This is a genomic window from Peptoclostridium litorale DSM 5388, from assembly GCF_900141635.1.
Taxonomy (GTDB): Bacteria; Bacillota; Clostridia; order Peptostreptococcales; family Peptostreptococcaceae; genus Peptoclostridium; species Peptoclostridium litorale.
Window position 1 is genome coordinate 1 of record NZ_FSRH01000002.1, and the last position, 57,671, is coordinate 57,671.

Sequence of the window (57,671 nt, forward strand, 5' to 3'; positions counted from 1 at the left end):
TATTTTACCCGTGTATCCTTGGCTCTGTATTTCTTCATATATGACAACTGCGTTGAAACATCCTTCGTTCATCCTTTGCATGATATAGTTTTTATACGAGTCTAACTTAGACGGTTTCTTTTTTGTCCGCTTATATTCAGGAGCCTTGTTTTGATTGAGCCATGTGCTTATGGTTTTAGAACTCTTGCCCATTATTTGAGCAATATCTTTAATGTACAAACCTTGATTTTTCATATCTCTTATCATGAAAATTTCCTCCATTTTTATCACGGGACCTCACTCCTTCAGACTCATTCTTAAAGTGAGTATACCGTTTTTTATCGGTAATTTTCAATCGGAGATTATCTGTAGTTTATCATCGTTTATGACAATAGAAAAAGCAACTAACTTGATGAATGAAGTAGGTTTTGAAAGTTTGACAGTACGTATGATCTGCGACGCTGCCAATATTTCTTCTGGAACATTTTATCACTATTTTGAAAATAAAACTGACTTGATAATAGAACTGTTCTCTTTGATAGACGACTATTTCGAAGAAAATGTTTTGGAGAGATTAAGTGACGAAGACGAGCTGGTAAATGTAATTAGATTTTGCAGCGGTTTTTCGGAGTTCGTAATGCAAACTGGCGTGGCCAAAAGTAAGCTTATCAACTCGATGTTTCCTGTTTACAGCAAAGGCGGTCACCATGAAGAACGAGGTCGTATTCTTTACAGAGAATTAAATGCAATCATAAGTAGGGGACAAGAAAAGGGGCAAATCATCACTGAATATGCGGCAGAGCAGCTAGTTGATATGATTCTTGTCATGGTAAGGGGCTACTGTTTTGACTGGGCAAGACGTGAAGGTTCTTATGATTTGGTAAAATACACTGAGGAAATGATAGCGTTGTTTGTAAGGGGGCTTAGGCCTTGTAGTGCATATGATTTGAAAATGCAGAAAGATTAATTTTCCATAATATAGACATGCAGCTTTTGTATGGTTAGTATTTAGATCACAGGCTATCTGCGAATTAATTGGATAATGAGCGTTTGTTCGCTGCATAAAAATTGAAGATTCTGACATTTTAGATTGAAATCAGTATTAATCTGGTCAAGGGCGTCATGATGAAAGTGTAAATATGTTTATGGTATGGCAATGGAAGTTATATGATGACGAAAATTTTAGGTGTATGATAAAAATGAGGATATTGTTGATTTTTTGTACGGATTACGGTGATATCCCTATTTTAAATTTGAGATATAAATAAGGATATCACCGCATAAGGTTTACATAATTTCAATACGGTAAATAAAAGCTGGTTTTTTATAAAGATATGTATTTGTTTTTTCAAAACCCCAGTTCAAGTCCGTGAAATCCCATTGATTTTGATTTTCGAACGTCCGAATGCTAATGTATTACAATGTAAAAAACCAGCCTTAAAATCAAAATAAAAGGCTGGTTTTTTTAATGTCCCTGTAAATATGAACTGGATTTAAAACCTAACTTTTTCCATCTGTCTTTGTCTTTCGGCCTGTGAGATTTCATGTGTATATATGTTGAGTGTCGTGGCTACATTTGCATGACCTAGAATATTCGAAAGGACAGGTATGCTCATGCCGCTGTTGATGCAGTAACTTGAAAATGTATGCCTTAAACTGTGAGGTGTTATGTCTTTTGTGATACTCGTTTTGGCGAGGATTTTTTTGAATATCTTGTCGATGTTTTTAGGGCTCATGGGCCTGTCTTTTTTGCCGGTCTCCTTATTTACATGCTCCGATCTGAATATGTAATCCGAAAAGACATTGTATCCGGCAACCTCTATTTTTTCCAAAGTGAATTTATAGTCACTTAGTATTTCCTTGAGATCCCTGTTGATAGGGACATATCTGAGCTTGTCCCCTTTTCCTATAACCGACACGCTCATTCCGATCATGTCAAAGTCAACCCATTTCAGACCGACCACTTCGCTTTTTCTAAGTCCAAGTCTTATCATTATCTGGAACATAAACCAGTTGCGCGTTGCAAAATATACGTCATAGCCGCTACCTTCCCTGATGGCGCTGGTAAGCACACGTATTACCTCTTCGAATTCGTCCGGAGCCAAAATGTCTTTTTTGTTGCTGCCTCCCTTTGCTCTTGTGAGTTTCACACCGAAGTTGTCAGGTATATACTCCCTTTTGTACAAATATGATATAAAGCTCTTTATTATATTTAGCTTGGTGTTTATGGTGTTGTTTGCATATGTACTGCTGAGACCATCGGCATAGTCGTATATGCATCTCCTGAAGTCCTTTTCGCTTATCCTTTTGAGGTCTGTGGACTCGTTCAATGAATCATACATTTTACCGAGTGTAAGGCTGTAATTGTATAATGTGTTTTTGGACCTCTTGCTTCTTTCGAGGTGTCCGTAATATTTACTGAGTAGATCTTTTATATCTAAATGTTCCAAGATATCCCCGCCCTTCACAAGTGATTTGATGTTTAACCATGTGATTATCCATATATACTATTAACCTATAAATCAGGTGTAATGTCAACTGTATTTTCAATGTTTGAATTCTCCATAATATTAAATTATGGAGAAACAGTGTTTTTGGCCGTTCTTTACAGCCGCCTTCTCAGATGCCTTGAAATCAGAGGTTAAAACCCCTCTTTAAAACGCATTTAGGCCGAATAAAACTGCCCTGAAAACCCATTCAAATCTGTTTCTCCATAATTATAGATAGTTTTCCCTTGTTAATTATGTCTGTTTTTGACGCCATTTAGAAAAGCTCTAGAACATGAATGTGTATTGAAATATAACTCCACACAAAAAACATTAATATTATTGTAAATAATTTAATGTTTTTTGTCGTTTACATATGATATTTATGTATAGTATTATTAATGGTATATATGGAGATTATACATTACAAGGAGGAATACATATGAGTGATGAAAATAGATATATACCTACAATTACAATAGCGCCTAAAAAAGAGAAGAAAATAACTAAGGCATACCACGACACGGAATCGAAATTTGAAAAGCTCACAAAAATTGCCAAGGAGGCAAATCTGAGTTTTAATGCCCTGCTCCAGGCGCTGACCAGTGATTTTCTTACAAACGGACAGATTTATGATTCGGAAAACGGGGAATACATATCGATTAGGGGTATGCTTAAAAAAGAAGAATAATATCTACAGAATAAAATGACCAAGGAGAATTTTAATTCTTCCTTGGTTAATTTTTTATTTGGCATCTTTATCTTCCTGCCAAAGTCCGAATACATTGTTTTCGGTGTCGAGGCATACGGCCATATATCCCCAGCTGGGAACAGATGTCTTTCCCTGTATTATTTTCCCTCCTAAACTTTCAACTTTGAGCATGTATTCGTCTACGGAATCAACTCCCATGAAATTGGTCATCCGCTGCTCACTCTCCATCCTCTTGCCAAGGCCTCCTCCAACGCCGGTGTTTCCATCAATATCTTTGCTTTCAAAAAGATAGTATTCCATTTCACCAGGTATGGCTTCGAATTTCCAGTCGAAAAGCTCTTCGTAGAAATTCTTAGCCCTTTCAGGCTGATCTGCTGCAATGTCAATGTTGAACTACAGTAGGCATTCTATTACCCCCTTTATAATCTATTGAAATCAATATCAATGATATAATACCCTTATATTTATAAAATAGAGGCAAAATCAGTTTTTATATTGTGATAAGCTATCTGAATTTACAAGTTTTACGGTCGTCGGCTTAAAGTGTTTATTAATATAGTGATTCCTATTGCAATCAGCACAAATGGCCAAATCCAATCAAAACCCAAGCCTATGCCAAGCAGAATAAATCCCCATATAAATGTTCCTCCAGCAGCCTCTCTGTATTTTGGTATACTCAGGCGAATAACGCCCTCTAAAAGTACAATGACTCCGGCACCGCTAAAGAAAACAGACCAGACGTCCAATCGACTAAAGTTTTTAGTGAAATCTGTATTTCCGAGTAGCAATACCACCCATCCCCAGATTAAAATCAAAGCCCAGCCTATGTCATCAATCCCTCCTTTACAAAAACAAACATAGTAATTGAAAAAGCTTGGTTTTATACACTGGATTTTCATACCTGTTTCTTTAGAGATTTTGCAAGGACTTTTAAAAAGCTCAAAATAGCGTTGCTTGCAAATTTGATCTTCTAATAATAAAAATATCCATATTAACATAATTGATTACTACAATATATTCATATATCGGTTTCAGCAGAACCAGTCTTCGTATTAACCGTATTTAGTGAATGTCATAAGGAATTTATAGGCCTGTAGATTAGCCGACAGTCTATGAAAAATCGGCGAAACAAATTTCACATTCTTTATATAGGGAATTCGGGTATATAATGAATAGGCTTGGATTTTAGTGAAAAAGGTAATATGCATAGGTACTCTTATTCAGTGTCTAATCCGATAAATAAAACTCATTAAACATGCCGAGTTTGCTTTACTGGAATCCCGTCAACTTCTAGTGTCTAATGGTGAGGAGGTATAAAAATGGACAGACAAAGAGTCGGACTTATACTGTTTTGGATAGGTTTTATATGGGCGCTTCTATGGGGCACTCTTGGGGCGATTAATGCAACTTCGTATTTTCGCTTTTTATCATGGGAGGAGATTAATAAGACAATTTGGGCAGTAGATCCACCTGGGCTTATGATGCTTGGGTATGGATTTTTCATGTTTATGGGATCTTTAGTGGCTGGGTTTGGATTGCTGCTAAGAGCTGGCGCGAAAGTATCGACTATTTGGAAATATGGGATTGGAATGGTTGTTGCGGTGATTATTGTTTCGAGTACACAAAGCCTTAAGCATAATCCTCGATATTTTGGTATCGGAGGAACTTTGATTTTGTTGTTTTGTTTTGGAACATTATGGATGTGGGCAGATGAACGCATGAATATGAAAAAGGGAAGTACGATAGCAGGCGACTTGAAGCTGTAGGATATACATTTTTACTTTTGGCGGCGTGGTTTACATGAGGAGCTTTATCTGTGGCTTTCTTGAAGGCCTTTGAAGGACAACCTCCGTCAAGTCCATTACACATAATCACATATTGGGTGCTGGGATGGTTTTTCTTATTTTAAAGTCATTACAAAGCACGTGCAAAATAAAAATCAGGGATTAAGACAGCAATTCTCAGTTTATTTAGGATTGGATAAGCTGAAAGATAGAATTTATAAGAAAAATGTAAGACTTAGATGGGGGTAAGGACCTTGATTGCTCTATATGCCTGCATAACTATCAAAGTTTTTATATTTTTTCGGAAAAAATACACCAATTTCTTGACAGACTCTATAGTTATACTTAAAATTTATATGCAAAAATCCACGCCTCTTTCATTAGCGTGGATTTTTGCATTGTGTGAAATTACAAAATCAACAAAACAAACATATATTCTAATTTAGAAAAGCTGTTACTATATGTTTTTCTCCATCATCCTCAAGCTCTATTATGTTTGATGACAAAGGCTTGTCGTCAAGAGTTAGGACTATATTTCCTTGACTATTGCCATAAGGTGTTTCCACGTTTATTTCGTATAATGTACTCTTGTAGATGTATTTTATGGTGTATTTTCTCCATTCTCCCGGGATGCACGGGTCTACTATTAATTTTTTCCCCCTTTGTTTCAATCCAATAATCTCTTCAATAGCGACATTATAAAGCCATCCGGCTGATCCTGTATACCAGCTCCACCCTCCTCTTCCACGGTGGAGAATGTTTGAATATACATCTGCTGCAACTACATATGGCTCTATCTTATATTTATTACATTCAAACAATGTATTCGAATGGTTTATAGGATTTAGCATCCTGAAAAGCTCGTAAGCTTTGTCTGCCTCACCCATTATAGAAAAGGCATGCATCACCCAGCAAGCAGCATGGGTATATTGGCCTCCGTTTTCACGAACTCCAGGCACATATCCTTTTATATATCCAGGGCTAAGTTCCCCTTTGTCGAAAGGAGGTTGGAAAATTAAAGCCAGACCATTTACCCAATCTATGAGATGTTCATCGAGTGATTTGAGAGCTATTTTTGCCCTCTCAACATCACACATTCTGCTTATTACCGCCCAGGATTGTGCTATTGAATCTATTGAACACTCTGAATTTTCGACAGAGCCAAGTGGGGTTCCATCGTCAAAATAGGCTCTTTTATACCACTCTCCATCCCATGATGTTTTTTCTATTGCATTTGAAATGTCAAGGGCTGTATCGCTGCATTTCTCTGCATATTCACTGTCCCCAAGACTTTCAGCCACATCAGAAAACTCCTTTAGCACATGACACATAAACCATCCCAGCCACACGCTTTCGCCTTTCCCTCCTACTCCAACTTCGTTCATTCCGTCGTTCCAATCTCCTGATCCCATAAGAGGAATTCCGTGTTTACCAAATTCAAGAGATTTTTCAATAGCTCTTTTACAGTGCTCATATACCGTTGACTTCTCAAGCGAGTATTCGGGTGAAAAAAAATTTTCAGTCTCGCCTTCAGTAATGTCGTCCCCTTCTACATATCCTACGGTTTCATGCAATACGGCGTGGTCTCCGCTTGTTTCTATATACTTGCAGACTGAAAATACAAGCCATAAATGATCATCTGCAATCCTGCTTCTTATTCCCCGTGCATTGTCTCCCTTGTGCCACCAATGCAAAGCGTCTCCTTCCTTAAATTGGTGCCTGCAGTGAAGAAGTATCTGTTTTCTTGCAATGAAAGGAGATAGCATTGAAATATTTGCAGCGTCTTGAAGTTGATCTCTAAAACCATATGCTCCAGATGACTGATAAAATGCTGTTCGTGCAAATAGTCTGCATGCTATTGTCTGGTACGCAATCCAGCCATTAAGCATTATATCCATAGATCTGTCGGGGGTTCTGACTTGAATTTTATTTAGAAGTTTTTTCCAATGATTCTTTGCTCGTTCAAGCTCTGAATGTGCATTTTCGACTTCATTATATTTCAGCGAAAGTTTTGATATTATGTCTTCGTCTTTTGAGCTTCCAAGCAAAATAGCCATTTCGGATTCCTCATTTTCTTCAAGTTCGACACTTAATTGAATCGCACAACAAGGATCGAGTTCACTGCCGGTATTTCCGGAAAGCTTTTTAAGCTTAAATGCGTTGCAGTTTGAAAGGTCATTGAAACGCCCCACAAACTCAGAAACATCAGCTGTATAAGAAACAATCTTTGCGCTTGAAGTTATAAATGCGGTCTCCGAAGGATATAGATAGTTGTTGGGATTTTTGACTTTTAAAATGTCTTTGTCCATCATACTTATTATGTGCTTATGTGAATTTTCAGTGTTATCTGAAAGCACAGGGTTTACATAGTATAAAATCGAGAGTCTTCTCCTCTTTCCTGATATGTTTTTAAGCTTTAAAAGGCTTATTTTTACAGGCTCGTCCAAGGGAACAAATAGAGTAAGGCTTGCATCTATACCTTCTGATGCCTTTTCGAATATGCTGTAGCCTTGCCCATGTCTTATGATGTGTTCGCAATCATCAGGGACAGGCGAGCGCGTTATGCACCAAACTTTTCCGCAGTCTTCATCCCTTATATATATGACTTCCCCAGGCATGTCAGTTATGGGATCATTGCTCCAGGGCGTAATCCTAAATTCCTTGCTGTTTCTTGCCCACGTGCAGCCTCCTCCGCTTTCAGAAACTGTAAAGCCAAATTTTTCATTTGCTATAACATTTATCCACGGCGCTGGAGTTAAAGCCTTGCTTTTGAGCATAATTACATATTCATCTCCATCGGGCGTAAAACCTCCATACCCATTGAAAAATTCCAGATTTTCAATGTCAAGCTCCTTGTATGTCTTTTCAAAGCTGCATTTTTCAAAGCTTACATATGGAGATACAGGTGTAGGTTCACTTTTTCGTACAAGCTGTTTTTCAATGGACGTGCCGCAGTCTATAACTATGCTGGCAACACTGTAAAAAAGCACTTTATCTTCAGGGGGCAGTGAATTTGAATTTATGATGTATATTCCCTCATGTATTTGAACCCCTAAAGATACTGCATCTGATATAGCTTTGCCAAGCTCACCTAAATAGCTGATTTCACTTTCGTCAAGAAAAATGATGTCAATTCTAAGTCCTTTCATTCTCCAACATTCACGACCTCTGAGCATGAGCTTTGCATTTTCAATATCTGCTATGTCCTTTATGCGTACAAGCACTATAGGATAATCTCCTGATACTGAGTATCCCCAGAGCGAATCCTGTCCCTTTGAGTTTAGAACTGTAATGTGAGAAAAGTTGCGCTTTTGAGGACTGTGATAGATTATATGAGGCAGCATCTTGTGAAAAATATTAATGTCATGTTCTGAAACACCCAAAAATCTTGCTTGGAACTGATTTTTCGTGGCCGAAAGCTGAAATGTCTGAGATATGGTTTGCTCACTTTTAAAATTCTTTGCAGACTCTATGCATCCTTCGCGGGTCTGTGAAACTCCAAGAATATAAGTGATTTGCACTTTTTGTCTTGCGGGAATCATTATTGTCTTTCTAAGGCTCATTATGGGATCAAGTACTCCACCTGTAGTGCCCGTAAGAAGCTGCTTATGCGCACAAGCGTTTTCAAAGCTTTTGCCTCTTCCAATAAAGTCAGGCCTGCTTGTCTCATACTGAGTTGCTCCTATAACTGAAGCGCCGCATGCCGCAGTGTGAAATGCCCATATTCTTTCGTCTTTTGAACTTTTAGGTCTTCTTGACGCTAAAATCACTTCACAATCATGCTCAAATTCAGTTTCTACAAATAGCTTTCCAAATGCAGGATGCGAAGTATCCTCACTGTGAGGTCCAAGAACAGTTTCCATGTAGCTAGTAAGTTCTAAAAATAGACTTTCATCATCTTCGTTGCTTATTGAAAGCCTTCTTACCTCTATGTTTTCAGTAGGTGATACTGTAACTTCCAAATGAGTTGTCAAGGAGTCTTCATTCCTTATGAATTCTGCCTTTTCTAGGGAAAATCTGGATTCATAGTTACCATGGTTTTCTGATAGAAGTCCATATGATACGCTCCAAATTTTTGAGCTTTTGATGTTGCGTATAAATATGTGCATTCCGCATTGGTTTGATTCAAACCCCTCTTTCCATCTTGTAAGCATCAAATTTGAAAATTTACTGTAGCCTTGCCCGCGTTCATTTAAAAGCACTGAATATTTCCCATTTGAAAGAATGTGTACGCACGGCGGAAATTTCGAAAAGTTTCTTTGGACTTTTGTAAACTCAAAATTTTCCCTCTTTTCTGCTCTCATCGGCTCTGGGGGCATCTTTCTCTTTCTTACTAAAGATTTAGCCGGTATTTTTTCTTGAAGGAGTATTTCTGCCGATTTAACAGCAAAATGGCTGTGAAATCTTTTTTGCATTACCATGTCGTTTATAAAATTATCTATCGCCAAAATTCCCATGCCCTGGTGATGTACCATATATGTCTTTATTACAGCCTTGCTTGTGTCATGTGGAATTCTCGAGATTGTATAGTCAATTGCCTCAAAAAGCCCATATTCACCAAGAGCTCCTTCATTTAAAAGATATCTTAAATTCTCCAGCGATTTCTTAGGGCTTACAGAAAGCGCAAGAAGAGTTGAATATGGGGATACAACCTTATCTGCCCCAAGCCCTCTTTTTAATGCCAGCTCAGGAATACCGAAAGCCTTGTATTGGTAGTTAAGCTCGGGATCAAACATATAATAGGCTGATTCCGACATTCCCCAAGGGATTTTGTTTTTTTTAGCATAATCTATCTGTGAGTTTAGAATAGATTTGTAAGTTTCATCGAGAACTGTATTGTCAAACTTTCTCATTGCAAGCGTAGGCATAAGGTACTCAAACATTGTTCCTCCCCAGGAGAGAAGGGAAGTATATCTCCCTATAAAAGCAGTTGAGCGGCTTAACTTTAGCCAATTTTTAGGGCTTATATATCCAAGTGCTATGGCGATATAGCTTGTCTGCCTCGCCTCTGAAGCAAGAAGATCATAATAAGACTTCGTAAGTGTATTGTTGTCAACATCGTAACCTATTGAAAAGAGTTCTTTTTTCGAGTCATAAAGCTGTGAAAAGTCAGAGGATTTTATTTGATTGTCAATTATTGCGCAGAGTTTTTTTATTTTCCTTACCATTTCGTCAATCCTTACCTTTGCTGATTTGACCTCGTACTCAAGTTCTGAAAGAAGCCCTAGAACATCTTCATCATGAGTATTGCTTCTAAGCTTTAAAATCACAAATATGAGCGTTGTGTAAAAGTCGTGAAGCCCAATAAGCGACATACTGCATTTGGCTTTTCCAAGAATTTCACATATTGAACCAACCTCTTTTCCCCTTAGTTTTCCAATTGTTTCAAATGGACTGAAGAATTCTTTCAGCTCCCTTTTGTGCAATTGATTCATCATAATAAGCCTTTTTCCCCAAGAAGAATCCTCAAACTCTTTAAAATCCAGCCTTTCAAGAAAAGCTTTCCACTCGACCACTGTAATGTATTCATCTTCTGGCTTTTTGAGATTATTTAATATGCCTGTGGCATCTTTTTCCATGCATTCGAGAGTATCAACTACTCCATCCACGAATACATTTTCAACAAGAGGCTTTTCAATATACTCTTCAAGGGCCTGTCTTGTACATATGAGGTATGATACAAAGTTGCCGCTATCCACAGTGGATACATATGCAGGCCTTAAAATAGAAAGGCTCCTTGTATCATACCAATTATAAAGATGCCCCCTCCACTGTTCAAGCTTTCCGACAGCAGCCATTATCTTTTCTATTCTTCTTACCATTTCGCCAGTGGATATATATCCAAAATCTCTTGCAGAAACTGTGGCTGCAATGGAAAGCCCTATATTCGTAGGCGATGTCCTGTGGGCAATTCCCTTTGGAGGATACTCCTGATAGTTGTCGGGAGGAAGAAAGTTTTCGCGAGAACATGCAAAATCCTCATAGTATGCCCATGTCCTTCTTGCTATTTCTCGCACAAGTCTTATGTCCTTTGGAGGTATTTTCTCTTTAGGTTTTCTTTTTTTGCTTATAAAATATGCAACAATTGGCGCAAATGCCCAAAGCACCGCAAATGAAAATGCGTATTTAACATTTTTAGGTGATATTTTATAAATGAGACTCAAAAATATGCCCGCCAATACAGGCGATGATTTCATTTTAAATATAAAATCATTGAAATTCTCATTTTCAAGCTTTTTTTCAACCATTGAAATTGGTGTCCACTCAAGTAGATTCTTTTTTGATATCAACAGCCTATATATAGTCTTTGATATCGCATTTAGCATGATGCATGTTTCATACGGAAGGAATACAAGCTTCAAAATAGCCCGCTTAGCCTCAGCCCTTATTCCAAATGTCACTTTGCAGTGAAATCTTCTTATCTTTATTCGCAGCCTGCCTTCTGCTGTGCAAGTTAAAATTTCTAAAAATAGAGGCAAAAAAATCTCTCCAAGCACCAAAAAAGTCCATATACGCCAATCGCCAGGAAGAACTGTAAATCCCAAAACCAATATGGAAAAAAGTGATACTTCAATAAGGCTTCTTCTCAGATTGTCGAAAATTTTCCATTTAGAAACTGTGGAAAGGGGATTTTTTACTTTTCTACCGAGTTCATCTCTAATACTTGGCATTATCCACTTTGCTATCTGCCAGTCTCCTCTTATCCACCTATGCAGTCTCATTATATATGAAGTATATTTCAAAGGATAGTCATCAAACAATTCTATGTCACTTGCAAGTCCTGTACTCACAAAATTGCCTTCCAAAAGGTCGTGGCTGAGAATCCTGTTTTCCGGCAATAGCGCTGAAAGAATGGAGTGGAATACTTCAAGATCATAAATCCCCTTGCCCACAAATGTACCTTTTCCGAAAAGATCCTGATATACGTTGGATGAAGGACATGAATAAGGATCTACCCCTGCATGTCCTGAATACACACTTGAAAAACTAGTTATATTTACGCCTTTTAGATTTATTCCAATATTTGGCTGTATCAGGCCATACCCTTCAACTACACGTCCGAGCTTTTCATCGAAAAATGGCTTGTTTAGTGGGTGCGATATGGTTCCAATAAGCTTCTTTGCAGCACCTAAAGGAAGAACAGTATCTGCATCGAGTACTATAATGTATTTTATATTCTTGACAAGACTTCGAGAGCTTCTTGAAATATTAATATGTGTTGTATCATGCTCCCCCATTAAAAATTTATTAAGCTCAGTTATAGAGCCCCTTTTCCTTTCCCATCCCATCCATTTGCTTTGGCTTTTGTTAAATATCCTTTTCCTTTGAAAGTAAAAGAATATGTCTTCACCTTTTGAATATTTTTTGTTGAGCCTTTTTATTCTTTTTTCTACATATTCTATTGTCTGCTTGTCATCTTCAAGAGTCATCTCATTTGCATCTTTCGGCTCACCAAGAAGAGCAAAATAAAGATTTTCTTCCCTGTTTGCAATATAATTCGTCTCAATAGAGTCTATAATCTCAGAAGCTCTTTTTTTATTTGACAATATTACAGGTGTTGCCACTAGAGTTCTGGAGTTTTCTGTGACTCCCCCCCTGTATTCTATCTTAGGCAAAAATGAAGGGTGCGTTAATAATGTGTATGCACAGTTTATTATTCTTATGAATATTTCACTCGTAGGTATTAATGTGATTCCCACTGCAAGAAATGAAATAATAATTTTTTTTGAACTGCCATATGCATATGCAAAAAAGAATGAACAAGCAAGCACAATAAATATAGTAAGTGGCAATGTATAAAACAAAAATGGATGCTTTGAAATTCCCCAAAAATCTTTTTTATATCCTAGTTTTTCCAACAGAGTTCCACTCCCATTTCCGACTATGTAATAGCCCACATGGGAGAGTTTGTCCATTCCGGACTCTTTTTCGAGTTTTGCGCACTCTATAGCTCTTAGCGCGACCTTTGTCTCATTCACACCAATTTTTGCACTCATTCTTTGCAATTTCTTTCTGTAATAGTTTCTTGATTCAAAATCCATTTCAGAATAAGTGTTGCTTGGATCTTCTCTTAGTATTTTTTCAACTATCGAAAGAGATTCGAATATGTCGTCCCAGTTCCACATCGACATTTCCCCAAGTGAAGTTATGGCATTACCCATTGAGAGCCTTAAAATTGACTGCTCATTGTGAGCAAGATTGGTCATGTCATCGATAGTTGAATCGTATTCTAGTAACTTTTCCTCAAGATATGGAACTAGTACATCAAATATTTCAGGTCTTAATCTTATCGTTTTTATCAGGTGTTCAATGTATGAAGGGCTTATTTTAAGACGGTTGTGCAATTCTTTCCCTACTTTTGAAAGCACAGTTTCAGAAGACAGGGACTTTATTTCTTCAATTTTTTCCCACTCATCTTGTTTTTCATTTAGATCTTCACACAAAACACCTATTTTTTCAATAAGGGCTACTTTAAACACAAGGGAAACCAGCCAAAGTTCGCACATATTGAGTATGTTGTTTAGCTGGTATGACTTTATAAACTCTATAACAATATCTTCGCTTATGTTTGCATCTGTAGCATCAACAAGCTCAAATGCTATTGAATATATTCTTGGAAAGCCTGCTAAATAATTTTCACTAAGAACTCCTATTTCAGAATCTAAATGTGATTTAAGCTGAAAGATAACATGTTCTATATGTTCCTCTATTTTATAAATGTTATCGAGAATCCATTCTGAACCTGCGAAAAGCGGCATTTGCGTGGATTCTATATTGCTTAACCTGTGGTGAACATCGAGTATTTTGGAATGACTTTCTCTTACTATTTTTTTCATATTGCTGAGCTTGTATTTTTTCATATTGAATGAATGCTCTCTTGCCAACGATTGAGCAAGAGTCCTTAAATCTTCATTTTTCATAAATACGCCTCCCAAATCAAGCATATTACACTATAAAATTTTAATAATAACCACCTTTTCTGAAGTACGTTCGGTATTGGTAACAAAGAAGAAGTATTGATATTCCTCGCCTTCGATGAGCGAAAATTGCATTCTTTCTTTTTCTCATTTATTAAGCTTGGTGAAAAGTTCAGTTGATTCTCTGCCTTCTTCACCCTTAACAAATAGAATAGATGGGTCCATTACTTGTAACGCAAGTATTGAATACACTTTACCCTTAATCAAATAATTGCAACCAAGAATTCTATAATTTTAATGATTTCTTCATCAAAGCAGCCGCTGTCCATTCTGAACAGTATTTTTTTACAGCCTTATATGTTTATTTTAAATCCAGAGTGTATTTTTCTGTTTTTTAATCTTTGTCAATATTTGGTCTATTCGTAAAAACAACAATTTACGACAAGTATTAGAACGTGTTTGAAAAATAGTTTTTGCATGGTTCCCATCATATGCTAAAATATCATAAAAGCGTATGAAAGGAATGATAACCATTATGGCACTAAAACGTTATGAATTAACGGATGAAGAATGGAAAAAGATCGAAGATTTACTGCCACCAGAGCGTATAGGCTAAAAAAGGGGCGAAGTCTGGGCAGATAAGGGATATGATACGGATGCAATTTTTAGGTTTTATTTGTGTTGCTTCCATTCTTTTATGGCTCAAATAGTTAGTTGATCATTTTTCAAACACGTTCTAATTTAAACAGGCATATAAAGCGGCAAGAGGTTCTCTTGCCGCTTTATATGCCTGTAAAACTATCACAACTTTTATATTCTTTCGCGGAAAATACACCAAGTTCATGTTTTGTTCCTGTTGCACAATATATTATAGAGGAAGGATCTTTTGCTGACCTTATAATTGTGGAAGGGAATCCAGTGGAAGATCTGGACATAATCGCTAATAAAGACAACATGAAGCTGATTATGAAAGATGGTGAAATATATAAAAATATGCTTTTAATGTGATTAGAAGGATCCCTTCAAGGGTCCTTCTGTAAGGCTGTTTCATATGCGTTTTAAATTAACCAAGGAGAATTTTAATTCTTCCTTGGTTAATTTTTTATTTGGCATCTTTATCTTCCTGCCAAAGTCCGAATACATTGTTTTCGGTGTCGAGGCATACGGCCATATATCCCCAGCTGGGAACAGATGTCTTTCCCTGTATTATTTTCCCTCCTAAACTTTCAACTTTGAGCATGTATTCGTCTACGGAATCAACTCCCATGAAATTGGTCATCCGCTGCTCACTCTCCATCCTCTTGCCAAGGCCTCCTCCAACGCCGGCGTTTCCATCAATATCTTTGCTTTCAAAAAGATAGTATTCCATTTCACCAGGTATGGCTTCGAATTTCCAGTCGAAAAGCTCTTCGTAGAAATTCTTAGCCCTTTCAGGCTGATCTGCTGCAATGTCAATGTGAACTACAGTAGGCATTCTATTACCCCCTTTATAATCTATTGAAGTTAGTAATATGATACCCTGATAGCTGCAGACGAAAGCAGTTTTTATTATGCTGTGATAAACTGTCGGCGGCTTAATATGCCTATTAGCATTGCAATTCCCCATGTTTTTATCTGGAGGTGATTATTGTACATATTCATATATTTGACCTTGAAATGGCTTCGTCAATGCTTAAGTCACTACAAATTATAATAAATGATTTAAAAACAGACTTTGTGGAAATAATGATATAATAAGCAGTTGAAAAGGGAGGCGGGTTGATTGATTACAGGGGAGAAGACCATCATAAGACAACTTGAAGCGGGGGATGAAAAGTATTTTTATAAATGGAGAAATGATGTAAATGTAATGGGCTACAGTGAACTGAAATACGGATTTTTAATGAGTCTTGATGCGTTCAGGATAGGAATACAAAAATATATCCAGAGCACCGAAATGTTTCCCGAAGAGAAGATGTTCATGATATGCAAAAAACAAGACATGCTGCCGATAGGAGATATAACCTATAGGAATTGGGACAAGAGAAACAGGTCCGCAGAACTTGGAATTGAAATAGGAGATATGGATGAGCGTAAAAAAGGTTACGGAAAGGATGCTCTTATAAATTTTATAGATTATATGTTTAATTTTTTAAACCTAAACAAAGTCGAACTCAAAGCAATTGTAGAAAACGAATATGCAATAAAGCTATACAAGGAGATTGGGTTTACAGAAATAGGCGTAATAAGGCAAGCTGTCTTTAACAGCAGAAAAGGGAGCTACAGCGACATTTTGTATATGGATATTCTAAAAGGAGAATGGAAATCACAGTTTCCAAAATAAAAAATACCATTCTATCTTATTAGCCGTTTATATACATATTCCCCTATCTGAATCAGGACCCCGGCTAGTAAACAGATAATTACGCACTTGCCCATGAATGCTACCCCGGACATATCTTCCCAGCCTAATATGGAGTCCATAACCATTACAGTCAAGCCTAAAAATGTCCCTACAAATGAAAGTGTGGATATATAGACGAGACCTAGGTATGAGGAAACGCAGATTATGAAAGACATCATCAAAAGAAGCCTTATAATGTTATTGTACTCAAATCCAAACGGAGTGAAATTGACGAGATTTAGCATTACAGCTATCAATACGAATGCTTTGATCCACCACTCATTGTATCTTGAATTGTCTCTCATAACCGCTCTACCTCCCGTCTCGATTGATTCTTTGGGACTGCGTGTGTTAGATTTTTTCAGTAGGGAAGCCCCCTACATATCGGATTATCTCCCGGTCTATGCAAAACACACACTTGAGTCCGCAGTTAGTACAAAATATCGCTTTAGTTTTGAAAAAGTCTTTGGAGTAAATCTAATATGACTTCGTCTTTTATCTGGTTTCCGCTTGCCTTTGCATGGCCTCCGCCTCCGAACAATTTTGAGAATTCGCCAAGGTTTATGTCATCTCGTATGGTCCGATAAGATACGTAACCATCCATGTTTATCATTGCAACAAAGTCAATATCGGGATTCAATTTACAAAGCTCATTTCCGAGCTCTGAAATGTACCTTTCTGCAAAAACGACACCCACATTGAAGCCGTTTGTTTTTATTGTTTTAAGCAGGCTATTTTTCCTTTCTATATATTCCTGCCTTTTCCTTTCTTCTATTGATAATAGGAACTCCTCGTTTGTTGTTATAAGTAACTGGCCAAATACTTCAAGCCTTTTTAGCACAATATCCATAAAAGTAAATTTTCCGTATATGTAGAGCAGATCGTCCCATATTTTAGGCTCTTCGTCTTCGTATTTTGTATACCATTCCCAGGTGTCATATCTCCTTACGATTTCAATGAATGACTTTACTCCAGGAGTCGATATCTTCATCTTTTGCACCGCATCTTTTGCAGTTCCAATAATATGTTCATAAAGCAATGACATCGCACAGTGCCTGGAACTGTCTTTTTTATATTCTTCCACAGTAGCCCATTCATATTTATCCAAATAAATAGCTGTTTGATGGTGGTCAATAAGACAGAGCTTCCTCTTGAGCGCTTCTAATGAATCGATTCTTTTGGCCGTATCCTCTCCAAAAGACATGTCGCAAATGTATACGTATTCGTAGCTTGCATATCTTCCAGAGTCTATAAATTTGTTGATGTTGTGTTCAAATCCGTCATATTCGCAAAACTCACAGTCGATGTTTTCCTTGCCGTAATATCGCTTTAGGAGTATGGAACATCCGACACCGTCTAAATCGGTATGAGTAAACAATTTGATTTTCATGAGGCACTGTCCTTTCGTACTTTGACATATAACATATTATAAGAGGAAATGCTGTCTTTAATATAAAAAGAAGGTGAGCTGGAGAAGCATTATCCTTCTCATGTGAACATTTTCCTCGGCTAACCAATTTTTTTATTAGTTATACCCATATCAATTTCCATACAAATGCGTTTATTCCAAATTATTTTCAAATACATAAATCCATAAGAGTATCTGTTTAAAGAGTTTATAATAAATGCCTTGTGTATTCACATATACAATAGTCAACAAAACTATACCGGTTGAGGGTACTTTGCTTTTGTGTTAAAATATATAGTGAGAGAGGAGTTGATAGTTATTTTCAAGGCGGTAGATATAGAAGATAAGGAGATAATAACGCAGTACCTGAAAAAGGGATATCACGAGGCCTGCGAATACAGCTTTACGACTATGTTCATGTGGCAGCATTATTATCATACAAAATATTACAGGGGTGATGACTACATAGTTCTTCTTGGTGAGTATGAAGACGAGTCGTTTACTGTTATGCCCCTTTCAGATAAGGCGAATATGAAAAGTGCATTTGAATTCATATATGATTATTTTGATGGAAAAGGCCTGGAGTTTTCAGTCAGGGCTGCTACAAAGGAGTTTGCAGACTTTCTGGAAGAGCATTATCCAGATAGATTTTTAATACGAGAGGAAAGGGATTATTTCGACTATGTATACGATGCCGAAAAGCTTAGAACCCTTTCAGGCAGGAAATACAGCAAGAAAAAGAACCACTACAATCATTTTAAGAAGACCTATTTAGGAAGATATGAATACAAAAGGCTGACCCAAAATGATTTTAACGAGTGTATAGAATTTCTAAAAAAATGGAGCATGCAAAAGGGTGAAGCTGATGACACTCTCGAAAATGAGATTATAGCCATCAAGAAGCTTTTAGGCAATTACGGCAGATTGGATGTCAAGGTTGGAGGCATATTCATAGATGGAAGGTTGGAGGCGTTTTCGATTGGAGACCGTGTAAATGAGGACATGGCAATAGTGCATGTTGAAAAGGCGAATTCGGACATTAGAGGTCTTTATAATGCCATAAACAAGCTGTTCCTTTTAAATGAATTTCCTGATGTAAAATATGTCAACAGAGAGGAAGACATAGGGATAGAAGGTCTTAGAAAAGCTAAGCTTTCATACAATCCAATAAGGTTCGTTGAAAAATACTCTGTGTTGGAAAAATAAGAGGGTGATTATAATGGCTGTTGAATATGCAAGGGATGAAGATAAAAATGATATAATTATGGCCTGGAAGTACTGCTTTGGCGATTCGGAAAAGTATGTGCAGTACTATTTTGGAAACAGATACAGCCCGGACACTACACTTGTATTAAGGGAAGATAATATAATAAAGGCATCGCTTCAAAAGAACAAATATAATCTAAGCATCTCGGGGCAAAGCTACGATATTCCCTATATAGTAGGGGTTTTGACGCTTCCGCAGTACAGGGGATACGGATATATGGGGACACTTTTGCAAAAGGCTTTGGAGAAAATGCATTCGGAAGGCTCTCTAGCCAGCATTTTAATGCCTGTTGACAACAGGATATACAGGAAGTTTGGGTTTGAAAACATAGCATACCAGCGTGAATACAGCATGCAAATGGGCAGCTTGCCAAAATTCAAAAGAAGCAGATGTTTTGAGAGCGTCGATGGGACAAATCAGCATCATTTGAAGCAGCTTTGCAAGGTGTATTCAAACTGCATTAAAGACAAGAATCTGTACGCTATAAGGGATGAAGCATATTTTGAAAATCTGATCAAAGAGATTGAATCTGAAGATGGCTACATCTATATGTCCAATTATGAAACCGGCGGCTGCGACGGGTATATAGCCTATGTCATAAGCGATAATATTTTTATTGTAAGGGAGATGATGTATGAAAATATAGACTCGTTAAAATCCATGCTCGGCTTCATACATTCCCACGGCACTCAGGTTGAAAATATTGTGATAAACACGTTTGAAGACGACTATATATGTGATATTATACCTAACCTCAGAAAAGGTGTTGATATAAAGACCAAACTGTTTTTAATGGGCAGAATAGTCAATGCAGAGGGTTTTATTGAAAGAATGAAACCGGCATTTGATTTTAAGAGCCTGAAAATCGGAATATATGACGAGCTGCTTGAGCACAATAATTCGGGATTTGATATAAAATGTAGTTCGGGGCTAGTTGAGGTTGAAAGAATAGGGTTAGAGGAGTGCGATATCCAAATGGATATTTCGGCTTTTTCCCAGCTTGCATTTTCGGGGATAAGCGTGCAAAAGATCCTGTTTTTAGGACGTATTGAAGTGAATAACCCTCTCTCCATTAAAACGCTGGAGAGGCTATTTTTCAAAAGAGCAAACTTTTTTAATGAATACGTATAGCTGCTTATATCCATGTCTTAATAATTGAAACTGAATAAAAAAACAGCCGTTTACACAGGCTGTTTTTTTATGAAAAGCTATATCTCTTTGAACATTGAGAGTATTTTAGTGTTCTTTTTTGCCTTTGAAGCAATTTCTTCGATGTACTGCCTGTCTGAGCCGCTTTGGACAGCAAATGACTTAAGCTGCTCTATGCTTTTTTCCAGTTCAGCTATATTTTCGCTGAACATCTTGGCTTGCTGTTCTTTGACATTCATAAATATCCCTCCCCGAGGTGTAAAAAATAAAGTCGATAATATCATTTCGTTTAATTGTTACCCTCCCCAAAATGCTTTATTCAGCGCTAAAATAAGTTTTTAGATTTGAAATTTTCTAAATATTTAATTTTAGACCAACTCTTGGCTAATATGTCATTTTTGTTTGCTGATTTTGATACTGGGGTATCAAATTGGATATATGTCAATTATTTATGCAGACAACAAATAATAAGAGGGGGTTTTTATATGTCGGTAGATTACCATGAGGCTCCAGATGTTTTGGATGAAAGGACTAAGAACATAGCGAGGGCGCTAACAAGCCTTAAGGAGGAGATAGAGGCTGTGAACTGGTACAACCAAAGGGTTGCAGCTTCAAATGACGAATCCCTAAAGGCCATTCTTGCCCACAACAGAGATGAGGAGATAGAACATGCCTGCATGGCTCTTGAATGGCTCAGAAGAAATATGCCTGAATTTGATACTCAGCTTAGGACTTATCTTTTCAAGGATGCGCCTGTAACTGAAATAGAGGGAGATCAAGGCGGAGAACCAGGTTCGCCTTCAGCCAAAAGTGGCACAGGACTTTCGATAGGAAGCATGAAAAACAAATAGCTGTATTGGCTGTTTTGAAAAATACTATTAAAAAAGATCATAAGGGAGGAATTGATATGGATATTTTAAAAAGGGAATTGGCTCCTATTATAAATGAGGTTTGGGCGGAAATAGACTCCAGGGCAGCAAAGGTGCTTCAAACCTATCTTTCGGCAAGAAAAGTTGTAAATGTTGACGGTCCAAAGGGGTGGGACTACACTGCCATAGCCGAGGGAAGACTTGATGTCAAAGAGGAAAAAGACGGCGTGAAAATGGGCATATACAGGGTGATGCCTCTACTAGAAGCGAGAGCTGAATTTGAACTGGACAGATGGGAGCTTGACAACCATGCAAGGGGAGCTAAGGACATAGACTTTTCATCACTCGAAGAGGCTACAAGGAAAATAGCCATGTTCGAGGACGATGTTATATATAATGGACTTGATGAAGCTTGCATAATAGGGCTAAAGGATGCGTGCAAAAATCCTCCTATAGACATGGAAGACGGGGAAGAAGGTATAATGGATGCCGTTTCAAAGGGAATGCTGACGCTTCAGGATGGATTTGCCCAAAAACCATATACTCTAATAGTTGGAGAAAAGGGCTGGAGAAGAATAAATTCAAAGGTACAGGGATATCCTCTTGCCGACAGAATAAGAAACATGATAGGGGGAGAAATAATATTCAGCCATGTTGTTGGAGATGCTCTTTTGCTTCCTCAGGATCATGAAGATCTTGAAATGACGATAGGAAGGGATCTTTCCATAGGATACAGCGAACACAGCGCCAAGAAGGTGAAGCTTTTCCTTACTGAATCCTTTACATTTAGGGTTTTGGCGAATGACATAATAGTAAAATTCAACCTTGTATAAACGAAAAAGCCCCTGCAGGGGCTTTTGGTTTGCCTTCGTATGTTGATAAGGTTGTTTGTTATATTCCAAAATCGAGCTTTTTCATTTCTTTCTTCCTCTCGTCCATGCTTATCTCATGGGCGTATATCTTCATTGTTATGTCGGGAGAGCTGTGTCCCAGTATAGCGGAAAGAGAAGGTATGCTCATCCCGCTTTTCAAGGCGTAGCTGGCGAAATTATGTCTAAGGTTGTGAGGAGTGATCTTTTTATCTATTCCAGCCCGTTTTACAATCGAGTTTATTATATTTTCGACGTTCTTAGGGTGCATATGGGAGCTTTTAGCCCCGCTTTTTTTATCCTTGTGCTCTGACCTGAATATGTATGGGGAATCCATATTGTATCCCTTGCTTTCGAACTCGGCTATCAAATCCTTGAAGTCTAGATATTCATACCTTATATCCCTTTTGAGGGGGACTATCCTCTCCTTGCTGCCCTTCCCGAGGACTGTTATTTCGTTCGAGCGGGTGTTCACATCGGACCACTTGAGCGATACTATCTCGGAGCGCCTCATTCCCGTGAATATCATCATCATGAAGAGGAATCTGTTTCTCACTTTATGATAGAGGTTGTATCCGCTTGCATCTTCTATGTCCTTTTCGAGAACATCCAATATAGCCTTTATCTCATGAGGCTCAAGCACCTGTTTTTTGGCGGCGGAGTGTTTTCTTATGAGCTTTATGTTACCCGCAAAGTTTTCATCTATGTAAGATCTGTTGTGCATGTATACGATAAGGCTTTTTAGTATGTTCCTTTTTGTGTTGAGTGTGTTTACCGAGTAGTCCGGGTCCATGTCGTCTATGTAGTCGAACACCACCTGTTTGAAATCGAAGTCTGCATCGTATTCGTTCTTTCTTATGTATACTAAAAAATTGTTGAGACAGGATGAATAATTCAAAATGGTGTGTTTTGACTTTTTTTCGGAAGATAGTTTTTTTAAAAATCTCTCTATAGTGTTTTCTAATTTTGCTAAGTTCATTGCGGCCTCCTATGTTTACATAATTATAGTATGGTGAACCTTGGTGGAGATGCTTCATTTTGGTTTTGCTGTACGGTTTATATTCTCATTGGCAACTGATATTTCTTGAAAAAAGCATAGGCAGTAATGGCGAAAGGAAAGCAGTGTCCGATATCCTGAAAATACAGTTTTACTATAATTAAATATTATAGTAAAACGGATGTAATTGCAATATAGTATCGATATAAATATAAACATGTGCAAATGCACGCGGAAGAACATTGCCTTTTAAAACTTAAAATAACAATAATCCCAACTGTTTTACTATAATGAAATGTATTTTTCTGTTTTGAATTATAAAATTTACAAATATTTGATCTACCCTTGCTGTTTTATAGCTTATTTGTGACAAAGAAAAAGCACAAACTTGCCTACATTGAGCGTAAGGCGGCTTGAGCTTCATGACAGATACGCTGCTATATTATTGTAATGATGGAATGGATTTATTTTATTGGAACCAGTATCGTATCCCCTGGCGTTATTGTAGAATTTTCTATGTTGTTTATTCTTTTGATCTCATATATATATTCTCTTATGTCAATATTGTCGCTATTGTTTTTTTGAGCTATTTCCCAAAGCGTGTCTCCGGGTTTAACGACCACCCTCTCCACTATTATGGCCTTATTTTTGAATTCTGGCTTTCCGTATGCAAATACAGTATATAGGTTCAATGTGGTTAACAGTAATAATATTATGTAGAGATATTTTTTCATGGCAAATCCCCCTTATAAAGTTTTAGCGAACCGCAGTTTGCGAACGTAAGTTCTGAACGTCTGTTCTTAAGAAAATAATACCAGAACGTAGGTTCTGTGTCAATGTTTTTCAGAACATTTGTTTGTATTTTTTCGCAAAAAATGATATACTTTATTTAGTAGGATGTGATTCCTATATCAACTCTTAAGTTTTAAACCTTTTAACAAATTGAGTTTTAGCTTACCGAGATATGTATTATTATTTCATATGGAAAGGGGTTATATATATGTGTTCTGAACTCACTAAAAAACAAGAAGATATATTGAATTTCATAAAAACGGAGATATCTCAAAAAGGATATCCACCTTCAGTAAGGGAGATATGTGCAGCTGTAGGTTTGAGGTCTACGTCAACTGTTCACAGTCACTTGAACAAGCTTGAGAAAAAGGGCTACATAAAAAAGGACCCGAGCAAGCCAAGGGCAATTGGTGTCGTGTGCGACAATGATGAAAACCTGTCTGAAAAGCATACTGTAGAGGTTCCGATAATAGGGGATGTTACGGCAGGAGAACCGATACTTGCGGTACAAAACATAGAAGAGTATGTTCACCTTCCAGAGAGCTTTATTCAGGGAAATGACAATTTCATACTGAAGGTAAAAGGCGAATCAATGATCGAAGCCGGAATACTTGACGGAGACTATATAATAGTAAACAAGCAGTCAACAGCGTTAAACGGCGAGATTGTAGTGGCTCTTGTGAACGAGCATACGGCGACTGTAAAGAGATTTTACAGGGAAGATGGCAGAGTGAGGCTTCAGCCTGAAAATTCAACAATGGAGCCGATATATGCTCAGAGCGTAAATATACTTGGTGTGGTAAAAGGTCTTTTCAGAAAGAATGTCAAATAAAAAAGCATATGACCACGACTTACGGTTGCCATATGAATGAGCATGATTTCAAAATATGGGATTTCATGCTTGTGAACAGGCAGTATAAAAGTAATGTTATCGAGAAGAGCGCAAATAGACGTTATATTGATATAATAATAATTAATAAAAAAGCCCCCAGCTATTCATTTAAGCGGGGGCTTTTATGGTCAATACTTATTAAAACTGGTTCTTTTTGTATACCGAGTAAAGCTTTTTAAGTTCAGACATTTTTGAAGTCATTTCTATCTGAAGGTCAGAAGCCAGGTTGTAGTCCTTGCTTTCGAGAGCATTTTTGATCCTTGTGAACATAGAAGACTTGTCCATGCTGTCTTTCATCAAGAACCATCTCATGCCATTTATCTTGTTCCACATTACAACGTCTAGGTCTGATATGTCATCTGTAACAGGTATTTTCTTGCATTCTCTTACAATCTCCATGTTTCTTGGGATTATTCTTCCCATAAGTTCGTTTATCCATCTTTGAAGTATTGTAGCTCTATACGAGTTTACTGTATCCTCTGTGAAAATGTCATTTTTAAGAAGGACTTCTTTCTTGTCTATGCTGCTTTTGCATGACTTTATATTTTCCAATACTGTTCTTGGAGGGTTTCCAAACAGCTTTGATCTTTCTTCGTCGCTGTAGTATTCGAATACGTCCTCTTCGCTTCTATACTCCCTGAATGTTTCCAGATAGAAGCCTTCTTCTCCGTATTTTTTTGAAAGCTCGTCTTCAAGCTCTTTCATGCTTCTCTTTTGAGCAAATACCGCATTCATTCCGTCAACCATTGCCTGATAGCATGCTGCAAGAAGAAGGTAAGTGTTCGAATGCGGGTTTGGCGCTCTTAGTTCGAATCTTGTTGCAAGAGGGTTTTCAAAATCCTTTATAAGGCCTATAAGTATAGATCTGTTTCTTGAAGGTTCATCCTTGCTTTTGCCTAGCGATGTAACCACGCATACAGGGGCCTCAAAACCAGGCTTTAATCTGTTAAGTGCATCGTTTGACGCCGTTACGAATGGGTTTATAACTTCGTAGTTTTTAAGTATCCCCATCAAAGAGCCATATGCTATGGAGGTCATGTATTCGCTTTTCATGTCCTTTGGCGAGAACAGGTTTACGAATCTTCCGCTTTTAAGTTTTGCAGCAACTCCTATGTGAGTGTGCTCCCCACTTCCGGCAACCCCTTCTATAGGTTTTGCATTGAATGTAACTTCAAGTCCGTATACATTGAAGACGTCTGTTATAAGATTTTTTATGAAAAGCTCGTTGTCTGCAGCTTGAAGAGCTGTGCTGTATTTCCAGTCGATTTCAAGCTGTTCCATGAAGTGTCCTTCCCTGTCAACACCTATGCTGTGCCTTACTCCTCCGACTTCTTTGTGACCCATTTCAGGTTCAAAGCCGTAAAGGCCCATAAGCCATATTGATTTCTCCATGGCTGTTCTGACTACTCCCTGAGTCCTCTTCCAGTACTGTTCTTTCAGATTTTGTGATATAGAAAGCTGCTCTTCGTCTATTATGTCGTCAGGGGTGTTGACCCAAAACTCAAGCTCTGTAGCAGAAGTCAGGACAAGCTCGTTTATTTCGTCGAATGAACCCACTCCTATTTCTTCAAGTGTGTGGTCGTTTTTAGAAAGCACATTTAAAACTTCTGATTTTAGATTTGATATTGCATTTTTAAGTATTGATCTTGAACCGACATTACGGTTTCCGTGAATTAGGAAACATGGAATTCTAAGTGTTCCAACAGGCTTACTATCTCCTGGGTTTACATTGTCGAAATTGTAGTCGACATACCAGTTCACATCCTTGTCCGGTATTATCATTACTTTGGCGTCGTTCAAAGTAGCTATGCCAGGAAGATAAACACTAGAGCCGTCTGTTTGTATTCCTGACTCTAAAAATTGTTCAATATCTTCTATGAAAAGGTCTATTGGAATTCTCTCGTCAGTGTCTTGTCCTCCAAGATCAACTCCCGCAAGAGACACGAACTGAACTTCTGAGTGAGAATTAAGTATTTTTCTAAGGCTTTCTGGTGAATTGTTTTCTTTTGTAATGTAATACAAAAGGTTTGATAAAATGTTTTCATTTAGGCTTCTAAGCATGGTAAACCTCCCAAAATCTGAATTTATTCTAAAAAAGAAATTGATATACTATAAAACCGCTGTATGTACGGTGCGTTTCCGGAAATAAAGTTCGTGAATAGACGAACTTTATTTTGATTAATCCACTTAAAGTCTACGATATTTATTGAAATTATATATTATAGATGGCTTTTTGTAAAGTGGTATTGTGTAAAAAAACAAAATATTTTTAGTTTAAAAATTCAAATATGTATATATAATAAAATAGCTGTATGGCTATGCCATCAGCTATTTTATTATATTGTTTTTATTTATCCCTAAGCATTTGAGAATATGCACTTATGGTTCCGAATTTCGAGTGAGTATAAGTAAGCCCTCCCTGAAAATATACTATATATGGAGGTTTTATAGGCGCGTCGGCGCTTAGCTCTATTGAAGAGCCCTGTATGAACGCACCTGCAGCCATTATCACCTTCGAATCGTATCCGGGCATATCCCACGGTTCAGGAGACACGAACGAATCAACCGGCGCGGCCGCTTGGATACCCTTGCAAAATGAAATTACGTCTTTTTCGCTTCCAAGTTTTATAGACTGTATTATGTCGCTCCTGTTTTCAGTAGGCTTTGGAAGGACTTCATATCCAAGCTCTTCGAAAAACTTAGAGCAAAATACAGCGCCCTTTAAAGCTTGGCACACAGTATATGGGGCTAAAAACAGACCTTGAAGCACATTCCTTGTGACTCCAAATGTAAGTCCGCATTCCTTGCCTATCCCCGGGCAAGTGAGCCTGTATGAAACTTTTTCCACAAGCTCTTTTTTCCCTACTATGTACCCTCCGGTAAGCGCCAGTCCTCCGCCTGGGTTTTTTATAAGAGAGCCGGCCATTATGTCAACTCCCACATCTGTAGGCTCTCTTGTCTCTATGAATTCGCCGTAGCAGTTGTCCACCATTACGATTATATCTTCTTTTACCTCTTTGACAGCACGAACTATTCTTTCTATGTCGTCTATGCTCATGGATTTTCTCCAGCTGTAGCCTTTAGACCTTTGTATGTATGCCATTTTTGTCTTTGAGGATATGCTCTTTTTAATTGTCTCTATATCGGGGTTTCCATCTTCCAAAAATTCCACTTGATTATATGTTATGCCAAGCTCAGAAAGAGATCCTGTAGATGCCCTTATGCCTATCACTTCTTCAAGAGTGTCATACGGCCTCGAAGTACACGAGAGTATTTCGTCCCCGGGCCTTAACACCCCAAATAGGCAAAGTGAAAGTGCGTGTGTTCCATTTACAATATTAGGTCTCACTATTGCATCTTCAGTGTTGAATACATACGAATATATCTGTTCGACCTTTTCCCTGCCGATGTCATTGTATCCGTATCCAGTCGCCCAGTTGAAATGGGTATCGCTCAGATTTGCCTTTTGCATTGCCTTTAGAACTTTGTACTGATTATACTCTTGGATTTTTTCCATGGATTTGAACTGATCTTGAATAGATGATTCTATTTTTTGCGAAAATGCAACTACATCCTGCGGAATTGAAAACTGCTTACAAAGTATGTCATTAGTGCCTATATCCAAATAAATCACCTGCTTAAGCTGTATTTTATGTAAAACTACACTATCTGAAATTTTATCATAAAAAAATTGCATGTTCAATCGTTTGTTTGGCATAGAGCATGCATCTTTTTCATAACGATAAATTAAAGCCGCAGACTTGTTGTATGTCTACGGCTTTAATTTAAAGCTCTTTTTAGTTATATGTCCATTTGCTTGTTCGGCTACTCATCAATAAAACTGAAAGCATGCTAATGCTGACTGTTTAACATGAATATCACACTTTGAATCTATTCAGGAGTAGAAGGATTCACATTGCTTGTGAGATTTATGTTTTGACTGGGAATTATTGTAGATATGGCGTGTTTGTATATCATCTGCTGTTTCCCGTCAGTGTCGAGTACTACTATATAACTGTCAAATCCTCTTACCAATCCCTTGAGCTGGACTCCATTCATCAGAAATATTGTTATTGCTATTTTTTCTTTTCGAGCTTGATTTAAAAAATAGTCTTGAAGATTGATAGAATTACTCTTCACAATCAGCACCCCCTAATATAATAATATTATATATGGCATAATGTATATGCGGCCTACCTATTTGAAAGCATATGCTCAATATAGTCTATGACAGATTTTTCAAGTGCACTGTAGTCATCGAACTCGTCTATATTAAACCATTTTGCAAAGTCATATCGCCTAAACCAAGTAAGCTGCCTCTTGGCATATCTTCTGCTGTTTAGCTTTACTTCTTCAACAGCTTCCTCTAAAAAATAAAGCCCCTCCAAGTGACATATAATTTCTTTATACCCTATTCCTCTCATTGAAATCATATTTTGGGTGCAGCCCATTTCCAAAAGCTGTCTGACTTCGTCTAAAAGGCCATCTTCCATCATTATGTCGACCCTCTTGTTTATCCTGGAGTATAGGTGCTCCCTGTCTCTGTTTAAAACTATCAGTATGGGATCGTATTTTGTGCTTGGCTTTGGAGCGCTTGCAAAATCCTTTTTTTCATTTCCAGTCTCATAATATATCTCAAGAGCCCTTATGACTCTTTTTACATTGTTTGGATGGATATTGTCCGCATTTTCAGGAGATACGGCTCTTAGCTTTTCATGGAGTTTTTCCGGCCCATGTTCATTTGCAAAATCCCTGAGCTCTTTTCTGAGTTTTTCATTGGACTGTGAGCTTGAAAAGTCCATATCATACAGGAGCGAGTTTATATAAAGTCCTGTCCCGCCGGCTACAATTGGTATATGCCCGTTTGAATGGATATCCTCTATATAGCCCTCGGCTAGTCTGCAAAACTCCGCCACAGAAAAATCTTCAGAGGGCTCGACTACATCTATCATGTAGTGATTCACTCCGTCCATTTCCTCTATTGATGGTTTTGCTGTTCCCTTGTCCATGTGCCTATATATTTGCATTGAATCCGCTGATATTATGCTTGTATTGTACTTGTGGGCCAGCTTTATCGAAAGGTCCGTCTTTCCAACCGCTGTGGGCCCGGCTATTATTATTAATGGTATTTTGCCCATATTAACACATCCTGTCTATATTATCCTTTTAAACATTTTTTCAATTTCCCTTTCAGTCAGTTCGACTATTACCGGCCTTCCATGGGGACAGGTGAAGGAATTTGAGCAGAGAGAAAGGTCATTTAAAAGCCTTTTGATTTCCATATCGTAAAGCACATCTCGAGCCTTCACTGCGGATTTGCATGCTTTTGAAGCGAGCTTCTCCAGCTTGAATTCATATGATCTGTCTTTCGAGTCAAGCTCGTCTATTATTTCATATATGAACTTTTCGGATTCGGGATGTCCGAACATATTGGGTACCGACCGTATTATTATGGAGTTCATTCCATACTGCTCTATCCCAAATCCGAATTTTTCGAAAAACTCCATGTTGCTTTCGACCACTCCCATGTCAGTCAGCGAGAGGTTTATCACTACCGGATCCATGAGAATCTGGCTGGATATACTCTGGTTTTCAAATGCATTTATATATTTTTCAAACATTATTCTCTCATGCGCTGCATGCTGGTCTATCATGAACATGGATTTTTCAAACTGTGCTATTATATATGTGTTGAATAGAGTCCCTACTATTTGAAATGCTCCTATGTTATTGTTTTTATTGTTTCCGCTGTTGTATCTGTTATTTTCTTTATCTGCGCTATTGTCTGCTGGCATACTGCCCTTAAAATTGATATTATTAAGTTTGCTTGCCTCACTATCATTTCTGCTGGTTGACGATATACTAGTGGAAATTCCATCTGTTTTTTCGCAATTTTGATGATTATGGGCATTGGATTTAATATTATCACCAATATCCAGGTTTTTAGTGCCAGAATTACAAATGCTTTTTGCTGGTACTCCAAATGCTGTTTCGCTTTCTTTTATTGCTGCGCTCTTATGTTTACTGTCAGTCTTTTTTTCTGTATATTCTTTAGGTGGCAGTATGTCCACTGGTTTTTCAAAATGAGCCTGCACTTTTTCGGCACTAACTTTCTCTTTTATTGAATCCGGCGGAACAGATGTTGCAGCCTCTTTAGATAGGATAGAAAGCTGGTTTTCGCACTCTTTTATACTGCCGCTTATTCTGTCCATATTGTAGCCTATGGTGTTCTTTGAAGAATTGGTATTCTCAGTCGAAGCTGCAATAGGCTGATTTGAAATGGATATTTTAATATCTTCCGTAAATATATCATCTATTATCTTTTTTTCTGGACTGTTTGCCGTTAACCCATTATTAAGCATGTCATTCATTGATAGTGAATAATGCCTGTATTTTGGTATTATATTGCTTTTCAAAAGTATTCCCTCAAGCGCGCTCTTGAATTCTTTGTACAACATATGCTCGTCCTTGAACTTGACCTCTAGCTTTGCAGGGTGTATGTTTACATCAACGTCTTTTGGGTCTATATTGATGTTCAAAAAGCATATTGAATGCTTGTTAAGAGGTATGATGGACTTGTACGCCTCATTTATGGAGTTTGAAAGGGCATAATTTCGCACTGTTCTTCCATTTATATATACATATTGAAGGCTCTTGTTGTTTCTGTATACGGATGTGTTCGATATATAGCCCCATATCCTCATATCCCTTATCTCCATGTCCACCTGTATGAGGTTTTGAGATATGTCCTTGCCGTGTACGGCCCTTATGCAGTTTGTGACATCCCCATCCCCTATAGAGGAGAACATCTCCTTCTTGTTGTTTATATACTCGAACTTTATGTCTGGATACCCCACTGAAAACTTGTTTATTATATCGCTTATCTGGATGGTTTCAGACCTGTCTGACTTTAAAAACTTTTTCCTTGCTGGCACATTGAAAAAAAGGTCACTCACAATTATGGTAGTTCCGTTTACGGTTCCCACAGCCTCTCTTGAGATGAGTTTTCCAGCCTCATATGAGAGTTTGGTTCCAGCCTTTTCGCACGCTGTCTTTGTGACTATTTGCACCTTTGAAACGGAAAGTATGCTCGAAAGCGCCTCGCCTCTAAATCCAAGTGAAAATGTCTTGTAAAGGTCTTCTATGCTCTTTATTTTGCTGGTGGCATGCCTTAAAAATGCCTTTTCGGCTTCGCTTGAATCTATGCCGCAGCCGTTGTCGGTTATCCGTATCAGCTTTTTGCCGCCCTCTTGGATTTCCACTATTATCCTGGTGGCGCCTGCATCTATTGAGTTTTCTATAAGCTCTTTTATCACAGATACGGGACGCTCCACAACTTCGCCGGCGGCTATTTTGTTTATTGTAAAATCGTCGAGAACATTGATCTTATTCTTCAAATTAATCATCCCCAAGCATTTTTGCCTCTTTTTGCATTGTGTACAGATAGTTCATTGCGTCCAGAGGTGTCATGTTGATTATGTCTAGTTTGGCTATGTTTTGTATCATTATATCTTTTTTATAGTCGAACATGCTGACCTGCTCTTTTACATGTATCGCCTCCTTTGAATGGGCCAAAGAGCACTCAGGCTTTTCCTCCTGAATGGTTTTAACATTACTAGCCCTGGCGCCTGATGAAATCTTGCTTTTGTTGTCGGATATCTTTTTTTCCTCAAGTCTTTCGAGAATCTCCTTCGACTTGTCTATTACGCTTTCAGGAAGCTTTGCAAGCTTTGCAACGTGTATTCCGTAGCTCTTGTCTGTTCCGCCTGCTATTATCCTTCTGAGGAACACTATGTCTTCACCGTTTTCCTGAATGTCAACGGAGTAGTTTTTTATGCCAGGAAACTCGTTTTCCAGTTCAGTAAGTTCGTGGTAGTGCGTTGCAAAGAGGGTCTTGCAGCCTATATCGTCGTGTATGTGTTCCACTATTGCCCATGCAAGACTGAGTCCGTCGTATGTGCTTGTGCCTCTTCCTATCTCGTCCAGTATTACAAGGCTTTTTGAACTGGCATTATTGAGTATTTGCGCCACCTCCGACATTTCCACCATGAATGTGCTCTGGCCCTGTGAAAGGTCATCGCTTGCCCCAACTCTTGTAAATATCCTGTCTAGAAGAGGTATTTTCGCGTTTTGTGCTGGAACGAACGAGCCTATGTGCGCCATAAGGCATATGAGGGCCACCTGCCTCATGTATGTCGACTTTCCAGCCATGTTAGGCCCTGTTATTATTCCTATGAATTTGTCATTGTCAATTGCGGTGTCGTTTGGTATGAAGCACTGGTCTTTTGACATCGTCTCTATGACAGGGTGTCTTCCAGATTCTATGTCTATGTCTCCTGATTTTGAAATTGCAGGCTTTACGTAATTGTTTTCATTTGCAACCTGTGCAAGTGAGTTTATTACGTCGAAAGAGGCTATTATCTTTGCTGCATTTTGAATTCTTACGATTTCGCCGTAAACCTTGTTTCTTATGTCTACAAATATCTCGTATTCAAGGCTTTTTATCTTTTCCTGGGCAGATATTATCTTTTCTTCCACCTCTTTAAGTTCTGGGGTTATGAACCTTTCGCAGTTGCTCAGCGTCTGCTTTCTGGTGTAGTTTTCAGGAAGCTTGAAATCCTTAAGATTTGTCTTTGTTATTTCTATATAGTATCCAAACACCTTGTTGAAGCCTATTTTAAGCGACTTTATGCCGTTTCTTTCCTTTTCGCTTTCCTCTATGCTTTTTATTATGTTTGCTCCGTTTATGGAAAAGTCCCTAAGCTCCTTTACCCTCTCGTCAAAAGACGCTTTTATTATATTTCCGTCTTTTGAGGAAAAAGACGGCTCATCCAGTATAGACTCTTCTATTAGCCTTTTGACATCTGAAAGCTCGTCAAGGCTTCCTGAAAGTTCCATAAGGTTTTTGTGACCGGACTCTGTGACAAGTTGTTTTATTGACGGAATCCTAGCTATAGAGTTTTTGAGATTTATAAGCTCCTTTGGGTTTATCTTTTCAAATGCTATCTTTGCGCAAAGCCTCTCTATGTCGTATATCTCCCTGAGCTCTTTAGACATGTCATCCCTCAAGGCAAAATCAGAAAAGAGTTCTTCTATCATGTCCAGCCTTTTGCTAATCTTATTCTCTGATACCAATGGCTCATCGACCCATTTTTTGAGGAGCCTGCTGCCCATGCATGTCTTTGTCTTGTCCAGAACGTGAAGAAGGGTTCCTTTTTTACTCGAGCCTCTTATCGTCTGTGTGAGCTCGAGGTTTCTTCTCGTGAAGCCGTCGAGCTTCATGAAGTCATCCTGGCTGTAAAGGTGTATCTGGCTTATGTTTGATGCCGACTGTTTTTGAGTCTGAATTATATAGCTTAAAAGCCCGTCTATGCTCTTTAGAACTGATTCCTTGCCCTTCAGACCCGCATTTGCAATGTGTTCCTCTCCGAAACAGTCGACTGTGGCTGAAGATGAGCCGTCAAAATAGGAATGAGAGTCTTCATTTATATATATGGATAGTCCGAAGCATGAGTTCTTAATGTGGTTTTTTAATGAGTCGTCGCTGAATATTATTTCAGTTGGCTGGATCTTGCCTATCTCCTCGCCCAGTTCGTGCTTGCTTATGCCAGTGCAAAAAAGGTCTCCCGTGCTTATGTCCACATATGAGATTCCGCAGTCATAATCAGCCTGCATTGAGAATATTGACATTAAATAGTTGTTTTTGCTGTTTTCCAAAAAATTGTCCTCTATTATGGTTCCGGGGGTTATAACCCGTACAACATCCCTTTTGACAAGTCCTTTTGCGGCAGAGGCGTCTTCCGTCTGCTCGCATATCGCGACCTTCAGACCGCTTTTTATGAGACGTCCTATATAGTTTTCAGCGGAGTGGTAAGGCACGCCGCACATTGGCGCTTTTTCCTCAAGACCGCAGCTTTTGCCGGTAAGGGCTATTTCTAGTATTCTGGACGCTTCAATTGCATCGTCGAAGAACATTTCGTAAAAATCCCCCAGCCTGAAAAACAGTATGCAGTCCTTATGGTTTGACTTTATCTGCATGTACTGCTTCATCATTGGAGTGAGTTTTTCCATCACAATCGTTCCCTCCTTGTGTGTAAGCAAAAGCACTCTCGAAAGAGTGCTCTTTTTTACTTGTGTACTATTCCGTTTAGTGAAAATGTCTTAGGGTCTGTTATCTTTACGTTTACAAGCTGTCCCACAAGATCCGAGCCGCCTTCGAAGTTTACAAGCTTGTGCTGGCTCGTTCTTCCCATAAGCCTTGAAGAGTCAGTTTTGCTCTGTCCTTCAACAAGAACCTCGACAATCTCGTCCTGGTAGCTTTCGTTTATTTTGGCGCTTATCTCGTTCACCTTGTTCATGAGCCTGTTTAGCCTTTCTTTTTTAACGTCCTCTTCAACCTGGTCTTCCATAGTTGCCGCAGGTGTTCCTGTCCTCTTTGAATATATGAATGTAAACGCCGAATCGTATTCGACATTTTTCACAACGTCAAGAGTGTCTAAAAAGTCCGCTTCAGTTTCTCCAGGGAAACCTACTATTATATCCGTAGAGAAAGCCATGTCGGGGATTTCTCTTTTTATCTTTTCAACAAGAGCAAGGTAGTGCTCTTTTGTATATCTTCTGTTCATCTTCTTTAAAACTTGGCTGCTTCCCGACTGGAATGGCAGATGAAGATGCCTGCACACCTTTTTGCAGTCCCTCATAGCATATATAAGCTCATCTGAGAGGTCCTTTGGATGAGAGGTCATGAATCTTATTCGTTCTATTCCATCTATTTCATTTACCGATCTTAGAAGCTCTGCGAAAGAGTGCTGCTCTGCAAGAGTCTTTCCATAAGAGTTGACATTTTGTCCAAGTAGCGTTATCTCTTTTGCGCCTTGAGATGCGGCAAGCCTTATCTCGTCAAGTATCTCCTTTGGATGCCTGCTTCTTTCCCTTCCCCTTGTATAAGGCACTATGCAGTATGTGCAGAAGTTGTTGCATCCGAATGTTATGTTCACATACGCCTTTAGATCAAACTTTCTTATGCTCCTCATGCCCTCTATGACCTGTCCGTCTATGTTCCATACGTCAACTATTGTCTTCTTTGAACTAAACGAATCGTATATATACTGCGGAAGCTTGTGAAAATTGTGAGTTCCAAATATGGCATCGACATGCCTGAATGACTTGTTAATTTCAGCTACCACATGTTCTTGTTGCATCATGCAGCCACAAATCATTATTTGGAAGTCAGGATTTTTATTCTTTATGGTCTTCATGTGTCCTAGCTTTCCATAGACCTTAAGTTCAGCATGTTCCCTCACAGCACATGTATTGAATATTACAAGGTCTGATTCATTTATGTCTGAAGCCTCTTCATAACCCATCTTCATAAGCATGAAATTCATCTTTTCAGAGTCATGTTCGTTCATCTGACATCCGTAGGTTGTAGTGAAATATGTTTTTTTCCTGCCCGTTTTTTCAAAGTGTTCGTCGTTTATTGCTCTTACTTTTCTTATATATTCCTCTTGCATTGCCATCTCTTCCTGAGGGGCTATAGTTTGTTTTCTTTCGCCCAATTGTAACAACTCCTTAAACTCTAATTACTTTGATTTATTAGTATTTTCTCCGATTGAGAATCAAATTTAATTATATCATAAAAGAAAGTATTATAAGAAAGAATTTTAGAGCTTTTAAAGTTGCGGTGAAATAAAAAAACAGGTTGATATGTACAGGCTCATCAACAATGGGCTTTAAGTTTGCATTTATGAATCGTATTTGCTAATATGATTTATAACATCATTGCAAAACGATGTTAATAATTGGATGAAAGGTGGAAGAAAGAATGAGCCCAACGTTTTATAGAACATCAATTTCAAATTTCGAATTCACAAACGAAAATTTAGTGAGGATATGCAATGGATAATCAAGAGAAAAAATACGAGCGACGTGTTCGATATAAAGGCACTCACCCTAAATCTTTTAAAGAAAAATATAAGGAACTGCAACCAGATAAATATGCAGATACTGTGGCAAAAGTTATTCGAAAGGGCAGCACGCCTGCCGGCATGCATATCTCAATTTGCGTTAATGAAATATTAGAATTCTTACAAATTACTCCCGGACAAATTGGATTAGACGCAACACTAGGTTATGGCGGCCATACTTTAGAAATGCTTAAATGCTTAGATTCAAAGGGACACTTGTATGCACTTGATGTAGATCCTATTGAATTGCCGCGTACTAGGGATCGTTTAGAGAGTTTAGGTTATGACTCCAAAATTTTAACGATCAGGCAATTGAACTTTTCCAATATAGATCAAATCACGGCCGAATCAGGACCGCTAAATTTTGTATTAGCAGATCTAGGTGTCTCTTCAATGCAAATAGACAATCCTGAAAGAGGATTTTCATATAAGACTGAAGGGCCATTGGACTTACGACTTAATCCTAAAAAAGGCATATCTGCTGCAGAGCGTTTAAAAAATATTTCACAAGATGAATTACATGGTATGTTGATAGAAAATGCGGACGAGCCTCATGCCGAAGCAATCGCTCATGCTATTATTTCTGAAATTAAAAAGGGAACAGACATATCAACAACAACTCAGCTCCAACATATAATCAAAGAGGCTCTGAAATTCATACCGGAAAATAAAAGAAATGATGAGATCAAAAAATCCTGTCAACGATCTTTCCAAGCGTTGCGAATTGATGTAAACAGTGAATTTGAAGTGTTATATGAATTTTTGGAAAAACTTCCTGCTGCCCTTGCTGAGGGTGGGCGTGTTGCCATACTTTCTTTTCATTCAGGAGAAGATCGTCTTGTCAAAAAATCGTTTAAACGTTTATTTCGTGAAGGCGTTTACCGAGAAATTTCTCCTGAGATTATCCGCCCATCGGCAGAAGAATGTAATATCAATAGTCGTGCTCGTTCTACAAAAATGCGTTGGGCTATAAAAGCATGATTTGTAAATGAGATTTAAAAATGATGTTTTTGACATCATCAAATAAATCAATACATTGTAAGACGGGATATTATTTGATATCCCGTCTTTGTTTGGGGGATTTTACTGGGGTAATATTCCATGCTATATCAGAAAAGGATTACTTTATGAGAATGTGTTTAAATATTGAACAATATTTTTTTAGTTTTATCGTTTATGATAATAACATTTCCGAAATTGGGAATATATAAATTATAAAGCAGTCTGAGTTATATCTACTTTTTCATAGGCGGTGATAATTTTGAGCCCTGCAGTATGGATAGCGATTTATTTGCCCACATTTGTACTGTTCTTTATTTTAATACCATCAGAAAGAAGGATTATTACTGCTAAGAGCAGACAGAGAAAGAAAAGAGGTGTTCAAATGTCAAATGATTTAATCAAAAGCTATATCGGTAAGGTCTGTAATATATCATCTGGTTCATTTGGTCCTACCTTCAAACGAGTGAGAATTATTGAAGTAGTCGACAATTGGATTAAGGTTGAAGGAAAAGGAAAAACAGATTTGATCAATATAGATTTTATCCAAAACATCAAGATACTATCGGATAAGCACCAAGAGTAACTTTCTATTCGTGGTGCGCGAGCTTGAATAATAGCATACAGCTGTCTGCACCTTTATGTCCTTCGTTCGAAGGAGGAAAATATGACCAATAAGACATTGAATAAAAAATCGAGAATTTATTATGAAGTGATGATTGCTCTATTAGCAGTAATTGCAGTATCTATAACTTTTCTTGATTTAATGGGTAAAGTTGACATAGAGTCCTCGCCAAAGCTTTACTATGTTGAGCTTTGCATTTTAATCATATTTACAGTCGATTACTTTTCTAGGCTGTTTTTATCCACTGACAAGCCTGCCTTTTTCAAAGAAAATATTCCAGATTTAATTGCCATTATACCCTTTAGCTCTTTCTTTAGAATTTTTAGAGCCGCAAGGCTATTCCGGATAATGAGGTTTGCACGAATTTTTAAATTTCTAAAATTTATTATTTTTGCTAAAAAGCTTAAGCGTAATATTAATAGCTTTGTCTATACAAATGGTTTTATTTATATAGCATATATGACTGTTGCAGTAATTTTGTTTGGAGCAATAGGAATCTACCACTTAGAATACGGCTTGACAATTAACAAATTTGAAGATGCGCTTTGGTGGAGCTTTGTAACTGCAACAACTGTTGGATATGGAGATATATCTCCCGTGACTTCGTCGGGAAGAATTCTGGCTGCAATGTTGATGCTTGTTGGCATAGGATTCATAGGTATGCTAACCGGTACAATTGCAACTTACTTTTTGAGTAGCAGAACTGTTCAAGTCGAAAAAAACCAAAGTAGAATTGTTGATTTATCTGAGTTGAGTGAGGATGAATTTAAAGAAGCATTGAGTTTTATTCAATATTTAAATTCAATATTTAAAAAACAAAAGATAGATCAACGTAGCTGTTTTATGTAAAAAGAGGTGCGGATTAATAAGACTCACACCTCTTTTTTTGATATTAAATCAATATGATCCTTTACTTCTGGTAAATCAACTCGGATACATTCACTTATTTAGAGATCATCTAAAGCTATATATGCATGGAACCATTATTTAGCGATAACTGAAATTGTCACAGAAAACTAACTCTAAGATATTCTACGCTTGAACCGCCTAAAGCATAAGGCGATCAAAATTAGAATGTATAAGAATCCCGCCAGCGAATATCCCCAATATGGCATAAATCCGAATGATGGATTCGCCAGTTTGTTTATAGACATAGCTGGCCAGTATCCTGGAATACAGCCTAAAAGCAGGTTCCATTTTTCAGGAACGTAGAACGCAGTTAAAGGCAATATTATCATTAGACTCGTACCTTTTACAAGTGCAAAGCCCTCCACTCTGTTATTTGCGAAACTGTTTATCAGAATCATGCTAAATGGCGCTGACATAGCAATCAATGTGTTTATAACGAATGACTCTACAAAACTGATAGTAACCAAATCTAAAAACCAGGTGATGAACATGCCCGATAGTATTGAGACTATGGAAAAAAAGAATACTTTAGTGCCTAAATAGTGGGACAGTGTTAAAGGTGTCACTCTTATGGCCAGAAGTACATTTTCCTCTCTCTCGTCCAGCAGTGTGAATGCCGCGAGCGCTCCGTAAATATACGGATTAGCAATAATGAAGAACACCAATATTGCGGGATAATGGTTCATCAAATCAAAGTCCTCTATAAAGGCATCCCTGAAAAATGGGATTGATAATTTTCCAACCGCTGCCAACAAAGCCGGATATACCAACAGCAGGAGCATCAGGTTATCTTTGCCTATTCTCTTGATCTGATAAACAATGAGTTTGATATCCTTATGCATCAATATCACGACTCCTTCCTATAATTCTCCTGTTGAAATGTTTTATGCACAATCGGTAAAGAGCATGTATTGCAATCGTGTTGTAAATCACCGCATAAACAATGTCATACCAAGGCTTTGGGGTCAATATTGACTGCAGCAGTATGACTAGGCCGTAGGAGGGCATTATATATATGATATGTCTAAATCCTTGAAGCGACGCAATGTCAAACATCCAAAGCAGCGGCATGTTGAAAAATGTAAATAGAACGCCCATAGGAAACAGAAAATCTGTAAAAGTTTTAAAAAAACTGCTCAGCAGGAATCCGAGCAACGTATAAAATGCTGAAGCCACTAGTACCGATAAGAGCATATACATGTAATTTGCATTCAAGTTCTTGATGAAAGAGACGCTGGCCACTACTGCTGTAGTCACCAGCAAGACATAAAGAGATAGCGAAATGACCTTGGATATCAGGTATTCACTTGTTTTTAGCGGTGTCGTAACAATAGAGTATATAAAGCCCTGTCCCCTCTCGAAATAAACTATAGCACCCATGAACAGCAATCCCATTGTGGCCAAGTCCGATAGTAAAACGATTGGAATTACATACTGCATGTATTCAGCTGGAAAGAGGATTATGACACCTATCCACATTACCGTTAAGACGAAGCCAACTGCATACAGCTTGTTACTAATCTGGAATCTGACATCCCACTTAATTGTGCTTAGAAATTTATTCATATCAACCAAGTCTCCTTCCGGTAACTTTAATGAATACATCTTCAAGTGTCATTTCCTGAGAGTGGATAGTCCGTATTTTATGGGATTTCAATATGTCGAGAAACGGCTGATTGTACCCAATACCATCTAAACTAAATGAGTTTGCCTTTATGCCTCCATTGGCATAATACTCGACTTTGACCATGTTTTTGCCATGTTTCAATTTCAACTCCTGTGGATTATCCAGTTCTATAATTTTACCGTCTACAATAAAAGCAAGACGGTTGCAAAGGTCGTCGGCAATTTGCATGTTATGTGTTGAGATAACTATAGTTTTGCCTTTTGCCTTTTCATTTAGTATGATGTTTTTTATTGTTTTTACATTGACCGGATCCATGCCTATGGTTGGTTCGTCAAGGAAAAGGATATCACCATTGTTTAGCAGCGCCCTGGCAAAATTGAGCCTCATTTTCATACCCTTTGAGAAATGCTCCACCCTTTCATTTTTAGAATCGAGCAGTCCAACGGCATCCAGCAGTTCCTCCAAGTTCCAAGTTGGCCCCGAATAGAGGGATTTGAAAAATTTCAGATTGTCAATGGCCGTCAGTTTAAGAAAATGATTTGGAAGTTCAAAACCCACGCCGATTCTTTCATAAATCTCAGACCCAAAACTCTTCAGGTCTCTGCCGTAAATTTCTATATAGCCTTCATAATTATCCAGCAGCTTGATCATTATGTTTTGAGTAGTTGTTTTACCAGCTCCCGAAGGTCCAAGAAAACCAAATATTTCACCTTCGGCTATATCAAAGCTGATGCCTTTAATCACCTCTACGTCGGATGACGGGTAACTATACCTTAGATCTTTAATTTTGATCATATAAACAGCCTCCCTCTTTAAAAATATATGTTAGTACATAAATACTTCTAATAGGATGCCCCGACATTTTTGCAGGGTTTCATAAATACTCTTCTTAAAAAAAGAGCCACGAGGCTCTGTTCAACAGATTGATATTTTCATCATGTTTTCAATTTTTTAATCCTTTCAAGAAAAGACTTTTTATCATACTCTGTAACAAATTGCTTGACTATGTCCGTTGGTTCCAAATCCATATACTCAAACGCATATACAAAGCAACCCATAAGGCTTTCAAACTGATATCTTATTTTTAACAACTCGGCTTCAAACATCTCACCCTCAATTCGCTCTGAATCTCTATAACAATATTGATTCTCCTCCATATTAAGAATGTCCTCATATAGGGATATTAGATGATTGTAGCACGAGAGAAAAATGCCGCTTATAGCTTGATCATCATATATAATATCTTTTTTTAAAAGTTTTTCATTACCGTACATTGCACTCACCCTTTCTCAATGAAAATTTCATCACACATCCTTATCTCAGTTTATATTCTTATACCCTAATAACATAACAATAAATTTTATTAAATAGATGTATGAATTGTGCACAAAAATCAATTGTAATTCACAGCATTTTGGCTGATCCTAGCTTATTTGATTAAAAGAAAATCCATCCAACAAGTAGAAGACATACTTGATTTTTCATATAGTAATTTTACAGCGTATTATATGGGTATTAAAAATTATATGGCAAGTCCATATCAACTGTTTACATATATAGCTATTGGCAATTATCCCCTATGATAAATATTCATAACGGTAATACTGGCGGCTGTAAGAGAGGATGATGCATAATGAATGATATATTAGAAAAACTGACCAAAGAGGGCCTTAAAAAGATTTTAGGGCTTGAAACAGCTTATAAATACAATAAATCCGATTTGATCAATATGGTGCTTGATAAAATTGACGGTAATGAGGTTTTGATCAAGAGGATTTTCAGGGATTTTTCAGCCGAGCTTGCTGTTCATCCGTCAGATGTTGAAAAGATGCTCAAGTGCACTAGATGGGAGAGAGATCGCTGGACAAAGGATGGAAAGCTGAAAGTCAGCCATATGGATGAATTCAACAAATGGGGTAAAACCATTAAATGTCCTATGTATGATAGGTATTCACTAATGCATATTACGCCAAAACATTTGGAAAGCTGGAGAACAGAGCATGAGGAAGCAAAGAGGAGCAACAGAAAAAAGACAGCTCAAAGAGCTAAAGAAACAGCAACTTCAACCATTATGAAAAAAGATGATTTTGAGCACGATTGGAAAGATACTGTGAAAGAGTGGGCAAAGGAGGATATGTACATGAGTGCAGCCTTTCAGCTTGCATATTGGACTGTGATTGTCTCGAGATGGGCTAAGGAATATCATATGAAAACCTGCAGTGCACGCATTGGCAAAAGAGATGAGTGCAGAGCTAAGAAAAAAAATTACTACAACATGAAGGACGAAGCCCTTATCCTTTTGACCAAAACGCCTTTTTCAAAGATTTATTTTTATAGGCCGGACAACCCCGATAAGATGGACTTGTATTTTTGTGACAAGCATTATGAGGATTGGGTGGATCAAAGGAGCTATGCTGTATTCATGGACAGGTGGATGTATTTGGGTATGAATGAGGAAGTGATTAAGGGATGTTCTGATTGCAGGTGCGATATAGATGAAGACTATTATTCACGCTATTATATTAGAGTAGAGGATTGTGATAAGGCTCCTAACGTTTACTTTAAATTCTATATACCATATCCAAAGGCAAAGCAATTTTTACCGGATCCTTCAATGTTGGAAATGGTTTATCACAGACAGGAGGTTAATGACAGCAGCCTTCTCAGATTTGGGCGAACCCTTTTTGATGATGAAAAGATAATATATAGCGAGCAGACTGTACAAAAGCATTTTGAAGAGGCTATGGAAACGTTAAAAATGTATATAGATGAGAGTTAAAATGGCTTCTTCTATATTATGCACATCTGTATAGAAAACAATATGGCCATCTGGTATTACTCGTGAATTTTCAAAGGAGTGATTGATATGAACAGGCATTATGTGCATACGCAAATAGGATACCTGCTTATAATAATATATTCTTTTGTGCTGGCTGTTGTCACTTACCAAGTGATTATTTCTGGATTTGATTTGATAGCCGCATGGGTGTTAGTCCTTATTGTAATTGTAATGGCATTGTTTACAACTCTAACAGTTGAAATTGATGAAGAATTTTTGAGGATTAGGTTTGGAATAGGGCTAATCCGAAAAAAATTAGCACTGAGTGAAATAAAATCATGCAGCATTGTAAAAAACCGCTGGTACTATGGCTGGGGAATTCACTTGACTCCCCGAGGATGGCTTTACAACGTTTCCGGATTTGATGCTGTTGAAATAGTAATGAAGAGCGGCAAAAAATACCGAATAGGTACAGATGTTCCAGATGAACTCGAAAAAGCCCTCTGCCAATCGGCTGACATCAAATGAGATTAAAAGGTAAGAATATATGAATGAAAAGGAGGGGCCTTAAGGCCCCTCCTTTTCATTTTTCAGCCGGCAATTTTGCAAGTATTACTCCACCTGTAATGAATAGTGCAACAATGCCGAAGACTGCATTTTGTGATTTGCCCGTGATTTGGGATATCATCCCGAATATGAGCGGGCCCATTATCGAAGCGAATTTGCCGAATACATTGTAAAATCCGAAAAACTCATTTGACTTTTTTTCCGGTATGATTTTACCGAAATACGAACGGCTTAACGCCTGTATTCCGCCTTGAGAAGAGGCGACCAAAAGTGCAAGAACCCAGTATTCCGATGCTGAGTCAATCTGATATGCGAAAATACATATGAAAATGTAAATATAAATCGCCACATGTATCATCCGTTTGCTTGAGTAAATCTCTGAAAGCTTTCCATAGAGCAGCGCAAATGGAAATGCTGCAATCTGAGTCACAAGGAGTATAGCCAGCAAATCGCCCGTGCCTAGGCCGATGTCAATACCATAAGCTGCAGCCATTTTTATTATTGTGCTCACTCCGTCAATATAGAAAAAATAGGCAGCAAGAAACATGAATATATGCCTATTTTCTTTTATGTGAACAATTGTGTTCAACAGTCGCTTAACGCTCATTTTAATTGGATTTGGCTCAATGTCAATATAGAATACCTGCTTGACATTCTTTATAAGGGGGACTGAAAAAACTCCCCACCAGATGGCTGTGATGACAAATGCAATTTTATATGATGTGATTTCCAATATGCCTATTTTTGAATGGAATGCAATTATGAGTATGCTTAATGTAAAAGGTATTGTGCTTCCAATATACCCGAATGCAAAACCCACTACTGAAATCTTGTCCATTCTGTTTTTACTTGTGACATCTACAAGGAATGCATCGTAAAAAATATTGGCGCCTGCAAACCCTATCATGCTCAAAATATAAAACAAAACTAATATGTGCCATCTGGAAATCGTCACAATTGAAAGCATGGCTGTAAAAACAACTCCCACTCCCCAAAACGACAAGAATAGCCTCTTTTTATTTCCTTTGTAATCACCCAAAGTTCCAAGTAATGGTGCCATTATAGATATTATTAATGTTGCAATTGTATTTGCATATGCCCAGTAGGCGGTTGAAATATTTAATTCTAACCCCGCCTGGGAGGACGTTATTTTATAGTATATAGGCAGGATGGCCGTCATTATTGTGATTGAATAGGCGGAATTTGCCCAGTCGTACATAATCCAGCTTTTTTCCTGTATTGTAGTTTTCCCCATGGGCATCACCCTTTCATTAAAGCAATATGATAGTGGAGTTATATTATGAATACCCATTTAGAGTCACATATCTTACCATCCACGTTCTCTTAAATTAATCTATTAGTAAGCCCATGCTTATAGAATCATACAAATTTTCATCTATAAGAAAGTCTCGAGTAAGCATTCCTTCTTCTCTGAAACCATACTTTTTATATAGCTGGATTGCATTTTCATTGTCAGATCTGACCCTTAAATTTATTTTTCTAATAATTCTTGTCTCTTTTGCCCATTCAATCAAAAATCCAATAAGAAGACCTCCTATGTCAAGCCCCCAGCAGGGTTTCCTTACAGTTATACCCATTTCTCCAACATGCCTTATTCTGTTTCTCTCGCCGCCCCTGAACACAATCAAGCCAACAATTTCACCGTCTATAAGAGCTACAGCCATGAGTGAATTTTTTTTAACATTTATGGATTCGATACTACACTCTTCTCTTTTAATGTTAAAGTCCATCTCATCAGTCTCAAATGTACGATAGTCAGGCTCTTCTCCTACAAGTGATTTGTACTGAATTATATTGTGTGCATCTTTCGGATTAGCTTTTCTTATTATTATTTCTTTTCCATTTTTCAATATGTGTTCATTCATAATTTCCCCCTTTTGTTTTTAATAAGTACTGCATCATGTATTTTAGCATTATTGCAGTGCTGCGCTTTTATACTTTGATTTTTCAATTATATTACCATAGATATAGTCAATTTTGTGTTTTGATGTTATTATCATTTACGATAATAACAATTTAAGAATATGTGTCCGTTTATAACTGGCTGCATAAAAAAGCAGGGATTCCCCTGCCAGTCTACTCTTCATATGCCAATATTTTTCGGTTTTTATACAGATACCACATTCCCCAAATGCCATATATTGTGATGGCTGAAAGCAGTATCGAATAAGACGCATAATTTGTAAAATTAAATCCAGGCACATTTTTTGCGTATATCAATATGAATATTGAAACCATGGGCCAATAAGCTGTAATCGCAAGGGCTCCTGTCATTGCAATTACACCCCACATTTTTCTAAGCCACAGCCCTATAAGACCTATTGCTAGTATTGGAGTGTATATGATGGTGTCCCCGACTCCAAATCCCTTGTTTACGGCCACTCCCATTTCGCCAATTATGTCCTTTGATTCCTGCAGCCCTAGTGAAACTGTGAAGTCATAATTGATGAAAGCCATCATTTGCCCGACAATCAATATCAAAAGTAGCAGTTTACCCATGATCATTATAATCCAAAATCCTTTGGTTCTCTTTGCTGCCATAATCCTCCCTCCCTTTATAAGTTCTCACGTCCTGCAATGTGACATTTAATAATCGATATGTTAATATCTTATTACCCTAATCACTGTTGATTACTAAAGTATAATTAGTAGTTGCCCGAGGGCAAACTAAGTGATCTTTAAAAACTTCACTATTCCTAAAAAAATCCCTCGGGATTCTCCGAGGGATTCAATATGTGGATTGTTTTATATTTAAATATACATATCGCACATATATTTATTTAGTTTATGACATTACACGCTTTTACCAGTTTGAACATGTTCAGCATGTTCCGGCCTTGGATTATTCTGCAAACAGCTCTGTAGATAGATATCTTTCACCGGAATCAGGCAGTATTACAACGATATTTTTCCCTTTATTTTCAGGTCTCTTTGCAATCTGCGTCGCTGCATAAAGCGCTGCACCTGAAGAAATGCCAACCAGCAATCCTTCCGCCCTCGACACCTTCCTTGACGCCTCAAATGCATCTTTATTGCTGACTCTTACAATTTCATCAATTATTTCAACATTCAAATTCTCTGGTATGAATCCTGCACCTATCCCCTGAATCTTGTGGGGACCAGGACTATTGCCTGAAATCACAGAAGAGTCCATTGGCTCAACCGCGATTACCTGCACACCTTCTATTTCCTCTTTTAAAACCTCTCCAACTCCTGTGAGTGTTCCTCCTGTCCCCACTCCGGCTACGAATATGTCAACCTTTTTATCCGTATCCCTCAGTATTTCTTGAGCAGTTGTCTGCCTGTGTGTCTGCGGGTTTGCCGGATTTACAAACTGCTGGGGAATAAATGACTTTTCATACTCCTTCGCGAGTTCCTCCGCTTTTTCTATAGCGCCTTTCATTCCCTTTGCTCCAGGTGTAAGAACAAGTTCTGCACCAAGTGCCGAAAGTAGGTTTCTTCTTTCAACACTCATAGTATCAGGCATTGTAAGTATCAAACGGTATCCTTTTGCAGCAGATACAAAAGCTAGTCCAACACCGGTGTTTCCACTTGTCGGCTCAATTATAACCGTATCTTCGTCTATAAGCCCTTTTTCAATTGCATCTTCTATCATGCCGTATCCAATCCTGTCTTTTATACTTCCAAGTGGATTGAAGTATTCCAGTTTTGCAATAATCTTTCCTTCCACCTTATTCGCCACATTGTAATTAGTCAACTCAAGCATTGGCGTGTTGCCTATAAGTTCCGTTAAACTCTTTGCTATTTTACTCATAAGTATCCTCCTCTATAATCGTTTTAGACAGTGCTTTTAATCCATTTATTCTCAAAATCCAAATTAACTATATATAATACATATACTTTGAACTATCAGTTTTTTTCTTGTAATCTTCAACCATATCCAAAAGTGTGAGCTCTTGAATAACCTGCATAATACTTTCATCTACTTTTGTCCAAAGTAGTTCTATAATGCATTCGTCAAGAATATCCTCGTTATCCTGATCTTCTGAAAAAGACAGGTTTCCTTCAAGTGTCTCAAGAAGTTTTTTCATGGTTATTTTCTTAGGTTCAAAACTCAACTCATAACCGCCTTGAGGGCCTTTAATGCTGTCGACAAGGCCGCTTTTTTTCAGCAGCGAAAATACTCTTTCAAGATAGCGCTCTGAGATGCCCTGCCTCTCAGCGATCTGCTTGAGAGGCACCGGACCTGTAGTTCCATTTATAGCAAGGTCTACCATGGCCTTGATTCCATATCTGCTTCTTACTGAAATTTTCATTTATTACACTTCTCCTATCGGTTTTACGTAAAAAATAACATTTACAATTCCTCTTGTCAATAGTAATCTCGGAAGCAGCAGTTCCATCAATATTGGCATATATACCTCAACAGCCCTGTTTTTAAACTGTTTCACAATATCTCTATATATGGTACTCTATTGTATCCTTTACCTCTACATTTTCCCAGGCCCTTTCATGCAGATAGTAAATAAACATCTTTATGAACAATTCCAAAAGTGCTACAGTTCCGGCAAACTTCATTTGCCCGCTCAACATAAACACAAGCGCCAGTGTGGTTGTGGTTGCAGTAGCCCTCCATGTAATGGTCTTGAACAAGCTTCTTTTTTTGCTGGTCATATATAGGCCCCTTTTTTTTATAGTCATATGCAACCTCCTTATCCAGCTTTGAATATTATGCCTTCCTTCTCAAGATGTTTTTTTATCTCAGAGACCCCACCATCTACTGTCACATCGCCTTTAATATCAATATCATCGGAAATATTTTCCTCGTTATCTCTGCCTAGCCATACTTTTAAAATATCATTTTCATCAATTCTAGTCCCGATAATGTCAATTTCCTGCTCACCCAGTCCAGAAGCAACCGCAATTACAATGTTGCCAGCTTCAATAAGCAGATTTGACGTATCAGCAAATCTTTTCATATGTTCATTTCCATAAGGATTAAACTCGCTGACGACAGCTCCATTTTTTATTTTCCCTATTCCAATGAAAAAGGCATTTTTTCCTTCTTCAATAAGCTGTTTTTCAAGCTGCTTTCCTATCTCATAAATGTTGGAATCCTCATTTCCTGCCAGCAATACTAGTGTTGGTGTTTGCCCGTACTTTTTAGCTCTTTTCGTCTTTGATATCAGGCTCTTTTCCCATATATAACTGTTTTCATAGACGCCTTCGCCTGTTTTGTTTTCTTCGGAGTCTAGCGACTCCACTACTATTCCTCCGCCTGAAATTTCATAATCATCCACTATGACAAATCGGCTTGTAGCTGAAAGCTTATCCGCCAGGTCAAATGCAATAGGTTTGGCAGTTTTAAATATGATTTCAGCGACATCATGTCTGTCAACATGGCCTTTTTGTTCATTCTTTAAATTTGATGCATCAATGACCCTTACTATTTTTTCAACTTTTGCAATTGATTTGGCCGTTCCAATTTTCAGCATATATTCGCTGCCTATTGTAATAGGCTTGGTTCCAAGCCAAAATATATTCCCCCTTATCCTGGTTGAGTAGTCGAGCCTTTGTTCACTGGCTAGCGCCGCCACCTCGCCTCTCTTTACATAAATCTGCTCATCCAATGTAAATCCTGTGGCATATCCGGAATGCGCCTCTTTTATATCGCTTTTATTCAGACTTTCAATGGTTTTTACTCTGCTCTTTTTTCCTGACGGGTAAAATACCACTTCATCCCCGACTTTGAATTTTCCGGTCTCTATGGTTCCAGCTACAATTCTCCTCTTGTCGCCTTTTTTAGTAAATTTATATACTCCCTGAATAGGCATTCTAAAAGGCTGGTCCAACTCCGGCCTCATTGTCTCAAAGCTGTCAAGCAGGTCAAGTACTGATTTTCCGCCATACCATGGCGTTTCTTTGGATTTTTCTGCAATATTGACGCCTTCAAAACCGCTCACAGGTACAAACGCTTCCGGCTTGATATCTATTTGCTCCAAAAATTCTGTATAGCCCTCTACTATCTTTTCATATATCTCTTCGTCATAATCCACCAGATCCATTTTGTTGACTAACACTGCAATTTTCTTAATCCCAAGCATAGACAGCAAATATCCGTGTCTTTTTGAATTTTCCTTTATGCCTTCATTTGCATCAATTACCAAAAGAGCAACTTCGGCCCTCGATGCGCCTGTAACCATGTTCTTTAGAAATTCAATATGTCCGGGAGCATCAATTATTATATAATCTCGCTTTTTTGTGTTGAAAAAACATCTGGCTGCATCAATTGTAATCCCCTGTTCCTGCTCATCTTTTAAAGCATCCAGTAGAAATGCATACTCAAAAGGCTTTGAGCTCCTTCTACATTTTTCCTTCACCTGTTCAAGCTTTCCCTTTGGAAGTGAATCTGTATCTGCAAGCAGCCTCCCGATGATAGTACTTTTACCATGGTCAACGTGCCCAACGATTACAATGTTCATACTTTCTTTAATAAAATCCAGACTATTCAACTTAAATCACCGCCCCGTCTTATTGGTCTACATATATCCATCTTTTCTAAGTTCCTCAAGCCCACCGCCGTCTTCTTTGTCCTGAGCCCTTCCTGACCTTTCGGCAATATTGGAAAATTTCCCTATCTTGAGTTCTTCTATTATTTCACGCACATTCCTCGCAGTGGATTCCACAGCCCCGGTACATGGATAGCAGCCTAGCGACCTGTACCTCGTTCCGCTTCCCTGGTCAAAATAGAGCGATACCATAGGTATGTTCTCTCTTTCTATATACTCCCATATGTCAAGTTCGGTCCAGTCAAGCAGAGGATGTATACGTACATGAGTGCCCGGAGCAAAATCAGTCTTATACTGGTTCCAAAACTCCGGCGGCTGGTCGCCTAAATCCCAGTCATTGTTTACATTTCTAGGTGAAAAATACCTTTCCTTGGATCTGCTGCCTTCTTCATCCGCCCTTACACCAACTATTACTCCTGTGTATGGCTCTGTGTTCTTATCCAGCTCGTATCTATCAGTGTCATGGTTGAACCTGTATCTCGGCCATTTGCCGTTCAATGTATTCTTAAGCGCTTCGGACTTAAGATTTTTACAGCACTGCATGCGAGTTACATTACCGTCCGGAAAAGTCAGCTTTTTTTCAATTGCTTCGCTATTCTCGCCATAAATCATGTCCAGCTGCCATTCCCTGGCCAGTCTATCCCTGTGCTCTATCATCTCGGGAATCTTGTAATGTGTGTCGACATGTATAAGCGGTATGGGCACATGCCCAAAGAATGCCTTTCTTGCCAGCCAAAGAAGCACTGTGCTGTCCTTGCCTATCGACCACAACATCCCAAGATTCTTGAATTCACTGTATGCCTCTCTCAATATGTGTATACTCTTGCTTTCCAATTTATCTAAATGATTCATTCTACACCTCCGGTATATCGATCGCCTATACCCATTTCACCCATCGATTTAGTCGGTTATTATCCGCAATGCATCTGTTCTTGAGTAATATTCTACCAATGAAATAGATATTCGTCAATATGAAATTCCGATTATTCATTTCATAAGCATCATATAAGCTTGTTTTCTATTCTATTTATCACATAAAACCCTTTTTCATTGAGTGTATTGCGCTTGTTGTATATGAGCCTTGTATCGTCAATTTGATTTACTATTCCTCCAGCTTCTTCCACTATGCAGTGCATTGCAGCCGTATCCCACTCTCTCGTCGGACCAAATCTGTAATAGACGTCGGCATCGCCTTTGGCGATGAGGCATCCTTTAAGAGAGCTTCCAGCCTCCTTTACATCCCCTATTTTATCTCTGTTTTGCTCGATGAGCCTGTCTACAGCTTCGCTCCTATGAGATCTGCTAACTAGAATGGTTAAATTCGAAGTCCTTTTGCTTGTTGAAATTGTTTGATCCACGCATTTTTTTCTGTGAAAAGCCCCCATGCCCTGCTTGGCAAAGAACAGCTCGTCGGTTACAGGGATATATACCACCCCGATTTTGGGATGTCCGTCTTTGACTAGTGCTATGTTTACTGTGAATTCTCCGTTTTTGTTTATGAATTCCTTGGTGCCGTCAAGCGGATCAACAAGCCAGCAGTATTCACTTTCAAGCCTCGATAGGTCGTCTTGCATTTCTTCTGACAATACCGCATGGTCTGGAAATTCCTTTTTCAAACCCTCCACAATAATTCTGTTTGCAGCTTTGTCCGCGTCAGTCAGCGGGGATTTGTCCTCCTTAAGCGAAATTTCAAATTTCGAATCATATATTTCGAGGATTTTTTTCCCCGCTGACACCGCCAGTTCAATCGCCACCTCTACATCTCTATTCAAAAAATCACCGCCTCACTAATATTTGTTTGAGTCCATAGGGTCAACTTCTATATTTACTCTTTCTGCACCTTTAGCTATTTTCCATTCAACGCGTCCAGAGTTTATCCTGACTGTCATCGAAGCTTCATTTCCGCCTACATCCGCTCCCAGGGTAAGCTCTATGGCCTCAAATTTGCATTCCTTCATGCAAGCAGTACAGCCCCAGCACTCTTTTGGAAATTCTATAGATGCCTTCTTTCCTTTCATGCATATAAGGTTTCCCGGACATATATTCGAGCATTTTCCACATCCTATGCATTTTGAACTGTTAATTCTTATGCTCATATGCCTCATCCTTTCCAACTATGCCCCTAAATACAATTTTCACACGGCCTTCTTCAAGCAGGGAATTGACATGCTTGGTCCAATTGACATCGTCCTTATGCGGATAGTCCCCGTTTTCCTGATAGCCCTTCCACCTTGTCTCCTTGCGGGCCTTCAAGTGGTTTATGAGAACTTTAGCCACATATAGGCGGTCCCTGTTTTCAAAAATCTGCATCATTTCATACATGTCAAGCGCTTTTAACTTTTCATTTTCCAAAAGTATATCATCTATGCTTTTTTCGGCGACTTCCAGCTTTTCAGCCGTATATATATAATTTTGTGATATCCCTCCTGCGAATTTGTCCATTACGCTTTGCATGTTTTCCTCGGTTTTCTTTATGCTGTCTATATTCGATACAGGAGATACCTGTATATTATTCAATTTATCCAAAACCGCGCCTGAAAAACCCTCTTCCATTCCCAAATGGTCTAGAAATTCGATTTCACTTAAAATGGATTCTGCTGCAATCTCTCCTTCGGCAAAACATCCTGTAACATATTTCTTGGGGCTTCCTCCGGCAACATCTCCTATTGCATATAGCCTGCCCAGCGTAGTCTTCCTGCTGGTATCGACCCAGTATCCGCTGGCTGTATGCCCCCCTACGATATATGGTTCCGTTGCGCAGATTTCAACATTGCTCTTAGATGGAAACATACCTGTTTCAAACCACTTCAGCACTTGAGACGGTGCCATGTTCAAATATGCCTTAAACAAATCTGTTTCCTGCTCACCACTTATTCCTTTTGTTTCAAGAAAACATGATCTTCCTTTCATGTTTTCCATGGCAGTCGCATAAAGCCTCATAGGCGTTGTAGCTTTTCCGTAGTCCTTTACATAGTACTTGCCATCTGAATTTATTTGCTTTACATTCAGCCCTTGAGCTATAGTTCCAGTAGGAGCTATTGTATCCTTACACCTTAGTGCTATAAACCTCATTTCGAAAGTAGTCATTTCCGCACCGGCCCTTATTCCCATGGCGTAGCCCGCGCCGGTATTGAAGGGACTGTACCACATCTTGTGTCTTGAATGACCAGGATTGTTAGGCTTGTATATTCCAGACGCCCCACCAGTTGCACATATTGTGACCCTGCTTTGTATAAATACAACTTCTCCCGTTTCCAGTGAAATGCCGTATGCCCCGGCCACCTCTCCATCTCTGACAATGAAGTCGATTATATTGACTCTGTTCATGACTTCAATATTTTTGAATTCGCCGACCTTGTCAGCCAGCAATGGCTTTATGTTTTCGCCGTTTATCTTTACGCTTCTTTTGCCTCTCATCACATAATTTCCATTTTCATCTCGTAAGACAGGCAACCCATAGCCGACAATTTTATCAGTCACGCCGTTTAGCCTCTTGGCAATGGTATATACAAGGTCATCCCGCACTACATTTTCAGAATCATTCTTTACATACTCCAAAAAAGTATCCGCCGACTCTCCCTCTCCAATAAATGCATTCAGTGCATTGACGCCAGCGGCAAGGCAGCCGCTTCTTCTGATGTTTGCCTTGTCAGCGACTATAATCTTTAAGGATGATTTTTCTGCAAGCGATATGGCGCTGAAGCATCCAGCCGCACCGCCTCCGATAATCAAAACATCTGTCGAGACAACTCGGGATTTAAGTTTCATTGTATCTCTCCTCAATAAATGCAATTATCATGTCAATACATTCTTCTACTGGACTGCTCGCTGTATTTACTGTCACTTCAGGCTTTTTGGGTATTTCATACGGAGATGATATCCCTGTGAATTCGCTTATTTCTCCCGCTAGTGCCTTCTTGTAAAGCCCCTTGGGGTCTCTGTTCATGCAGGTTTTAATGTCACAATCAACATATACCTCCACAAATCCTTCTCCAATAAGATTTCGTACTGCAGTTCTGTCATTTTTGAAGGGCGATACAAATGTCGCAATTGTAATGATACCCGCATCAACAAATAGTTTGGCAACTTCTCCGATTCTTCTTATGTTCTCTGTTCTGTCTCTTTCCGAAAAAACCAAGTCACTGTTTAGTCCGTGCCTGACATTGTCCCCGTCGAGCAGATATGTTGCCCTGCCAGCTTTATGAAATCGGTGTTCAAGTGCAGCTCCTACTGTGGATTTGCCTGATCCCGAAAGGCCCGTCAGCCATATCAAAATCCCCTTTTGCCCAAGGCTTTTTTCCCTCTGCTCTTTATCTACTTTCATTTCATGCCAGACAATATTTTTAGTCTTCTTCATAAAATCCCAACCTTCTATTTTTTCAAAAATTCACTTTCAAAACCAAAGTCAAAATACAGTTTATCCTTGTCAATCCTGTCCAGTTTAGAATATTCATAAACAAGCTCGTCTATCAGGGCTCTATTGCCGCTTATGAATTCCTCGAATTCATATCCCGATACCGAAAAACTTTTGAACAGGCTTTTTAAAAAGGCTGAAATATTTCTGGCTGGGATAACTCCATAGCTCTCTGCAAGTCGGGATTCTCCCGCCACAACCTTTCCATTAAAATACACGGTGTATGCTGGAACAGATCCCTTTTCTCCCTTCAAAGCCCTTCCCGCAAACCCTATGCCGCCTATATGGTGCCATCCGCATGAATTCTTGCAGCCCGAAACAAATATCCTCGGCAGTTTAACTCCTGTCCCTTCATCAATACTTTCAAGGGTCTCTTTCAAATCTTCAATAAGGCCATTGGTGTTGCAAAGGCCTATCCTACAGTTTGCAGCCCCAGTACATGCGACAGAATTTTCAACAACATATTCTCGTGTAAACGGCCTTATTATTTCTAAAAGCCCCTCTACGTCATTTCCTCTCACATTCCTTATGCATATTCCCTGAGTACCAGTCAATCTAAAGTCAATTTCATAGTCCAGATTTTCTGCATATCTTATTATGTTGTCCAAATCGTCAGCCATGATATCTCCATTGACGGGATGTACAAACAGCGAATAGCTTCCCCTGTTTTTCTGCTCCTCTACCCTTTTATCTTTCCCTCCATATATATGAGGGCTTTCAGACAGCTCCATATCCGGCTTAATATTTATTCTGAGGTCATACTTCTCCTTAACAGCATCCAAATAGCTGTTAAACAATTTAATGAATTCCTCATCACCAAGTCTATACCTTATAAACCTTATTCTTGCCTTATTTCTATTGATTCTGTCCCCCTCTGCATCAAACAAGTCCATCATGGCCTTGACATAGTATAATATTTCTTGTTCGCTTATGAATTCGCTCAGCTTTATGGACACAGACGGGGAACCTCCAAGGCCTCCTGCTCCATAAACTTCAAATCCTCTTTTTCCATCCACCAATTTAGCAACAAATCCCAAATCCGAAACCGTGGCTCTTGCAGTGTCGGTTTTCGAATTCGAGAACGCAATTTTATATTTTCTTGGAAGCGTACATATATTGTCCAGACCAAGAAGATGCTCTGTCACGGATTCAGAATGCTGTGTAACATCAAATACTTCATTTCTATCGACTCCTGAAAGCGGAGAACACGAAACATTCCTTACCGAATTTCCTCCCGCACCCTTGTTTATTAGATCCACCTTAAGCATTTCGTCAAAAATTTCTGGTGTATCCTCTATGTTCAACTTATGAAACTGCACATCCTGGCGAGTGGTCAAATGTATTTTCCCGTAAGAAAATTTCTTCGATATCTCACTTATTTTCTTCAGCTGCATTACGCTTACAATACCTGATAGTATTCTTGGCCTGATCATAAACGTACCCGCCTCTCTTTGTGCATATACTCCCATAGACGAGGCATATGGCTTGAATTCATCAAATGAAATCTTACCTTCCGACATCTTATTATAATTTTCCCTGTATCCTCTTTGATCTTTTCTTATTTTATCTGTTAGCTTAAACACGCTTATCCCTCCATTTCGTAAAACATATATAGCATCACGCCAACCGACTTTTCCTATCGTTTTAGTCGGTTATTGGTAAGACAATCTCTAAAGCTGTTGTTGAGTATTATCTTACCAACAGAATCACTCATAGTCAATAGTGTATTTTTTCATTTATCCAGTAGTTATTTCATATTCGAGATTATATTGTTTTTAATAAAGTAATCTAATAACGCTTTCATTGAGCAGCTCTGGGTAATATATACAATATGATTGGCAAATTCTAAAAAACGAAGGGAATGAGTATGGATGGGAAAACCTAATTTTTCAGTATTGCAAAAAATCAAAAACAATAAAAAGACATACGGCATCACCCCTCGAATTCCAGGAGGCTTTGTAACACCTGAAATTCTTGTTCGATTTGCAGAAGTGGCAAAAAAATACCACGGGGTTTTGAAAATAACTTCAGGACAACGCATAACCATTCTTGGTATTAATCCTGAAGATGTTGACAAAGCATGGGCGGACATTGGCTTGGAACCCGGCGTTTTATCTCCATATTCGGTAAAAAATGTTGAAATGTGTCCAGCTTCCTTTTGCAAGCGTTCAAAACAAAATTCATTAAAATTAGCGCTAAAGCTTGAAAAGCGATTTTACGGAGCTCCTGCGCCAAATAGAACAAAAGTTGGCGTCTCCGGATGTTTAAATGCCTGTACCAGTGTAAATTCAAAGGATATAGGGATACTCTCCAATGAAAATGGATATATTGTCGTTGTAGGGGGAAGTGCCGGCTTTTATCCGAGATTACCAGATCGGATTGCTGATAATTTGACAGAAGATCAAGCTTTTTATATGGTTGAATCTATTTATGATTACTATTGTGATAATGCTGATACTGGCGAAAAATTGGGCTCATTTATTGACCGCATAGCTCTTCCCGAATTTAAAAAAAGCGTATTTGAAAAATATGAGGAGAAATTAAATTTACCAGCGTTTTAAAAGAGCTCATATCCTTTTATTATTAATTTTTATTATGGCTTTGTTTAAGAAAAATGTTGATATAATGGGAATTTTTATTAATCCTATCTTCAGGCAAAAAAATCACTCCCTTGATTCATAGTATATTACATTTGCCACCTGCTTTCCTATATTTACAGTTGTGCTCTA

At 38.3% G+C, this 57,671-nt stretch carries 50 protein-coding genes and 2 pseudogenes; 16 read left to right on the top strand and 36 right to left on the bottom strand.

All coding sequences use genetic code 11. From position 1 onward, the window contains the following. Window positions 1-246: pseudogene (locus BUQ87_RS01715) on the bottom strand (IS21 family transposase); the annotation flags it as partial. A 118-nt stretch (window positions 247-364) separates the two neighbouring features. Between BUQ87_RS01715 and BUQ87_RS01720 the strand changes: the two are divergent. Continuing rightward, window positions 365-946 carry a TetR/AcrR family transcriptional regulator gene (locus BUQ87_RS01720; RefSeq protein WP_038265448.1) on the top strand — a complete coding sequence of 194 codons (582 nt, stop codon included), beginning with the start codon at window positions 365-367 and terminating at the stop codon, window positions 944-946. A 526-nt stretch (window positions 947-1,472) separates the two neighbouring features. Here BUQ87_RS01720 and BUQ87_RS01725 read toward each other — a convergent pair. Further along, complete coding sequence (locus BUQ87_RS01725) at window positions 1,473-2,429, bottom strand: tyrosine-type recombinase/integrase (protein ID WP_038265447.1); 957 nt, start codon at window positions 2,427-2,429, stop codon at window positions 1,473-1,475. A gap of 478 nt (window positions 2,430-2,907) precedes the next feature. Between BUQ87_RS01725 and BUQ87_RS01730 the strand changes: the two genes are divergently transcribed. Further along, window positions 2,908-3,156, top strand: a complete 249-nt coding sequence (locus tag BUQ87_RS01730; protein ID WP_038265445.1) for a hypothetical protein — start codon at window positions 2,908-2,910, stop codon at window positions 3,154-3,156. A 54-nt stretch (window positions 3,157-3,210) separates the two neighbouring features. Here the strand turns inward: BUQ87_RS01730 and BUQ87_RS01735 are convergent, their stop codons facing one another. Continuing rightward, window positions 3,211-3,564: a VOC family protein gene (locus tag BUQ87_RS01735; RefSeq protein ID WP_074210015.1), complete on the bottom strand. Its 354-nt coding sequence runs from the start codon at window positions 3,562-3,564 to the stop codon at window positions 3,211-3,213. A gap of 137 nt (window positions 3,565-3,701) precedes the next feature. Next, window positions 3,702-4,175, bottom strand: coding sequence for a hypothetical protein (locus BUQ87_RS01740; protein ID WP_038265442.1), 474 nt, complete (start codon window positions 4,173-4,175; stop codon window positions 3,702-3,704). A gap of 321 nt (window positions 4,176-4,496) precedes the next feature. On the opposite strand from BUQ87_RS01740, the gene BUQ87_RS01745 reads away from it, so the two are divergent. After that, the gene (locus BUQ87_RS01745) at window positions 4,497-4,943 is read left to right on the top strand and encodes a hypothetical protein (protein ID WP_038265439.1); all 447 of its coding nucleotides are present in this window, start codon (window positions 4,497-4,499) and stop codon (window positions 4,941-4,943) included. Between the two features lie 455 nt (window positions 4,944-5,398). Here the strand turns inward: BUQ87_RS01745 and BUQ87_RS01755 are convergent, their stop codons facing one another. Both BUQ87_RS01755 and BUQ87_RS15510 read right to left on the bottom strand, forming a co-directional pair. After that, the gene (locus BUQ87_RS01755) at window positions 5,399-13,882 is read right to left on the bottom strand and encodes a glycoside hydrolase family 94 protein (RefSeq protein ID WP_052636142.1); all 8,484 of its coding nucleotides are present in this window, start codon (window positions 13,880-13,882) and stop codon (window positions 5,399-5,401) included. A gap of 45 nt (window positions 13,883-13,927) precedes the next feature. Then, a pseudogene (locus tag BUQ87_RS15510) lies at window positions 13,928-14,223 on the bottom strand (IS1380 family transposase); the annotation flags it as partial. A gap of 442 nt (window positions 14,224-14,665) precedes the next feature. On the opposite strand from BUQ87_RS15510, the gene BUQ87_RS01760 reads away from it, so the two are divergent. Beyond that, window positions 14,666-14,887 carry a hypothetical protein gene (locus tag BUQ87_RS01760; protein ID WP_159434252.1) on the top strand — a complete coding sequence of 74 codons (222 nt, stop codon included), beginning with the start codon at window positions 14,666-14,668 and terminating at the stop codon, window positions 14,885-14,887. Window positions 14,888-14,981: 94 nt separating this feature from the next. Here the strand turns inward: BUQ87_RS01760 and BUQ87_RS01765 are convergent, their stop codons facing one another. Continuing rightward, on the bottom strand, window positions 14,982-15,353 hold the full coding sequence (locus BUQ87_RS01765) for a VOC family protein (protein WP_038265431.1): 372 nt from the start codon (window positions 15,351-15,353) through the stop codon (window positions 14,982-14,984). 288 nt (window positions 15,354-15,641) lie between these two features. Here BUQ87_RS01765 and BUQ87_RS01770 point away from each other — a divergent pair, with 288 nt between their 5' ends. After that, window positions 15,642-16,202, top strand: coding sequence for a GNAT family N-acetyltransferase (locus BUQ87_RS01770; RefSeq protein WP_038265429.1), 561 nt, complete (start codon window positions 15,642-15,644; stop codon window positions 16,200-16,202). A gap of 11 nt (window positions 16,203-16,213) precedes the next feature. Here the strand turns inward: BUQ87_RS01770 and BUQ87_RS01775 are convergent, their stop codons facing one another. Both BUQ87_RS01775 and BUQ87_RS01780 read right to left on the bottom strand, forming a co-directional pair. Continuing rightward, entirely contained in the window at window positions 16,214-16,567 is a 354-nt protein-coding gene (locus tag BUQ87_RS01775) for a hypothetical protein (protein WP_038265426.1), read from the bottom strand. Between the two features lie 143 nt (window positions 16,568-16,710). After that, window positions 16,711-17,652, bottom strand: a complete 942-nt coding sequence (locus tag BUQ87_RS01780; protein WP_038265423.1) for a DHH family phosphoesterase — start codon at window positions 17,650-17,652, stop codon at window positions 16,711-16,713. A 315-nt stretch (window positions 17,653-17,967) separates the two neighbouring features. On the opposite strand from BUQ87_RS01780, the gene BUQ87_RS01785 reads away from it, so the two are divergent. After that, on the top strand, window positions 17,968-18,876 hold the full coding sequence (locus BUQ87_RS01785; protein ID WP_077216576.1) for a DUF2156 domain-containing protein: 909 nt from the start codon (window positions 17,968-17,970) through the stop codon (window positions 18,874-18,876). A gap of 13 nt (window positions 18,877-18,889) precedes the next feature. After that, window positions 18,890-20,068 carry a GNAT family N-acetyltransferase gene (locus tag BUQ87_RS01790; RefSeq protein WP_038265421.1) on the top strand — a complete coding sequence of 393 codons (1,179 nt, stop codon included), beginning with the start codon at window positions 18,890-18,892 and terminating at the stop codon, window positions 20,066-20,068. 77 nt (window positions 20,069-20,145) lie between these two features. Here BUQ87_RS01790 and BUQ87_RS01795 read toward each other — a convergent pair whose 3' ends face one another. Continuing rightward, entirely contained in the window at window positions 20,146-20,325 is a 180-nt protein-coding gene (locus BUQ87_RS01795; RefSeq protein ID WP_038265418.1) for a hypothetical protein, read from the bottom strand. Window positions 20,326-20,571: 246 nt separating this feature from the next. Here BUQ87_RS01795 and BUQ87_RS01800 point away from each other — a divergent pair, with 246 nt between their 5' ends. Both BUQ87_RS01800 and BUQ87_RS01805 read left to right on the top strand, forming a co-directional pair. Further along, a complete protein-coding gene (locus BUQ87_RS01800) occupies window positions 20,572-20,937 on the top strand; it encodes an encapsulin-associated ferritin-like protein (RefSeq protein ID WP_038265415.1) in 366 nt (121 codons plus the stop codon). A 56-nt stretch (window positions 20,938-20,993) separates the two neighbouring features. After that, window positions 20,994-21,788 carry a family 1 encapsulin nanocompartment shell protein gene (locus BUQ87_RS01805; RefSeq protein WP_038265412.1) on the top strand — a complete coding sequence of 265 codons (795 nt, stop codon included), beginning with the start codon at window positions 20,994-20,996 and terminating at the stop codon, window positions 21,786-21,788. A gap of 58 nt (window positions 21,789-21,846) precedes the next feature. Here BUQ87_RS01805 and BUQ87_RS01810 read toward each other — a convergent pair whose 3' ends face one another. Both BUQ87_RS01810 and yneA read right to left on the bottom strand, forming a co-directional pair. Then, entirely contained in the window at window positions 21,847-22,803 is a 957-nt protein-coding gene (locus BUQ87_RS01810; protein WP_038265409.1) for a tyrosine-type recombinase/integrase, read from the bottom strand. A gap of 482 nt (window positions 22,804-23,285) precedes the next feature. Beyond that, complete coding sequence (yneA, locus tag BUQ87_RS01815; RefSeq protein WP_038265407.1) at window positions 23,286-23,555, bottom strand: cell division suppressor protein YneA; 270 nt, start codon at window positions 23,553-23,555, stop codon at window positions 23,286-23,288. Window positions 23,556-23,821: 266 nt separating this feature from the next. Here yneA and lexA point away from each other — a divergent pair, with 266 nt between their 5' ends. Next, entirely contained in the window at window positions 23,822-24,445 is a 624-nt protein-coding gene (lexA, locus tag BUQ87_RS01820) for a transcriptional repressor LexA (RefSeq protein ID WP_038265405.1), read from the top strand. Window positions 24,446-24,643: 198 nt separating this feature from the next. On the opposite strand, the gene BUQ87_RS01825 is transcribed toward lexA, so the two are convergent. From BUQ87_RS01825 to miaB, 7 genes are all read right to left on the bottom strand, one after another. Next, complete coding sequence (locus tag BUQ87_RS01825; RefSeq protein WP_038265402.1) at window positions 24,644-26,566, bottom strand: type I glutamate--ammonia ligase; 1,923 nt, start codon at window positions 26,564-26,566, stop codon at window positions 24,644-24,646. A 286-nt stretch (window positions 26,567-26,852) separates the two neighbouring features. Next, on the bottom strand, window positions 26,853-28,130 hold the full coding sequence (locus BUQ87_RS01830) for a methionine gamma-lyase family protein (RefSeq protein ID WP_038265399.1): 1,278 nt from the start codon (window positions 28,128-28,130) through the stop codon (window positions 26,853-26,855). A 266-nt stretch (window positions 28,131-28,396) separates the two neighbouring features. Next, window positions 28,397-28,645, bottom strand: coding sequence for an RNA chaperone Hfq (gene hfq / locus BUQ87_RS01835; RefSeq protein WP_038265397.1), 249 nt, complete (start codon window positions 28,643-28,645; stop codon window positions 28,397-28,399). Between the two features lie 53 nt (window positions 28,646-28,698). Continuing rightward, window positions 28,699-29,643 carry a tRNA (adenosine(37)-N6)-dimethylallyltransferase MiaA gene (miaA, locus tag BUQ87_RS01840; protein WP_038265394.1) on the bottom strand — a complete coding sequence of 315 codons (945 nt, stop codon included), beginning with the start codon at window positions 29,641-29,643 and terminating at the stop codon, window positions 28,699-28,701. Window positions 29,644-29,658: 15 nt separating this feature from the next. Then, window positions 29,659-31,902 carry a DNA mismatch repair endonuclease MutL gene (gene mutL, locus BUQ87_RS01845; RefSeq protein WP_038265583.1) on the bottom strand — a complete coding sequence of 748 codons (2,244 nt, stop codon included), beginning with the start codon at window positions 31,900-31,902 and terminating at the stop codon, window positions 29,659-29,661. Between the two features lies 1 nt (window position 31,903). Further along, the gene (gene mutS / locus BUQ87_RS01850; protein ID WP_038265581.1) at window positions 31,904-34,576 is read right to left on the bottom strand and encodes a DNA mismatch repair protein MutS; all 2,673 of its coding nucleotides are present in this window, start codon (window positions 34,574-34,576) and stop codon (window positions 31,904-31,906) included. Window positions 34,577-34,632: 56 nt separating this feature from the next. Then, window positions 34,633-36,063 (bottom strand): tRNA (N6-isopentenyl adenosine(37)-C2)-methylthiotransferase MiaB, encoded by a 1,431-nt coding sequence (miaB, locus tag BUQ87_RS01855; RefSeq protein ID WP_038265392.1) that lies wholly within the window; start codon window positions 36,061-36,063, stop codon window positions 34,633-34,635. 339 nt (window positions 36,064-36,402) lie between these two features. On the opposite strand from miaB, the gene rsmH reads away from it, so the two are divergent. The 3 genes from rsmH (at window position 36,403) to BUQ87_RS01870 (ending at window position 38,944) form a co-directional block, all read left to right on the top strand. Further along, the gene (gene rsmH, locus BUQ87_RS01860; protein WP_038265390.1) at window positions 36,403-37,452 is read left to right on the top strand and encodes a 16S rRNA (cytosine(1402)-N(4))-methyltransferase RsmH; all 1,050 of its coding nucleotides are present in this window, start codon (window positions 36,403-36,405) and stop codon (window positions 37,450-37,452) included. Between the two features lie 280 nt (window positions 37,453-37,732). Beyond that, a complete protein-coding gene (locus BUQ87_RS15515) occupies window positions 37,733-38,056 on the top strand; it encodes a DUF6897 domain-containing protein (protein WP_038265386.1) in 324 nt (107 codons plus the stop codon). A gap of 81 nt (window positions 38,057-38,137) precedes the next feature. Beyond that, on the top strand, window positions 38,138-38,944 hold the full coding sequence (locus BUQ87_RS01870; protein ID WP_038265383.1) for an ion transporter: 807 nt from the start codon (window positions 38,138-38,140) through the stop codon (window positions 38,942-38,944). 173 nt (window positions 38,945-39,117) lie between these two features. On the opposite strand, the gene BUQ87_RS01875 is transcribed toward BUQ87_RS01870, so the two are convergent. The 4 genes from BUQ87_RS01875 to BUQ87_RS01890 all read right to left on the bottom strand — a co-directional run bounded on the left by BUQ87_RS01875 (window position 39,118) and on the right by BUQ87_RS01890 (window position 41,905). Continuing rightward, complete coding sequence (locus BUQ87_RS01875) at window positions 39,118-39,849, bottom strand: ABC transporter permease (protein WP_074210016.1); 732 nt, start codon at window positions 39,847-39,849, stop codon at window positions 39,118-39,120. Then, window positions 39,839-40,570: an ABC transporter permease gene (locus BUQ87_RS01880; RefSeq protein ID WP_038265379.1), complete on the bottom strand. Its 732-nt coding sequence runs from the start codon at window positions 40,568-40,570 to the stop codon at window positions 39,839-39,841. The genes BUQ87_RS01875 and BUQ87_RS01880 overlap by 11 nt, the downstream gene beginning before the upstream one ends. Window position 40,571: 1 nt before the next feature. Continuing rightward, window positions 40,572-41,426: an ABC transporter ATP-binding protein gene (locus BUQ87_RS01885; protein ID WP_038265375.1), complete on the bottom strand. Its 855-nt coding sequence runs from the start codon at window positions 41,424-41,426 to the stop codon at window positions 40,572-40,574. Between the two features lie 140 nt (window positions 41,427-41,566). Next, window positions 41,567-41,905, bottom strand: coding sequence for a hypothetical protein (locus tag BUQ87_RS01890; RefSeq protein ID WP_038265372.1), 339 nt, complete (start codon window positions 41,903-41,905; stop codon window positions 41,567-41,569). 359 nt (window positions 41,906-42,264) lie between these two features. On the opposite strand from BUQ87_RS01890, the gene BUQ87_RS01895 reads away from it, so the two are divergent. Continuing rightward, window positions 42,265-43,410, top strand: a complete 1,146-nt coding sequence (locus tag BUQ87_RS01895) for a hypothetical protein (protein WP_038265370.1) — start codon at window positions 42,265-42,267, stop codon at window positions 43,408-43,410. Window positions 43,411-43,497: 87 nt separating this feature from the next. Then, window positions 43,498-43,938 (top strand): hypothetical protein, encoded by a 441-nt coding sequence (locus BUQ87_RS01900; protein WP_038265367.1) that lies wholly within the window; start codon window positions 43,498-43,500, stop codon window positions 43,936-43,938. 55 nt (window positions 43,939-43,993) lie between these two features. On the opposite strand, the gene BUQ87_RS01905 is transcribed toward BUQ87_RS01900, so the two are convergent. From BUQ87_RS01905 to BUQ87_RS01965, 13 genes are all read right to left on the bottom strand, one after another. Then, complete coding sequence (locus BUQ87_RS01905) at window positions 43,994-45,289, bottom strand: MFS transporter (RefSeq protein WP_330391186.1); 1,296 nt, start codon at window positions 45,287-45,289, stop codon at window positions 43,994-43,996. Window positions 45,290-45,326: 37 nt separating this feature from the next. Continuing rightward, window positions 45,327-45,863: a GNAT family N-acetyltransferase gene (locus tag BUQ87_RS01910; RefSeq protein WP_038265365.1), complete on the bottom strand. Its 537-nt coding sequence runs from the start codon at window positions 45,861-45,863 to the stop codon at window positions 45,327-45,329. Between the two features lie 211 nt (window positions 45,864-46,074). Further along, a complete protein-coding gene (locus BUQ87_RS01915; protein ID WP_038265361.1) occupies window positions 46,075-46,539 on the bottom strand; it encodes a hypothetical protein in 465 nt (154 codons plus the stop codon). Between the two features lie 301 nt (window positions 46,540-46,840). Beyond that, window positions 46,841-47,773: a cysteine synthase A gene (gene cysK / locus BUQ87_RS01920; protein ID WP_038265358.1), complete on the bottom strand. Its 933-nt coding sequence runs from the start codon at window positions 47,771-47,773 to the stop codon at window positions 46,841-46,843. A 67-nt stretch (window positions 47,774-47,840) separates the two neighbouring features. Then, a complete protein-coding gene (locus BUQ87_RS01925) occupies window positions 47,841-48,275 on the bottom strand; it encodes an RrF2 family transcriptional regulator (RefSeq protein WP_038265355.1) in 435 nt (144 codons plus the stop codon). A 142-nt stretch (window positions 48,276-48,417) separates the two neighbouring features. Then, the gene (locus BUQ87_RS01930; protein WP_052636139.1) at window positions 48,418-48,660 is read right to left on the bottom strand and encodes a DUF2061 domain-containing protein; all 243 of its coding nucleotides are present in this window, start codon (window positions 48,658-48,660) and stop codon (window positions 48,418-48,420) included. An 11-nt stretch (window positions 48,661-48,671) separates the two neighbouring features. Then, window positions 48,672-50,441 carry a sulfate adenylyltransferase subunit 1 gene (locus tag BUQ87_RS01935; RefSeq protein WP_187655936.1) on the bottom strand — a complete coding sequence of 590 codons (1,770 nt, stop codon included), beginning with the start codon at window positions 50,439-50,441 and terminating at the stop codon, window positions 48,672-48,674. A gap of 57 nt (window positions 50,442-50,498) precedes the next feature. Continuing rightward, window positions 50,499-51,380: a sulfate adenylyltransferase subunit CysD gene (gene cysD, locus BUQ87_RS01940; RefSeq protein WP_038265352.1), complete on the bottom strand. Its 882-nt coding sequence runs from the start codon at window positions 51,378-51,380 to the stop codon at window positions 50,499-50,501. Window positions 51,381-51,529: 149 nt separating this feature from the next. Beyond that, the gene (gene cysQ / locus BUQ87_RS01945; protein WP_038265350.1) at window positions 51,530-52,300 is read right to left on the bottom strand and encodes a 3'(2'),5'-bisphosphate nucleotidase CysQ; all 771 of its coding nucleotides are present in this window, start codon (window positions 52,298-52,300) and stop codon (window positions 51,530-51,532) included. Between the two features lie 15 nt (window positions 52,301-52,315). After that, a complete protein-coding gene (locus BUQ87_RS01950; protein ID WP_038265347.1) occupies window positions 52,316-52,624 on the bottom strand; it encodes an indolepyruvate ferredoxin oxidoreductase subunit alpha in 309 nt (102 codons plus the stop codon). Beyond that, window positions 52,608-54,296: an adenylyl-sulfate reductase subunit alpha gene (locus tag BUQ87_RS01955; protein ID WP_038265345.1), complete on the bottom strand. Its 1,689-nt coding sequence runs from the start codon at window positions 54,294-54,296 to the stop codon at window positions 52,608-52,610. Before BUQ87_RS01955 ends, BUQ87_RS01950 begins: the two co-directional genes overlap by 17 nt. Further along, entirely contained in the window at window positions 54,286-54,885 is a 600-nt protein-coding gene (cysC, locus tag BUQ87_RS01960) for an adenylyl-sulfate kinase (protein WP_038265343.1), read from the bottom strand. The genes BUQ87_RS01955 and cysC overlap by 11 nt, the downstream gene beginning before the upstream one ends. A 14-nt stretch (window positions 54,886-54,899) precedes the next feature. After that, window positions 54,900-56,525 (bottom strand): nitrite/sulfite reductase, encoded by a 1,626-nt coding sequence (locus tag BUQ87_RS01965; RefSeq protein ID WP_052636138.1) that lies wholly within the window; start codon window positions 56,523-56,525, stop codon window positions 54,900-54,902. A 288-nt stretch (window positions 56,526-56,813) separates the two neighbouring features. On the opposite strand from BUQ87_RS01965, the gene BUQ87_RS01970 reads away from it, so the two are divergent. Continuing rightward, window positions 56,814-57,503, top strand: a complete 690-nt coding sequence (locus tag BUQ87_RS01970; protein WP_038265340.1) for a nitrite/sulfite reductase domain-containing protein — start codon at window positions 56,814-56,816, stop codon at window positions 57,501-57,503. Window positions 57,504-57,671: the final 168 nt, after the last annotated feature.

Excerpts from the sequence above, each read along its gene's own strand:
- BUQ87_RS01760 (WP_159434252.1), top strand. The coding sequence starts at position 14,666 with ATGCCTGTAAAACTATCACAACTTTTATATTCTTTCGCGGAAAATACA.
- mutS (WP_038265581.1), bottom strand. The coding sequence starts at position 34,576 with ATGGAAAAACTCACTCCAATGATGAAGCAGTACATGCAGATAAAGTCA.
- BUQ87_RS01910 (WP_038265365.1), bottom strand. The coding sequence starts at position 45,863 with ATGAATGAACACATATTGAAAAATGGAAAAGAAATAATAATAAGAAAA.
- BUQ87_RS01890 (WP_038265372.1), bottom strand. The coding sequence starts at position 41,905 with ATGTACGGTAATGAAAAACTTTTAAAAAAAGATATTATATATGATGAT.
- BUQ87_RS01950 (WP_038265347.1), bottom strand. The coding sequence starts at position 52,624 with ATGAGCATAAGAATTAACAGTTCAAAATGCATAGGATGTGGAAAATGC.
- BUQ87_RS01930 (WP_052636139.1), bottom strand. The coding sequence starts at position 48,660 with ATGACTATAAAAAAAAGGGGCCTATATATGACCAGCAAAAAAAGAAGC.
- miaA (WP_038265394.1), bottom strand. The coding sequence starts at position 29,643 with ATGGGCAAAATACCATTAATAATAATAGCCGGGCCCACAGCGGTTGGA.
- BUQ87_RS01740 (WP_038265442.1), bottom strand. The coding sequence starts at position 4,175 with ATGTTAATATGGATATTTTTATTATTAGAAGATCAAATTTGCAAGCAA.
- BUQ87_RS01720 (WP_038265448.1), top strand. The coding sequence starts at position 365 with ATGACAATAGAAAAAGCAACTAACTTGATGAATGAAGTAGGTTTTGAA.
- BUQ87_RS01765 (WP_038265431.1), bottom strand. The coding sequence starts at position 15,353 with ATGCCTACTGTAGTTCACATTGACATTGCAGCAGATCAGCCTGAAAGG.
- yneA (WP_038265407.1), bottom strand. The coding sequence starts at position 23,555 with ATGAAAAAATATCTCTACATAATATTATTACTGTTAACCACATTGAAC.
- BUQ87_RS01810 (WP_038265409.1), bottom strand. The coding sequence starts at position 22,803 with ATGAACTTAGCAAAATTAGAAAACACTATAGAGAGATTTTTAAAAAAA.
- BUQ87_RS01825 (WP_038265402.1), bottom strand. The coding sequence starts at position 26,566 with ATGCTTAGAAGCCTAAATGAAAACATTTTATCAAACCTTTTGTATTAC.
- cysD (WP_038265352.1), bottom strand. The coding sequence starts at position 51,380 with ATGAATCATTTAGATAAATTGGAAAGCAAGAGTATACACATATTGAGA.
- BUQ87_RS01895 (WP_038265370.1), top strand. The coding sequence starts at position 42,265 with ATGAATGATATATTAGAAAAACTGACCAAAGAGGGCCTTAAAAAGATT.
- BUQ87_RS01755 (WP_052636142.1), bottom strand. The coding sequence starts at position 13,882 with ATGAAAAATGAAGATTTAAGGACTCTTGCTCAATCGTTGGCAAGAGAG.
- BUQ87_RS01795 (WP_038265418.1), bottom strand. The coding sequence starts at position 20,325 with ATGAATGTCAAAGAACAGCAAGCCAAGATGTTCAGCGAAAATATAGCT.
- BUQ87_RS01900 (WP_038265367.1), top strand. The coding sequence starts at position 43,498 with ATGAACAGGCATTATGTGCATACGCAAATAGGATACCTGCTTATAATA.
- BUQ87_RS01905 (WP_330391186.1), bottom strand. The coding sequence starts at position 45,289 with ATGGGTATTCATAATATAACTCCACTATCATATTGCTTTAATGAAAGG.
- rsmH (WP_038265390.1), top strand. The coding sequence starts at position 36,403 with ATGGATAATCAAGAGAAAAAATACGAGCGACGTGTTCGATATAAAGGC.
- cysC (WP_038265343.1), bottom strand. The coding sequence starts at position 54,885 with ATGAAGAAGACTAAAAATATTGTCTGGCATGAAATGAAAGTAGATAAA.
- BUQ87_RS01730 (WP_038265445.1), top strand. The coding sequence starts at position 2,908 with ATGAGTGATGAAAATAGATATATACCTACAATTACAATAGCGCCTAAA.
- BUQ87_RS01870 (WP_038265383.1), top strand. The coding sequence starts at position 38,138 with ATGACCAATAAGACATTGAATAAAAAATCGAGAATTTATTATGAAGTG.
- BUQ87_RS01800 (WP_038265415.1), top strand. The coding sequence starts at position 20,572 with ATGTCGGTAGATTACCATGAGGCTCCAGATGTTTTGGATGAAAGGACT.
- lexA (WP_038265405.1), top strand. The coding sequence starts at position 23,822 with ATGTGTTCTGAACTCACTAAAAAACAAGAAGATATATTGAATTTCATA.
- BUQ87_RS01970 (WP_038265340.1), top strand. The coding sequence starts at position 56,814 with ATGGGAAAACCTAATTTTTCAGTATTGCAAAAAATCAAAAACAATAAA.
- BUQ87_RS01745 (WP_038265439.1), top strand. The coding sequence starts at position 4,497 with ATGGACAGACAAAGAGTCGGACTTATACTGTTTTGGATAGGTTTTATA.
- BUQ87_RS01915 (WP_038265361.1), bottom strand. The coding sequence starts at position 46,539 with ATGGCAGCAAAGAGAACCAAAGGATTTTGGATTATAATGATCATGGGT.
- BUQ87_RS01955 (WP_038265345.1), bottom strand. The coding sequence starts at position 54,296 with ATGAAACTTAAATCCCGAGTTGTCTCGACAGATGTTTTGATTATCGGA.
- BUQ87_RS01780 (WP_038265423.1), bottom strand. The coding sequence starts at position 17,652 with ATGAAAATCAAATTGTTTACTCATACCGATTTAGACGGTGTCGGATGT.
- BUQ87_RS01775 (WP_038265426.1), bottom strand. The coding sequence starts at position 16,567 with ATGAGAGACAATTCAAGATACAATGAGTGGTGGATCAAAGCATTCGTA.
- BUQ87_RS01935 (WP_187655936.1), bottom strand. The coding sequence starts at position 50,441 with ATGAACATTGTAATCGTTGGGCACGTTGACCATGGTAAAAGTACTATC.
- BUQ87_RS01880 (WP_038265379.1), bottom strand. The coding sequence starts at position 40,570 with ATGAATAAATTTCTAAGCACAATTAAGTGGGATGTCAGATTCCAGATT.
- cysK (WP_038265358.1), bottom strand. The coding sequence starts at position 47,773 with ATGAGTAAAATAGCAAAGAGTTTAACGGAACTTATAGGCAACACGCCA.
- BUQ87_RS01885 (WP_038265375.1), bottom strand. The coding sequence starts at position 41,426 with ATGATCAAAATTAAAGATCTAAGGTATAGTTACCCGTCATCCGACGTA.
- BUQ87_RS01925 (WP_038265355.1), bottom strand. The coding sequence starts at position 48,275 with ATGAAAATTTCAGTAAGAAGCAGATATGGAATCAAGGCCATGGTAGAC.
- BUQ87_RS01790 (WP_038265421.1), top strand. The coding sequence starts at position 18,890 with ATGGCTGTTGAATATGCAAGGGATGAAGATAAAAATGATATAATTATG.
- BUQ87_RS01805 (WP_038265412.1), top strand. The coding sequence starts at position 20,994 with ATGGATATTTTAAAAAGGGAATTGGCTCCTATTATAAATGAGGTTTGG.